Annotated in this window: 49 protein-coding genes, 3 pseudogenes and 1 riboswitch (1 of these 53 running past the window's edge); of the genes and pseudogenes, 39 read left to right on the top strand and 13 right to left on the bottom strand. The window is 71.4% G+C overall.

Annotation, left to right across the window (positions count from 1 at the left end; translation table 11 throughout):
* A protein-coding gene (locus ABZ801_RS30555) for a tyrosine-type recombinase/integrase (RefSeq protein ID WP_360704306.1) crosses the window boundary here: on the bottom strand, positions 1-122 show its 5' end (the start). Its footprint begins 376 nt before the window's first position; the window shows 122 of its 498 coding nt (coding positions 1-122); the start codon lies at positions 120-122; its stop codon lies beyond the left edge, outside the window.
* A gap of 149 nt (positions 123-271) precedes the next feature.
* On the bottom strand, positions 272-715 hold the full coding sequence (locus tag ABZ801_RS30550) for a hypothetical protein (protein WP_360704303.1): 444 nt from the start codon (positions 713-715) through the stop codon (positions 272-274).
* A gap of 497 nt (positions 716-1,212) precedes the next feature.
* On the opposite strand from ABZ801_RS30550, the gene ABZ801_RS30545 reads away from it, so the two are divergent.
* The 4 genes and pseudogenes from ABZ801_RS30545 (at position 1,213) to ABZ801_RS30530 (ending at position 4,301) form a co-directional block, all read left to right on the top strand.
* Positions 1,213-1,632, top strand: coding sequence for a hypothetical protein (locus tag ABZ801_RS30545; protein WP_360704300.1), 420 nt, complete (start codon positions 1,213-1,215; stop codon positions 1,630-1,632).
* A 6-nt stretch (positions 1,633-1,638) separates the two neighbouring features.
* On the top strand, positions 1,639-1,989 hold the full coding sequence (locus ABZ801_RS30540) for a hypothetical protein (protein ID WP_360704297.1): 351 nt from the start codon (positions 1,639-1,641) through the stop codon (positions 1,987-1,989).
* Positions 1,990-2,673: 684 nt separating this feature from the next.
* Positions 2,674-3,825 (top strand): annotated as a pseudogene (locus ABZ801_RS30535) (tetratricopeptide repeat protein); the annotation flags it as partial.
* Positions 3,826-3,842: 17 nt separating this feature from the next.
* Entirely contained in the window at positions 3,843-4,301 is a 459-nt protein-coding gene (locus ABZ801_RS30530) for a tetratricopeptide repeat protein (RefSeq protein WP_360704294.1), read from the top strand.
* On the opposite strand, the gene ABZ801_RS30525 is transcribed toward ABZ801_RS30530, so the two are convergent.
* From ABZ801_RS30525 to ABZ801_RS30510, 4 genes and pseudogenes are all read right to left on the bottom strand, one after another.
* Positions 4,248-4,640: a hypothetical protein gene (locus ABZ801_RS30525; RefSeq protein ID WP_360704292.1), complete on the bottom strand. Its 393-nt coding sequence runs from the start codon at positions 4,638-4,640 to the stop codon at positions 4,248-4,250. The two genes, ABZ801_RS30530 and ABZ801_RS30525, sit on opposite strands and share 54 nt — an antisense overlap.
* A 784-nt stretch (positions 4,641-5,424) precedes the next feature.
* Positions 5,425-5,814 carry a hypothetical protein gene (locus ABZ801_RS30520; protein WP_360704290.1) on the bottom strand — a complete coding sequence of 130 codons (390 nt, stop codon included), beginning with the start codon at positions 5,812-5,814 and terminating at the stop codon, positions 5,425-5,427.
* Positions 5,815-7,849: 2,035 nt separating this feature from the next.
* Positions 7,850-8,477 (bottom strand): annotated as a pseudogene (locus ABZ801_RS30515) (integrase core domain-containing protein); the annotation flags it as partial.
* 181 nt (positions 8,478-8,658) lie between these two features.
* The gene (locus tag ABZ801_RS30510; RefSeq protein ID WP_360704287.1) at positions 8,659-9,033 is read right to left on the bottom strand and encodes a MarR family transcriptional regulator; all 375 of its coding nucleotides are present in this window, start codon (positions 9,031-9,033) and stop codon (positions 8,659-8,661) included.
* Positions 9,034-9,108: 75 nt separating this feature from the next.
* Between ABZ801_RS30510 and ABZ801_RS30505 the strand changes: the two genes are divergently transcribed.
* Entirely contained in the window at positions 9,109-10,590 is a 1,482-nt protein-coding gene (locus ABZ801_RS30505; protein WP_344949251.1) for an MFS transporter, read from the top strand.
* A 468-nt stretch (positions 10,591-11,058) separates the two neighbouring features.
* Here the strand turns inward: ABZ801_RS30505 and ABZ801_RS30500 are convergent, their stop codons facing one another.
* Complete coding sequence (locus ABZ801_RS30500; protein WP_360704284.1) at positions 11,059-13,434, bottom strand: VIT domain-containing protein; 2,376 nt, start codon at positions 13,432-13,434, stop codon at positions 11,059-11,061.
* Entirely contained in the window at positions 13,431-14,432 is a 1,002-nt protein-coding gene (locus tag ABZ801_RS30495) for a MerR family transcriptional regulator (RefSeq protein ID WP_360704281.1), read from the bottom strand. The genes ABZ801_RS30500 and ABZ801_RS30495 overlap by 4 nt, the downstream gene beginning before the upstream one ends.
* Positions 14,433-15,055: 623 nt before the next feature.
* Between ABZ801_RS30495 and ABZ801_RS30490 the strand changes: the two genes are divergently transcribed.
* Together ABZ801_RS30490 and ABZ801_RS30485 are read left to right on the top strand one after the other, a co-directional pair.
* On the top strand, positions 15,056-16,732 hold the full coding sequence (locus tag ABZ801_RS30490) for a sigma-70 family RNA polymerase sigma factor (protein WP_360704279.1): 1,677 nt from the start codon (positions 15,056-15,058) through the stop codon (positions 16,730-16,732).
* A gap of 188 nt (positions 16,733-16,920) precedes the next feature.
* Positions 16,921-18,189, top strand: coding sequence for an NlpC/P60 family protein (locus ABZ801_RS30485; protein WP_360704276.1), 1,269 nt, complete (start codon positions 16,921-16,923; stop codon positions 18,187-18,189).
* Between the two features lie 155 nt (positions 18,190-18,344).
* Here the strand turns inward: ABZ801_RS30485 and ABZ801_RS30480 are convergent, their stop codons facing one another.
* Positions 18,345-18,848, bottom strand: coding sequence for an inorganic diphosphatase (locus tag ABZ801_RS30480; RefSeq protein WP_344949238.1), 504 nt, complete (start codon positions 18,846-18,848; stop codon positions 18,345-18,347).
* Between the two features lie 245 nt (positions 18,849-19,093).
* Between ABZ801_RS30480 and dacB the strand changes: the two genes are divergently transcribed.
* The 11 genes and pseudogenes from dacB to ABZ801_RS30425 all read left to right on the top strand — a co-directional run bounded on the left by dacB (position 19,094) and on the right by ABZ801_RS30425 (position 29,598).
* Positions 19,094-20,371 carry a D-alanyl-D-alanine carboxypeptidase/D-alanyl-D-alanine-endopeptidase gene (gene dacB / locus ABZ801_RS30475; protein ID WP_360704273.1) on the top strand — a complete coding sequence of 426 codons (1,278 nt, stop codon included), beginning with the start codon at positions 19,094-19,096 and terminating at the stop codon, positions 20,369-20,371.
* 219 nt (positions 20,372-20,590) lie between these two features.
* Positions 20,591-21,733 carry a zinc-dependent metalloprotease gene (locus tag ABZ801_RS30470; protein WP_344949232.1) on the top strand — a complete coding sequence of 381 codons (1,143 nt, stop codon included), beginning with the start codon at positions 20,591-20,593 and terminating at the stop codon, positions 21,731-21,733.
* A gap of 52 nt (positions 21,734-21,785) precedes the next feature.
* Positions 21,786-22,805, top strand: coding sequence for a tRNA lysidine(34) synthetase TilS (gene tilS, locus ABZ801_RS30465; protein WP_360704269.1), 1,020 nt, complete (start codon positions 21,786-21,788; stop codon positions 22,803-22,805).
* 26 nt (positions 22,806-22,831) lie between these two features.
* Positions 22,832-23,395 carry a hypoxanthine phosphoribosyltransferase gene (gene hpt / locus ABZ801_RS30460; RefSeq protein ID WP_344949226.1) on the top strand — a complete coding sequence of 188 codons (564 nt, stop codon included), beginning with the start codon at positions 22,832-22,834 and terminating at the stop codon, positions 23,393-23,395.
* A gap of 347 nt (positions 23,396-23,742) precedes the next feature.
* On the top strand, positions 23,743-25,752 hold the full coding sequence (ftsH, locus tag ABZ801_RS30455) for an ATP-dependent zinc metalloprotease FtsH (protein WP_344949223.1): 2,010 nt from the start codon (positions 23,743-23,745) through the stop codon (positions 25,750-25,752).
* Between the two features lie 140 nt (positions 25,753-25,892).
* Complete coding sequence (gene folE, locus ABZ801_RS30450; protein WP_344949863.1) at positions 25,893-26,486, top strand: GTP cyclohydrolase I FolE; 594 nt, start codon at positions 25,893-25,895, stop codon at positions 26,484-26,486.
* Between the two features lie 174 nt (positions 26,487-26,660).
* Positions 26,661-27,446 (top strand): annotated as a pseudogene (folP, locus tag ABZ801_RS30445) (dihydropteroate synthase); the annotation flags it as partial.
* Between the two features lie 308 nt (positions 27,447-27,754).
* Complete coding sequence (locus ABZ801_RS30440; protein WP_344949220.1) at positions 27,755-28,186, top strand: nuclear transport factor 2 family protein; 432 nt, start codon at positions 27,755-27,757, stop codon at positions 28,184-28,186.
* 1 nt (position 28,187) lies between these two features.
* Positions 28,188-28,547, top strand: a complete 360-nt coding sequence (gene folB, locus ABZ801_RS30435) for a dihydroneopterin aldolase (RefSeq protein WP_360704720.1) — start codon at positions 28,188-28,190, stop codon at positions 28,545-28,547.
* The gene (gene folK / locus ABZ801_RS30430) at positions 28,544-29,128 is read left to right on the top strand and encodes a 2-amino-4-hydroxy-6-hydroxymethyldihydropteridine diphosphokinase (RefSeq protein ID WP_344949217.1); all 585 of its coding nucleotides are present in this window, start codon (positions 28,544-28,546) and stop codon (positions 29,126-29,128) included. The genes folB and folK overlap by 4 nt, the downstream gene beginning before the upstream one ends.
* Positions 29,125-29,598, top strand: coding sequence for a DUF3180 domain-containing protein (locus ABZ801_RS30425; RefSeq protein WP_360704264.1), 474 nt, complete (start codon positions 29,125-29,127; stop codon positions 29,596-29,598). The genes folK and ABZ801_RS30425 overlap by 4 nt, the downstream gene beginning before the upstream one ends.
* Positions 29,599-29,671: 73 nt before the next feature.
* Here ABZ801_RS30425 and ABZ801_RS30420 read toward each other — a convergent pair whose 3' ends face one another.
* The gene (locus ABZ801_RS30420; RefSeq protein WP_344949212.1) at positions 29,672-30,820 is read right to left on the bottom strand and encodes an NADH-quinone oxidoreductase subunit D; all 1,149 of its coding nucleotides are present in this window, start codon (positions 30,818-30,820) and stop codon (positions 29,672-29,674) included.
* A 338-nt stretch (positions 30,821-31,158) separates the two neighbouring features.
* Here ABZ801_RS30420 and ABZ801_RS30415 point away from each other — a divergent pair, with 338 nt between their 5' ends.
* The 3 genes from ABZ801_RS30415 to ABZ801_RS30405 all read left to right on the top strand — a co-directional run bounded on the left by ABZ801_RS30415 (position 31,159) and on the right by ABZ801_RS30405 (position 34,437).
* Positions 31,159-31,671 carry a PH domain-containing protein gene (locus ABZ801_RS30415; protein ID WP_344949210.1) on the top strand — a complete coding sequence of 171 codons (513 nt, stop codon included), beginning with the start codon at positions 31,159-31,161 and terminating at the stop codon, positions 31,669-31,671.
* An 80-nt stretch (positions 31,672-31,751) separates the two neighbouring features.
* The gene (locus tag ABZ801_RS30410) at positions 31,752-33,143 is read left to right on the top strand and encodes a PH domain-containing protein (RefSeq protein ID WP_360704261.1); all 1,392 of its coding nucleotides are present in this window, start codon (positions 31,752-31,754) and stop codon (positions 33,141-33,143) included.
* Positions 33,144-33,213: 70 nt separating this feature from the next.
* The gene (locus ABZ801_RS30405) at positions 33,214-34,437 is read left to right on the top strand and encodes a cytochrome P450 (RefSeq protein ID WP_360704258.1); all 1,224 of its coding nucleotides are present in this window, start codon (positions 33,214-33,216) and stop codon (positions 34,435-34,437) included.
* Here ABZ801_RS30405 and ABZ801_RS30400 read toward each other — a convergent pair.
* Positions 34,434-35,435, bottom strand: a complete 1,002-nt coding sequence (locus ABZ801_RS30400; RefSeq protein ID WP_360704256.1) for an SAM-dependent methyltransferase — start codon at positions 35,433-35,435, stop codon at positions 34,434-34,436. The two genes, ABZ801_RS30405 and ABZ801_RS30400, sit on opposite strands and share 4 nt — an antisense overlap.
* Positions 35,436-35,594: 159 nt before the next feature.
* Here ABZ801_RS30400 and ABZ801_RS30395 point away from each other — a divergent pair, with 159 nt between their 5' ends.
* The 12 genes from ABZ801_RS30395 to lysX all read left to right on the top strand — a co-directional run bounded on the left by ABZ801_RS30395 (position 35,595) and on the right by lysX (position 49,168).
* Positions 35,595-36,800: a sensor histidine kinase gene (locus ABZ801_RS30395; protein WP_360704253.1), complete on the top strand. Its 1,206-nt coding sequence runs from the start codon at positions 35,595-35,597 to the stop codon at positions 36,798-36,800.
* 68 nt (positions 36,801-36,868) lie between these two features.
* Positions 36,869-37,546 (top strand): response regulator transcription factor, encoded by a 678-nt coding sequence (locus ABZ801_RS30390; RefSeq protein ID WP_344949857.1) that lies wholly within the window; start codon positions 36,869-36,871, stop codon positions 37,544-37,546.
* A gap of 159 nt (positions 37,547-37,705) precedes the next feature.
* Positions 37,706-37,966, top strand: a complete 261-nt coding sequence (locus ABZ801_RS30385; protein ID WP_344949195.1) for a chaplin family protein — start codon at positions 37,706-37,708, stop codon at positions 37,964-37,966.
* A 372-nt stretch (positions 37,967-38,338) separates the two neighbouring features.
* Positions 38,339-39,088 (top strand): ABC transporter ATP-binding protein, encoded by a 750-nt coding sequence (locus ABZ801_RS30380; protein ID WP_360704716.1) that lies wholly within the window; start codon positions 38,339-38,341, stop codon positions 39,086-39,088.
* A gap of 3 nt (positions 39,089-39,091) precedes the next feature.
* On the top strand, positions 39,092-41,605 hold the full coding sequence (locus ABZ801_RS30375; protein ID WP_360704250.1) for an FtsX-like permease family protein: 2,514 nt from the start codon (positions 39,092-39,094) through the stop codon (positions 41,603-41,605).
* Between the two features lie 248 nt (positions 41,606-41,853).
* The gene (locus ABZ801_RS30370; protein WP_344949189.1) at positions 41,854-42,795 is read left to right on the top strand and encodes a DUF2520 domain-containing protein; all 942 of its coding nucleotides are present in this window, start codon (positions 41,854-41,856) and stop codon (positions 42,793-42,795) included.
* Between the two features lie 109 nt (positions 42,796-42,904).
* Entirely contained in the window at positions 42,905-43,765 is an 861-nt protein-coding gene (gene panC / locus ABZ801_RS30365) for a pantoate--beta-alanine ligase (protein ID WP_360704247.1), read from the top strand.
* Entirely contained in the window at positions 43,765-44,181 is a 417-nt protein-coding gene (panD, locus tag ABZ801_RS30360; RefSeq protein ID WP_344949183.1) for an aspartate 1-decarboxylase, read from the top strand. Before panC ends, panD begins: the two co-directional genes overlap by 1 nt.
* An 86-nt stretch (positions 44,182-44,267) precedes the next feature.
* Positions 44,268-45,902, top strand: coding sequence for an L-aspartate oxidase (locus ABZ801_RS30355; protein WP_360704244.1), 1,635 nt, complete (start codon positions 44,268-44,270; stop codon positions 45,900-45,902).
* Positions 45,899-46,756, top strand: coding sequence for a carboxylating nicotinate-nucleotide diphosphorylase (nadC, locus tag ABZ801_RS30350; RefSeq protein ID WP_360704241.1), 858 nt, complete (start codon positions 45,899-45,901; stop codon positions 46,754-46,756). The genes ABZ801_RS30355 and nadC overlap by 4 nt, the downstream gene beginning before the upstream one ends.
* A gap of 14 nt (positions 46,757-46,770) precedes the next feature.
* The gene (locus ABZ801_RS30345) at positions 46,771-47,553 is read left to right on the top strand and encodes a type III pantothenate kinase (protein WP_344949180.1); all 783 of its coding nucleotides are present in this window, start codon (positions 46,771-46,773) and stop codon (positions 47,551-47,553) included.
* 124 nt (positions 47,554-47,677) lie between these two features.
* Complete coding sequence (gene lysX / locus ABZ801_RS30340; protein ID WP_360704238.1) at positions 47,678-49,168, top strand: bifunctional lysylphosphatidylglycerol synthetase/lysine--tRNA ligase LysX; 1,491 nt, start codon at positions 47,678-47,680, stop codon at positions 49,166-49,168.
* A 45-nt stretch (positions 49,169-49,213) separates the two neighbouring features.
* Here the strand turns inward: lysX and ABZ801_RS30335 are convergent, their stop codons facing one another.
* Positions 49,214-50,245, bottom strand: a complete 1,032-nt coding sequence (locus tag ABZ801_RS30335) for a LacI family DNA-binding transcriptional regulator (protein ID WP_360704235.1) — start codon at positions 50,243-50,245, stop codon at positions 49,214-49,216.
* A gap of 561 nt (positions 50,246-50,806) precedes the next feature.
* Between ABZ801_RS30335 and ABZ801_RS30330 the strand changes: the two genes are divergently transcribed.
* Positions 50,807-51,037, top strand: a complete 231-nt coding sequence (locus ABZ801_RS30330; protein WP_344949171.1) for a LuxR C-terminal-related transcriptional regulator — start codon at positions 50,807-50,809, stop codon at positions 51,035-51,037.
* A 196-nt stretch (positions 51,038-51,233) separates the two neighbouring features.
* On the opposite strand, the gene ABZ801_RS30325 is transcribed toward ABZ801_RS30330, so the two are convergent.
* Entirely contained in the window at positions 51,234-52,277 is a 1,044-nt protein-coding gene (locus ABZ801_RS30325) for an NlpC/P60 family protein (RefSeq protein ID WP_360704232.1), read from the bottom strand.
* Positions 52,278-52,280: 3 nt separating this feature from the next.
* Positions 52,281-52,482, bottom strand: a riboswitch (cyclic di-AMP (ydaO/yuaA leader).
* 302 nt (positions 52,483-52,784) lie between these two features.
* Here ABZ801_RS30325 and ABZ801_RS30320 point away from each other — a divergent pair.
* From ABZ801_RS30320 to ABZ801_RS30300, 5 genes are all read left to right on the top strand, one after another.
* A complete protein-coding gene (locus ABZ801_RS30320; RefSeq protein ID WP_360704229.1) occupies positions 52,785-53,336 on the top strand; it encodes an amino-acid N-acetyltransferase in 552 nt (183 codons plus the stop codon).
* 3 nt (positions 53,337-53,339) lie between these two features.
* Positions 53,340-54,197: an RDD family protein gene (locus tag ABZ801_RS30315; protein WP_360704227.1), complete on the top strand. Its 858-nt coding sequence runs from the start codon at positions 53,340-53,342 to the stop codon at positions 54,195-54,197.
* A 6-nt stretch (positions 54,198-54,203) separates the two neighbouring features.
* The gene (locus ABZ801_RS30310; RefSeq protein ID WP_360704224.1) at positions 54,204-54,767 is read left to right on the top strand and encodes an RDD family protein; all 564 of its coding nucleotides are present in this window, start codon (positions 54,204-54,206) and stop codon (positions 54,765-54,767) included.
* Positions 54,768-56,210: 1,443 nt separating this feature from the next.
* Complete coding sequence (locus ABZ801_RS30305; RefSeq protein ID WP_285497337.1) at positions 56,211-56,537, top strand: Lsr2 family protein; 327 nt, start codon at positions 56,211-56,213, stop codon at positions 56,535-56,537.
* 664 nt (positions 56,538-57,201) lie between these two features.
* On the top strand, positions 57,202-57,428 hold a 227-nt coding region (locus tag ABZ801_RS30300; RefSeq protein ID WP_360704221.1), incomplete at its 3' end, for a Clp protease N-terminal domain-containing protein.

Raw genomic sequence — 57,428 nt, 5'->3', positions numbered from 1 at the left:
TCGTGCAGGCGAGCGAGCGGAAGCGGGTCTGTGCGTGGCTTGCCGTCCTGCGGCCTGTTGCAGGCGTTGATGAGCTTGCGCATCAGCGCCGTCACCGTGTCCGGGAAGAGCGGATCACCCATCCGGTCGTGAAGACGAATGACGCCGCGTCAACTCAAGGGCGCCGCTCCGCGCCGCCAGGCGGCCGTGCCCCCGGCGCGCCGGGCGTGCGGCTTGTCCTGCCTGGTCCCGCCACGCCGCGTCGCCCGTCCGCCCAGGTTGAACGAGCGGCTCAGGGCAGGTCTTGCCAGTGTTTTCCGGCGACGGTCTCTGCGTCCCTTTCCTGGGCGGCCCTCTTGCGCCGGGTAAGCGGAGTGAAGGCGGCCACCACCGCCGTGGCGATGCCGAGGTGGAGTGCTGCTATCCCCAGGTCCGAGTCGAACCCGTCGCCGGACGCGGCGAAGAACGCCCAGCCCAGTGAACCCAGGGCCAGAACGCCGAACATGTAGATGTAGACCATGCGGGTTTTGGCGTCGTGAACCAGAAGCTGCCAACCGCCGAGAATGAGACCCCAAAGGATCGCGCTACCAATGGTCATCTGCTCAAGTTTGTCATGGATCACGCTGCCTCGTACCCGAGAACGATCACGCTGATTCAGACGTTCGATCAGGTCCGCGAGGCCATGGCGCGGCGTCGGCGACGTTGATGATCCGCGGTCGGCCATGATGGTGCCCACGTCCTTTCCGACGTGCTCACCGGTGGTGAGCGTGATCGCCCATGCGATGTGAGGGCGGTGACCCACCAGGCAGGCGACCGCTCCGGCGGGCCGTTGTCGGCACAGCTCCAGTCCACTGGCCTGTCGGCTGGTCAGGCTCGAACCAAGGGGCTTCGCCGCTCCCTGGACCCCGCGAGCCAGGGCACTCGTATCGCGCGAAACGGCCCTTCTCGGCGGCTCCCACGATGTGCAGGTCGGCGCTGATCGTCGGGTCAGCGTGGCCGAGCGGTGTTCCGTCCGGTCCCGCCTCATTGCGCCGGCCACGGCCGTCTCAGCCCAGACGGGGACGCCCACGAGAAGGCCCCTGTCCCTGCACGCTCAGACAGAGCGCCACGGCGGCCACTGTGGTCGGTGCAGGCGATTGATCCCCCGAGGGGCGCAGGATGCGTCTACCCTCCTCCCAGGTGACCGTCAGTGGCGGCGCGGTCACTGTGAACGCTCACGGGGGGGGGACGCGGATGTCCGGGGATCTGGCGCAGTTGGCGGGTGAGGTCACGCTGTATGTGACGGCGGCGGCCACCGCCTACGGGGGCGCGGTGCTGGCCCAGGTGCAGGACGAGACCGCCACCGCCGTGGTCGGGTTCGGGCGGCGCATGGCGCAGCGGATCTTCGGGGGCCGTGCCGACGGTGAGGAGCCGCCCGAGGAGCTGGCCGACGTGATCGACGATCCCGAGGACGCCGACAACGTGGCCGCGTTGCGCAAGGCGATCCGCAAGGCGCTGGCCGCCGATGCGGAGCTGGCCGCGCGGGTGGCGCGGCTGGCGGAGGAGGCACGTGATGCGGGGGCGCAGGTGATGACGCTTGGGGACCGGTCGCCGGCCGTGCACACCAACCACGGCGTCATCGCGACCGGCGACCACAACGGCTTCACCCGGTGACCGGCGATGGCCGACCGCACCAACCCTGCTGAGGATCGGGTCAGTCCGTCGCCTGCGGCCGGGACGCGAACCCTTGGGGCCCGAGCGCCGGCGGTCGGCGGTGACAACCTCGGGGTCATCGCCACAGGCGACCATGTGCGGATCAACCAAGTGCAGGCGGTGCCGTTCCCGCCGCCGGATCGGGTGCGGCCCGCGGCGCGTGTGGTGGGGTTGCCCCGTCCCGCCACCGCGGTGTTCGTAGGACGGGATGACGCCTACCGGGGGTTGGAACAGGCGTTGGCGGCCAGTGTCGAGGTCGTGGTGTCACAGGCGGTCTACGGGATGGGCGGGGTCGGCAAGTCGGAGTTGGCGTTGTAGTACGCCCACCATGCCCGCGACCGCTACAGCCTGGTGTGGTGGATCACCGCCGACGACCCGGGGCAGACCGACGCGGGGCTGGCCGAGCTCGCCCGGCACCTGGTCCCCGACGCGGCGCGCACCGCCACCACCGAGGACGCCGCCGCGTGGGCACTGGGGTGGTTGCGGGCGCATCCGGGCTGGTTGCTGGTGCTGGACAACGTCACCGACCCCGCCCATATCGGCGGCCTGCTCGGCAGCGTGGAGGGCGGCCACGTGGTGATCACCAGCCGCCGGGATGTGCGCTGGCCCGGTGCAACCGCCACGCTGCCGCTGGACCTGCTGGCACCGGAGGCGGCCGCCGAGTTGATCACAACCGTCACCGGGCACGACACCTCCGCCGACCGGCAGACCGCCTTGGCCATCGCCGAGGAACTGGGGTTCTTGCCGCTGGCTCTGGACCAGGCCGCCGCCTACATCCGCCAGACCCGCATCGGTCTGGGGACGTATCTGGAACGGTTGCGGTGGCACCCGGCCCGCTACTACGACAAGGCCGCCGACGGCGACAAGGCCCAGGCGACCATCGCCCGCCTGTGGGACATCACCCTGGACACCCTCAGCGACCAGGCGGCCGAAGCGGTGGCGCTCGCCGTGATCCTGGCGCACTACGCCCCCGACGACATCCCCCGCGTCCTGCTCGGCGGCATGGATGACGAGATCGAGGAGTCGGTGGACGAGGCGCTGGGAACCCTGGCCTCCCACAGCATGGTCACCTTGACCCATCAGAGCGTGGCGATGCACCGCCTCACCCAGGCGACCGTCCTGGCCCACACACCCGCCTTCGCCGAGGACCAGGACCACAGTGTGAGCCGCGCGGTCGCGCTCGACTGGCTTGTCCACGCCATGCCCGACGACCCGGCTTCCAACGTCGGTGGCTGGCCGCTGTGGCGGTCGCTGGTTCCACATGTCGAGGCCCTCGCCGGCCGCTACCGGGCTGAGCGCCTACCCGAGAAACTCGGCCGGGTCCTTAACCAGACGGCGCTGTTCCTGCATTCCCAGGGCGAACACCAGCGAGCCCAGGCCATGCTCACCACCGCGACCACCATCACCGAGACAGCCTTGGGCCCCGACCATCCCGAAGTCGCCATCCGGTTGGGGAACCTGGCCGTCACCTACTGCGCTTTGGGGCGTGCCGCCGAGGCGCTGCCGCTGGAGGAGCGCGCCTTGGCCATCGCCGAGGCGGCCTTGGGCCCGGACCATCCTCGTGTGGCGATCAGTCTGGGAAACCTGGCCTCGACGTACAACGGCCTGGGGCGCGCCACCGAGGCGTTGCCGTTGGAGGAGCGCGCGCTGGCCATCACGGAGACGGCCCTGGGGCCCGACCATCCTGATATGGCCGTCCGGTTGGGCAACCTGGCCGTCACCTACTGCGCTTTGGGGCGTGCCGCCGAGGCGTTGGCGCTGGGAAAGCGTGCGTTGGCCATCACCGAGGCGGCCCTGGGACCTGACCATCCCGATGTGGCCGTCCGGTTGGGAAATTTGGCCTCCACCTACAGCGATCTGGGGCGTGCCGCCGACGCGCTGCCGCTGGAGGAACGTGCGCTGGCCATCACCGAGGCGGCCTTCGGCCCGGACAACCCTCGTGTGGCCATGAGCCTGGGAAGCCTGGCCTCGACGTACAGCGCCTTGGGACGTGCGACCGAGGCACTGGCGCTGGGGGAGCGTGCGCTGGCCATCACCGAAAGCACACTGGGCCCTGACCACCTTCGTGTGGCCATCTTCCTGGGGAACCTGGCCTCCACCTTCCGTGGTCTCGGACGTGCCGCTGACGCGCTGCCGTTGGAGAAGCGCGCGCTCGCCATCAGCGAGGGCGCGTGGGCCCGGAGCACCTTGACGTCGCCAATCGGTTGGGGAACCTGGCGATCACCTACTGCGCTTTGGGGCGTGCCGCCGAGGCGTTGCCGTTGGAGGAGCGCGCCTTGGCCATCGCGGAGGCGGCCTTGGGCCCAGACCATCCTCGCGTGGCCATCAGCCTCGGGAATCTGGCCTTGACGTACAACGCTCTGGGGCGTGCCGCCGAGGCACTGGCGGTGGGGAAGCGTGCGCTGGCCATCACCGAAACCGCGCTGGGGCCCGAGCACCCTGATGTCCCCATCCGGCTGGGGAACGTGGCCTCCAGTTACAGCGATCTGGGACGCGCATCTGAGGCAATCGCAGCAGTTTCACGGGCGGAGCGATGTGCTGCAGACGCCCTCGGCGAACACCACCCCATAACACGCTCATTGCAGCACTACGCCGACCATCTCAAAGATCGGTACGGCGCTCCCAACTGAACACAGCCGTACAGGACGGCCCACCTGGCTCACTCGACCTGAACAGGGCCACTGACGAAACTCCCTGACCAGCGGCGACAGTGCGAGCCCAGACCAGCCGATGCCACGTCGAGGAAGATCGTTTTCCAGCGGTGCGAGGGGCCGGTCGACGCAGTGGCAGGGGCGCACTCGCTCCACCAGAAGCCGGATCCGGTCGCGGGAGTGGTCCCAGAACGTCACCGAGGCGCTGGTCAACGTTTTCGCAACGAGCTCGCCGATGCCATGTTTGAATATCTGAACGACTGAGGTGAATTGTCCAAAAAGCCGCCGGATAATGAGGATCTGAAGAAGGTCGATCATGGAGCCGTCGCCTTCGTATCTGGAAAGATCAATCGGGACTGGCTGTCAGCGCTCGGCCGAGGGGCCAGGCAGTGAGCAACCCACTCTCGATTCTTGATCTACTGCCCCTCGCTTCAGCTCACGGTGTCTTCGACGCGCCCGTTCGATATGCGCCGAATGCTGCGGCCTCGTAGTCGGCCTGTCACGGACTGCTCTCAAAGGATCACCAGCTCGGTGATGCGCGCGACGACACGCAGCTGCCCGCGGTATGCCTGGTGATGACATCGACCACCATCTGTGGGTGTGGCGTGTGCTGTTCTGCATCACGGCGGCCGCCGCCACCGTTCTCCTCGTGTGATCGCTGTCGTCCTCCACAGCGCGTCGCTCCGCAGCCGCTGGCCAGGGCGGACTCGATGACGTCGGGCCGCCTTCCACGCGGCCCGACGCTCGGCCTCGCGGTTGGCCAGGCAAGCGCTGTACGGCCGCGCCTTGAACGCCCCGCCCCATCGACGATGTTGAGCCACCCACCTCCAGTGAACGGCCAAGCCGGGCTCGAAAAGCGTTCGATCCTTGTGGCTGACGAGCCGCTGCTATCGCCGGTAGTTCGGATGCCTGTGAGTCACGCGTACTCCTTCATCGCCGGCGCCGGGAAATCGCAGATCGGGTGCACTTCTGATCCCTTGAAGACGCGTCAGTTAGTCCAACTGGCCGGTGAATCCGAAATCCGTGAGCCAGACCGGCAAATCAACTAAAGGTCGCCCGGTTCGTGGCCGTTGCGTTCAGCTGACAGGACGCCCCGACGTTTTCAGGGCAGGGCGAACGGGTCTTCGGGAAGGAAACACCCGTGGTCCTGGAGGGGACGGTCGTCGTTGAGGACGATCCGTTGGATGCTCCCTGCGGGGGAGAGGCCGTCGGGGCGGTCAAGGGTGCGGACGCCGGGAAGCGGGGCGCCGCGGCCGACGGTGGGGAAGGGCTGCGATTCCACCAGGCGACCGTGGCGTTCGAACAAGGCCCAGACCGCGTCGTGGACGTCGGCGACGGCCTCGGCAGCGGTGGCCTCGGTGGCTTCCGGGTGAAGTTCGAGGTAGGCGCGGCGGGCGGTGGCGAGAAAACGTTCCGGATCGACGATGACCACGTCCTCGCGGGAGCGGATGCTGATGACCATGCCGGGCACCGGCGGCGCGGAGTCCTCCATGCGTCGAGGGTAGGCCGTGCCGGATTCCGGGTGGGGCGCTATCGACGGCAGGCCAAGCCAGAGCGGTCCTGCAGATGACGGCGCATCTGTCACCAGCCGCACTCGCGGTGAAACAGATGCCGTCGCCGCAGACACCGCCGGTAGGACGACGTCCGGGTCAGCGACACTGCACACGACCGCAAGGACGGCACGCCACCCCTGCACGACTCGTGCAGGGCTCGAACCTGCCAGGTCTTTCACCTCGGCTTGAGCACCTGGATGCGCTGGCGGGTGGAGCCCAACGCCCGGACAGTCATCCGATCCTCTAGTGGCCGGAGAGGACGGTCACCCAGCGGGGCGCAGTAGGAGCCGGACCTCCCTGCCTGTGCCCAGCGCACCCGTCCGCGTCCGGCCAGCAGGACGCTTCGGCCCGGCGAGGGCAACGCCGCAGCCCGTCCATCTCAGACCACGGCAGCGCACCCGCCCGGCCTTGGCGGTGCGGCGTACCACCCACGCGGGGCGTGTGGCGCACCCGTCCGCCTCCAGCCAGTACGGCACACTCGCCCGGCCTGGGTGGTGTGGCGTGTCTGTCCGTCCCCATGCATGGGGCAGTGCAGCGCATCCGTCTGCCTTCGGCGAGCGGGATGCGTTCGGCCCGGCGGGGGCAATGTCGCGGCCCGTCCGTCTCCAGTTAGTACAGCGCATGCGTCGCGATCTGGGGCGGTGTGCCGTACCCCCGGTGTGGGGCCTGTGGCGCGCCCGGCCGTCCCCAGTCAGTGGGCAGTTCGCAGCAGCCTTCTGCCTCCGGCCAGCGGGAGGCGTCCGGCCTGGCGAGGGTATTGTGGCGGCCTGTTCGTCTCCAGTCATCGCAGCGCACTCGTCGCGATCCGGGCGGGCGGCGTGCCTCCCCGGTGCGAGTCGTGTGGCGCACCTACCCGTCCCAGTCAGTGGGCGAACCCCCTTGGGCAGTGCAGCGCACCCGTCGGTCTCCGGCTCACGGGACGCATCGGCTGGGGCGAGGACAGTGCCACAGTTTGTCCGTCGTCAATCAGGGCGGCGCAGCGCTGGCCTTGGGCGGCGCGGCGTGCCACTCTCGTGTGGGAAGTGCGGCGGGCGCCCCGTCCGCTTCCAGTCAGTGCGGTGTATGCCTCGCGTGGACAGTGCGCGACCTCTAAGGATGGGCAGCGGACCGGCTCGCGCTGCCAAGGACCTACGACCTCGGACGGGCGGCGCTCCGCATGCCGCCGTGCCTTCGTGAATGAACCTTGCTCGGGCGCATCTCAATGCGCCGGAGGGGCGCTCAAGGCATTGTGCTCCTTGCCGGTGTTGCCGCACATGCGGCAAGGCTCGTCCACGCGCGCCCACGACAGCTCACCGGCGGCCGTCTGATGCGGACGCTCCGGACGCCACCATCCCGACCCGCGACAGAACCGGCATGCCCGGTCGTCGCGGTCGCACCACTCGCATGGCACGTTCCCACAACGCGCGCGCTTAGTGTTCATCGGCACCTTCCGGTGCCCCGGCAGACGTGGCAGTTCTCCACGCTCGTGCGCCATGTGATCGAACCGTCGTTCTCCTTCTGCGGTCGCTCGTAGGTGACTTCACCCGACCCGGCACAGTGGCCGCACTTCGGGAGGTCGTCCTTGTTTTCCACTGAGCCCGCCCCTGGAAGACCGACCGCGACACTGCCGCGCCCAGCATTCCGTACGGACGGAGTCGCAGTCCATGATCCTCGTTGAGGTGCCGCGCCCTCGCGAAGTGACACGCCGTCGACTGGTACACCAGCCGTCTCTCACACGGCCCCGTCGCACACCTCGGCCATAGGCGGCTGTCGTCCCTCACCAGATGCACGCGGCATCGCGCAGTGGCATCACCGCAACGTAGCCTCGGCACCTACTCAGTGATGTCGTCGGGACGTGGGTGGGCTGGCAACGCTTCCTGTCCGCCGACTCCGGCTGTAGCTGATGCTCCGTCCATGATGAATGGCGTACCTCCCGAACCCGCCGATCGCTCTCTGAGCACATACGGCTCACTCCGCAGCGCTAGCTGTGCTTGGTCATGGTCTTGGTGTCAGTCGGGTGATGGGTGGTCGGCAGCCCAGGGCCGAGTGGGGGCGTTGGGTGTTGTAGTGGTCGAGCCAGGGGTCGAGGGCTTGGGTGCGCTGGGGTTGCTGTTGTGAGGCTGCCGGTAGGCCCATTCGGTGGCCAGGGTGCGGTTGAGGCGTTCGGCCTTACCGTTGGTCCACGGGTGGCGGGGCCGGGTGAACTTCTGCCGGGCTCCTAGGTCGGCGCGCCTGGGCGAAGGCGCGATTGGTCCGGTAGTTCTTGGCGTTGTCGGTCCTCACCCGCTGGATGCGGGTGAGGACCGACGGCGGCGAAGAAACGCGCCGCCCATGACAGGAAGCCGGCGCAGGTGACGCCTTTCTCGTCGGGCAGGATCTCGGCGTAGGCCAGCCGTGAGTGGTCGTCGATGGCGGTGTGGACGTGGCCGTAGCCGATGCCACGGCCGCGCACGGCCTCGCTGTGGCCGTGGACGCGCCGGCCGCCGCCGTTGGGGATCCGGCCGAGTTTCTTGACGTCCAGGTGGACCATCGCGCCCGGGGCCGGATCCTCGTAGCGGCGCGTGCTCGCCCGGGACGCCCGGATCTGCTGCCCGGTCAGCGGGTCGCAGGCCGCCAGGACGGGAAGGTTTGCGGGGGCGGTGTTGCTGGCGTACGGGGCACGTAGCGTTCGCGGCTAGGCGTGGGTGCCGTGGTGCTCGGGGAGGGCGTGCTGGTCTGGCATGGGCGGGGGCCGGTGTGGTGAACGCCTGCAGGGTTGGCGGTGTGCGGTGATGGGCAGGCTCGTGGCGGGGCGTACGCAGGGGTCAGGGGTCGAGGTGCTCGCCCAGGACTTCTAGGTGGGTCTTGCGGGCCTCGGCGTGGCGCTGGCGGCCCTCTTCGGTGGCCTTGACGAACACTCCGCGGCGGTCCGAGTCGCACATGGCGCGTTCCACGAGGCCGTGTTTCTCCAGCCGGGCGACGGTGCGGGACAGGGCGCTCTGGCTGAGATACATGTCGCCGGCCAGTTCCTGCATGCGGCACTTGTCACAGCCGGTGTCGATGAGTCGGTCGAGCGTCTCGAACTCGCTCATGCTCAGGCCGTGCCGTTCCTGGAGGCGGCGGTCCAGCTCGCAGGCGATGGTGTTGTAGCAGGTCAGCAGCGACCGCCACCGCGCGACCAGGCCAGCCTCGGTGTCCATGACGCGCATCTTATCATGCGTGCGCATCAGATGCATTCGCATTAAATGCGGGTGGAACTTGTGCGTCGACATTGGATGCACGTGCATGTATTGTCCTCCCTCGTGACTATCACCGAAACCTCACGAGTGTCGGTTGCCGCGCCACCGGCGACCGTGCCCGAGCAGCAGAGTTGGACGCCCCGGCTGTGGGGAGTGCTCGCGGTGCTGTGCGCTGTCTTGTTCCTTGACGGGCTGGATGTCTCGATGGTCGGCGTGGCACTGCCGTCCATCGGCGCCGAACTCGGCCTGTCGACCACCGCGCTGCAGTGGATCGTCAACGGCTACGTGCTGGGATACGGCGGGCTGCTGCTTCTCGGCGGTCGCATGGCGGACCTGCTCGGCCGCCGCCGGATCTTCCTGGCAGCGCTCGCGGTCTTCGCCGTCGCGTCGCTGGTGGGTGGGCTGGTGGACGACGGTGTTCTGTTGATCGCCACCCGCTTCATCAAGGGCTTGGCCGCCGCCTTCACCGCGCCGACCGCGTTGTCGATCCTGACCACCACCTTCCACGAGGGACCCGCGCGCAACCGTGCGCTGTCGGTGTTCACCGTGTTCGGAGCCAGCGGCTACTCATCGGGGCTGATCCTGGGCGGGCTGCTCACCGGCCTCGGCTGGCGCTGGACGTTCCTGACCCCGGTGCCGCTGGCGCTGCTCGCCCTTGTCGCCGGTCTCGCGTTGATCCCCCGCGACAAGCCGGCCGCCGAGGGCGGCCACGATCTGATCGGCGCTGTCACGCTGACCGCGGGAATGTTGCTGGCCGTCTACACGGTGGTGTCCGCCCCGGACCGCGGCTGGCTCGACCCGGTGACGGTCGGCGCGGTGGTGCTCGCCGCGGCCCTGCTCGTCGGATTCGTCGTCACCGAGACACGCGTCCGGCATCCGCTGATCCGGCTGGGCATCCTGCGGATCGGCACGATCGTCCGCGCGAATCTCAGCATCGTGGCGCTGTTCGGCTCCTACCTCAGCTTCCAGTTCATGATGACCCTGTACCTCCAGGATGTTCTGCGCTGGTCGCCGCTGCGGATGGCGCTGGCACTGCTGCCCGCCGGACTGATCGTGGCCGTCGGCTCGCCGTTCGTCGGACGTCTCATCGACCGGTACGGCACGCCCCGGCTGATCCTGGCCTCGATGACCTCGCTGAGCCTCGGGTACGTGTGGTTTCTGGCCACCGCGGGCAGCACGCCGAACTACGTGGTGACGATCCTGCCGACCATGCTGCTGCTCGGCGGCGGCTTCGCGTTCGGCTTCAGCTCCATCATGGCCCAGGCGACCGACGGCATCGACGACTCCGAGCAGGGGCTGGCCTCCGGACTGGTGCAGACCTCCGGCCAGGTCGGCGCCGCGCTGGTGTTGGCCGTCGTCACCGCCCTGGTCGCGGGCGGCTCGCACACCGGCACGGCAGGCGCCGCCGACTTCGGTCAGTACCACCCGGGCGTCAACCTCGTGACGGCGGTCGCAGTGGTCGGCCTAGCCCTCAACCTCCTTCCACTTTTCCGCCGCTACCGGGCCAAGCACGCCTGACCTGGAGAGGTTGGGGGATGGTCAATGACTGGGCGCCCGACCCTCGTGCACCCGTACTGGCCCCGACGTGGTCGCTGCCGCACATGCCGAGCCAGTCCCCAGAGCGGGTGTGGCCATTGATCCGTGAGGGCATCGGCTGTTGGGGTCTGTGCCGCTGTGTCGTCGTGGGGGATGGCTCGGTGGCGCAGGGCGGCTACCCGCAGGCGACTTTGACCACCCGGTGTGCCGCCACGGCTGCCGCTGGAGGTGGCGCAGGGGCCCCAGCCGGTGCTGATCCGGCTGGGGCATGGCGGCGTCCGTTGCGCAGTCGTGGGCGGCTGCGTTGTTAGCGACAGGTGGTGCAGCCGCACCGACGGCACCCGCGGTGCGCACACGGCGGCGCCCACGTGGGGGTTCCTGTGGGCCCGCCGTAGCCGGTGGTGAAGTGCGGGTCGTCCCAGCGGGTGGTGGCTCGTCCGGCGGTTCTGGCTAGGGGGTGCGTTTCCAGAAGGGGCGTTTCGGGCGGGGTTTTGGGGTGGTGAAGTCGGTCAGCGTTGTGATGGTTCGGTTCCAGAGTTGCTCGAGACTGGGGGCGTCGAGCGGGGTGCGGACGGCTTGCAGGTCGGTGATCAGTGCCGACAGGGGGCTGACGTCGGTGCCGACGGATTCGAGGCGTTGAACGTTTGCTTCCAGGAAGGCCAGCAGTTCGGCCAGTAGGGCCTGGTCGGCGATGGGGGTCGAGGTCAGCCGCCGGAGGTAGTCGGCGAGCCGTTCCCGGGTCTCGTTGAGTTCGGACGTGTTGGTGCGGGCGGTGTCGCGTCGGCGTGGGGCAGGGATGGGAGCAGACCCGGGGCGCCTTGCTCGTGCCCGGGCCGGCACGTGGGCGCTGCCTGGCGCGGCGGGAGGGGGGCCCGCGTATGCGGGTGGGGCGCCGGTGCCGGCGGGTGGGAGCGGGCCTGCGGGGGCCGGCATCGCAGCGCCGTACGCCGCCATCGGGGTGGCGGGGGCGGACCAGCCTGCCGGGAGTTCGACCGGCTGCACCACGTGGTGCGGGGTTTCTCCCTCGGCCACGACTCGGCTGTCCACCGCGACGAACGCGGTGAAACGGCACAGCACGCCGAAGCGGAGGGAGGTGTCCACGATCTGGCGCTCGGAGTCGGCGGAGCCGGAGGTGAGGTAGCGGTCTTCCAGGTCTCGCAGGTGAGCGCGGGCCCAGAGGGAGACCACGGTGCCGTCCGATGAGACGACGCCGGTGGAACGCTGCTGCCAAGCCGTCCCCTCGGGCGTCACGCCGTGCACGGTCAGGCTTCCTTGGGGCGGGCCTTGGAACCGGCCCGAGATCACCAGCGGTACGCCCGGGTACAGGGCGCCGAGGCGGCTGGGGGTCACCGTGTCGGGGACGAGACGCAGGCCGTCGGGGACGAGACGCAGATCTGTCACCAGCGGGGCGCCGACGCGGTGATGGATGTGCTCCATCGCCTCGTCCAGCCGGTTCTCCGACTCGACCAGCTCGCAACGCCCCTGGCCGGTCTGCGCGAGCCGTTGCAGGAATCCCGCGTTCACGGCCCGGTCGATGCCGACGGTGTGCACCCGGATGCCGTGCAGCCGGGGCCCCAGGTGGGCGAGGATCTGGTCCTCGTTGCCGACCTGGCCGTCGGTGATCAGAATCAGCACCCGGTCGGATCCGGAGTCACGCAGGAGGTCGCACGCGTTGGTGAGCGGGCCGATCATCTCGGTGCCGCCGCGTGCCTCGAGTTTCGCGAGGAACTCGACCGCGCGGAACCGGTTGCGGTCGCTGCCCGGCAGCAGTCCCGGGCCCAGGTTCGGGGGCCGTTCCACCACGTTGTCGAACGCCAGCACGGCGAAGTTGTCGGTGCTGCGGAGGGTGTCGACGATCCTGGCGGCCGCGCGCCTGGCCGCGATCATCTTCCAGCCGTGCATGCTGCCGGAGCGGTCCAGAACGAGCACGACATCGCGCGGCCGGGGACGGTGCCGTCCGGTCGGCAGGACGGTCAGCGTGAACGTTCCCTCTTCGGAATCGTCGTCCGGGACCAACGTCAGCGAGGCGGTCTCCTGCGGCGTGTAGGTGAGGCGCAGGAGGAAGTCGCGGTCGAGCCGTTCACCGGGACGTAGCCGGATGGTGGTGCGCTCGCCCTCGCTCTCCTCGGCGACCACGTGCAGGGCGGAGTGGATCTCGGTGAGCGGCAGGCCGGCCGGATCCACGTCCACGCTGATCGACAGGCGTACCGGGTTGGGGAAGCCGGGCAGCAGCACCGGGGGGCTGATCCGGGACGCGTCGGGCACCGCGTCGGTGTCGGACGCCACGCCGTCCCCCGCCGGAGAGTCGTCCAGTGGCGTGCCGGGGATGTAGCGGGGCGCGACGACGAGGGGGAACCGGAAGGTCGCCTGGTCGTCCTCATAGGGGAGCGGCTGGTTCAACGTCAGCCGGATGGTGACGCGCTCGCCGGGCAGGATGTTGCCCACCCGCATGGTGAAGACGTCGGGGCGGTCCTCCTCGGCGATGGCGGCCCGCCGGCCCGCGGCGATGGCGGCGTCGTAGTCGTGGCGCGCCTGCTCCCGTTCCTTGAGCACCCCTTCGATGACCCGGTCGGCGGCCTCCATGCGCAGCGCGGTGACCGCGGCGCGGTCCGGCAGCGGGAAGACATAGGTGGCCTCCAGCGGCACGTCGAACGGGTTGCGGAAGCCCTGCGTCAGCTCGATTCCCGCGGCGAGCCCGGTGATCGAGGCCTTGATGTCGACGGAGTCGAGAGGCAGGTTCCCCCGGTCGGTGGACAGGGCGCCGAGCCCGCCCTCGGGATCCGGTGGCGCCTCGGAGTCGGGCAGGGGACTGATGTGGACGGTCACTGAGGCCTCCCGGAGGGGTCGATGTGCGTGTCCAAGGGGGCGAGCAGCCCGCGGCGCCGTAGCTCGTCGAGCAGTGGACGGGCGGCGTTCGCGATCGCGGCGAGATCGTCCTGGCTGAGCGTCGGAGCGTCGAGCATCACGGTGAGGCCGGGCGCCAGGCGCACGCCTTGGACGAGGGAAGCGTGTTCACGTCCGGCTGGGCCTGGGGACGTGTCGCCCAGGGGCGATGCGTTTGTGCTCAGGTCTGATGCGGTCGCGGTGGGGCGGCTTTCGCGTGAGGCGTTTCCGCTCGGGGTTGGAGCGGGGGCGTCCAGGGATGAGGCTGCGACCTGTGGTGCCTCTGGAAGGGCGGCGCCCCTCTTTGGTTGGGAGACGTTGTGCTGGGGCGGCGCTTCCGTCTCTGGGAATGGGGCGGCCTCGGGGGGTGGCGAAGCCTTCCGCTGAGGGGGCGCGTCGTTGCGGTCGCCGCCGCTTGCTCTGGATGCGGCGACGTGGGCACGGCGGGGGCTGGTGGTGGCCGCAGGAGGTGGGCTCGGTGACGAGGCTGGGCTGTTCGCATCCGAGGTGTGGCGGATGTCGGCTTTCCAGGTCACGTCCGAGGGAGTGTCGGGGGTGGTCGGGCGGGTGGCCCAGAAGCGGCTTCGTGGCTGAGCGGCCTCTGCCGTCTCGGTGCCGGCCGGCGCGCCGGGGAGTTGGGCGATCTCGCGCAGGGTCTCGTCGGTGGCGCCCGCCAGTTCGAGCTGGATCTCGGCGATCGTGCGGCCGGCGGCCTGGCGCCGCTTGACGGCCACGATCTGCAGCAGGTGTCGCGGGCCGTACACGGCGGTGCGGCCGCGGCGCCCGAGCGGCGGGTCGACCAGCCCGATCGTGGTGTACCAGCGGATCAGCCGTTCGTTGGGCAGGTCCCGCACCCGGCCGTTGACGTGCAGCGGATCGCCCGCCGACAGGGCGGCGACGGCCCGCTCGGCCAGTTCGCTGATCGTCCAGGTGCCTGCCATGCCGCCAATGATGACACTGTCATTGTGACACTGTCAATCTCGTACTTGATCTTGACCGGTCGGCGGCCGGCGGATGTCGGCGCGCCGGAAGTGGCGGGCGGCGTGGTCGGCGGGGCGAGCAGTGGGCGGCTGTGCTGGAGGACGGATCTGTGGCGGTGTCCCCTTGGGGCCTGTGGGAGAGGAGTGCTGCGCCGGTGGTCCTGCTGCGGTGCTGGCAGGGCGTGCGGAGTCTGATGTGGAGGTGGTTTTGCCGGGGTGAGAGTTGGTTTCGGTGGCGATGTGCGCTGACGTGAAGGACTGCCACCGTGTGGCGGTATTCCGCTGGCGATTCTGATTGAGGGGCGGCTGTTTCGGTCGAGGGCGGCTGTAGGGCGGTTGGTTTTGTTCGCGAGTGATGGGGTGTGTCGGAAGGCGGCCCGCTTTGCCGCTATTACGTGAGGTGATCTTGCTGTCGCGCTGAGCTACTCGCGGCAGGTGGTGAGGTTCGGGCATGAGGCGGTCAATGCAGGCATCGCACGCTAGTAATGGCGATCTGGTGGAAATTGGCTATGCATCGAGGTCCGAGCATTCCGATCTTGTGGAATTGGCGGTAGAGGGGTCGTGGAACACTTACCTTGCAGGGCATGGACGACCGTCTATTGGTCGAGGCCCTGCGTGAACGGGACCCGGCCGCACCGGCGGCGGTGTACGACGCCTATGCCGGACGCCTTTACGGGTACTGCTGGTTCCACCTGCGCGACCGGGACGCCGCGCAGGCGGCGTTGCGGGACTCGTTCATCGTGGCCGAGGCGCACATCGGGCGGCTGCGCGACGCCGATCGGTTCTGTGCCTGGCTCTACGCCATCGCCCGTTTGGAGTGCGCGCGCCGTCTGCCCGGGCACGACCAGCCTCCCGACCTGCCCGTCGCCAGCCATGACCAGGACGACGTCGACCAGCGTGTGATGGCGTGGCAGGCCGTCCAGGCCCTGGAACCGCTCGGCCGGGAGATGCTCGAACTGCGGGTGCGGCACCGATTGCCGGTGTCCGACCTGGCGGCGGTGGTCGGCCTGCCCGTCAAGGATGTGGAGAGCCACCTCCGGCGTGCTCACTCCGCCCTTGAGGCGGCTCTGACCGCCGAGATCCTCGCCCACAAGGGCCCGTATGGCTGTGCCGGACGCGGGGCATTGCTGCGGCAGCGACGTGGCCCCTTCACGGGGGATCTCAACGAGCGGCTCTTGCGGCACGCCCGTGAGTGCGATGTGTGCCGGGTCCTGCGTCCCCGGACGGTGTCGGCGGTCAAGGTGTACGGGCTGCTGCCATGGGCCCGCCCGCCTGCGTCCCTACGGGCACGGGTGATGGCCTGCTTCTACGACCCCGAGTTGGTGGGCTACCGGTTGTTCGTCGCAACGCGCGTCGGCGCGTTCGGTCCGGCAGGCTTTCCCAAGCAATCGCGCCATTCCGCCTCTTCTCGCTGGATGACACGGTCGGGGCGCCGTCTTCCGTACGTGGGGCGGCGTCCCGCGGCGGGGCGTGCGGTGGCGGCCGTGGCGGTGGTCGTGTTGCTGCTGGGAGGCGGTGGGGTGGCTTTCCGCTGGCTGATCGCGGCAGAGGGCGGCACGGGTACGGCGGCGGCCGGGGCCGGGGGCTTCCCGCGTCCGTCGGTGCCGTCCGCGTTGCCGTTGCCTACGGGCGGCGAGCCGTCGCCGGGGGCGGACGTCGGAAGCGCCCCCGTGGCGGCGACCTATCCGCTTGGCGCGCGCGTCTCGTCCGCCCCGCCTACGGCACTGGTGAATCTTCCGGGGGTTCGCCTCGTGGACCACGGGGACGCCCGCAGCCAACCCGCCGGCCTGGCAGTGGCGCCTCTCTACCTGGACCTGGCAGGGGGCGCTCACGGCACACTCCAACTGACCGCCGAGGGCGGTCCGGTGAACTGGCGTGCGAAGCCATGGGGACCCATACGGCTCGGCCGGACCTCCGGACGCATCGGGGCAGGGAAGACCGTCACGCTCGACGTGGACGTCACCAGGCGTGGCGGCTCGACGGGGGAAGGCGGCGTCGTCTTCCAACCCGGCGGTGTGGGAGTGCGCGTCATGTGGCGTCCGCCCACCCAGCCCGACCCGACGACACGTCCGAGGCCCAGCGACTCCCATCCCACGGTGTCGTCGTCGCAGCCGTCCCCTTCCGACCCGCCCCCTTCGGATCCAACTCCGTCGGACTCGCCGCCGTCAGAGACGAGCACGCCGCCGCCCCCCTCGTCCCGTGAGCCCGACACGCCGTCGCCCTCCGAAGGAACACCGCAACCACAGGGCTCCGGCGCCTGAACAGGTCGGCCAGTGCTGCGCTGCGTCCGGTCGGGTGTCCGCGTCCGTTGGAACGACCCGGGGTGGAAGGTTGCAGCGTGTGCGTCCTGATCGCTTAGGGTAGTGATCTCTGTGGCCTGAGTGACTGACTCGCACCCGTGGGGCTGTGCGAGAAGTCCTCGCGTCAGGTGATCACGGTGGGGGGGACCGTGTTTCTGGGAACGCGCACGGGGCAGCGGCCGTCAGCGCGCCGGTGGAGTGCGGCCAAGCGCCTGGTGTCCCTGGGCGGCATCGCCGTCTTCACGGTGACGGGCGTACCGCCCGTTCCTGGGTTCGAGGCTTCTCCGGGGGCGGCCGCGACCACGCCCGGCTCGGCGATGGCCGATCCGGTGCCGGACGCACGCGACGTGGACCAGGCCAGGCGTCGTGCGGAAGAACGCGCCGACGAGGTGGCCCGGACCAAAGTGCGGTTCGCGCAGGCCACGGGCGAACTCGACCGGCTCGCGGCCGCAGCCGCGCTCGCCGTGGAGCGCTACAACGGCGAGCAGGTCAAACTCGCCAGGGCGGCCGCGGCCTACCGGGACGCCCTGACGCGCTTGGCCGAGGCCGAACGCAGGCACTCACAGGTCCGTGCGAACCTGGCCGCGTTCGCCGCCGAGGCGTACCAGGCCAACACCGGCTACAACGCCTGGCCGTCGGTCGTCGCCGGGGGCGACGGGCCGCAGGGCTTCATGGACCGCGCCGGCCTCCTGGAAGTGCTCGCGCGCCGCCGTACAGGGCTCCTTCAAGCGTTGGAGGCCGCCCGCAACGTCGCCGGCGTGTTCCGCGCACAAGCCCAGTCGGCAATGGCCGAGCAGAACGCGGCGACCCGGCGGGCGATGCGGGCCCGCCAGACGGCCGAACAGGCCGTGCAGCGGCAGCAGGAGGCCGTCCGGGAGATCGGTGCGGAGAAACGGCGTTTGGAACGCGAACTCGGCATCGCCCGGGAACGCGCCGACGATCTGGCTCGCCAGCGTCGTCAGGCGCTGGCGAGCGTCAACGCCACGAGGGGCGGCCTGGAGGGGAGCCACGCCCAGGGGTCGGCCGTGGTCCGGGCAGCGCTTCGGTGGCTCGGCACGCCGTACTCGTGGGGCGGGGGCACCGTCCACGGGCCCAGCTACGGCATCGCGCACGGCTCCCGTATTCACGGATTCGACTGCTCGGGGCTGGTGATGTACGCGTGGGCCAAGGCGGGCGTGCAGCTCGACCACTGGACCGGTACGCAGTGGACGTCGGGGCCGCACATCCCCCTGAACCGCATCCGCCCGGGCGACCTGGTGTTCTACGCGTACAACACCGCCGACCCAGACACCATCCACCACGTCGGATTGTTCATCGGCAAGGGACGCATGGTGGAAGCCCCCTACACGGGGGGCAGGGTGCGCATCTCCAGCATCTGGCGCCCGGGGCTCATCGGCGCCACCCGTCCAGACAGGTGAGCCGTGGCGTCCGGCGGGGCGCCCGACAGCGGCGGCAGGGGCGGGGCGATGGCGGTGGCGCGGTCACGGCCGGAGGACGGCGGGAGCGGATCGGCGCCGTCCGGCCTGCCCCGCCCAGCCGACGACGACTCGGGTCAACGACCGGGCACGGGCGGTCAGTGGCCGCCCTTGTGGTCGCCCAGGTCGGCGGCGCGCTTGAGGGAGCGCTCGATCTCGGCCTCGGCCTCGACGCGGCCCACCCAGCTGGCGCCCTCGACGGACTTGCCGGGCTCCAGGTCCTTGTAGACCTCGAAGAAGTGCTGGATCTCCAGGCGGTCGAACTCCGGCACGTGGTGGATGTCGCGCAGGTGCTCCATACGCGGGTCGGTGGCCGGGACGCACAGGACCTTGTCGTCGCCCCCGGCCTCGTCCGTCATGCGGAACATTCCGACCGCGCGGCAGCGGATCAGGCAGCCGGGAAACGTCGGCTCCTGCAGCAGCACCAGGGCGTCCAGCGGGTCGCCGTCCTCGCCCAGGGTGTCCTCGATGAACCCGTAGTCGGCCGGATACTGCGTCGAGGTGAACAACATCCGGTCCAGGCGGATGCGACCGGTCTCGTGGTCCACCTCGTACTTGTTCCGCTGACCCTTCGGGATCTCAATGGTGACGTCGAAATCCACGATGTCCTCCGCTCCCTGCGCCGTCGCAGTGAATAGTCTTTCGGGAGCCCGCGCGGGCGAGGGCGGCCCGCACAGGATGGTGTTCCCTTATACAAGGATGTCGCACGTTGGTGGGTGCTGAGGGGGAGAGGGGCGGTCACGTGCCGAAACGCACGCGCGCCCTCGTCATGGTCACACTTTCCCTCCTTCACGTCTCGACGGCAGGCGCGGGCATGGCAGTGGCCAAACTCACACCCGACCGACGCTTGTCCCCACAGCCACCTGGCGTTGCCGAACGCGAGCCGGTACGCACGTTCGCCACCGCCGTACCGGCCGGTGCCGCCGACGGCGTGGCGGACGCCTCCGTTCTGGGACGACGGCTCGCCGGGCTGCTCGGCGGCTCGCAGACCCCAACCAACGCGGTCGTGATCGACGCCCGTACCGGCCGGCAGCTGTTCGCCCAGAACGGTGACCGACCCGCCACGCCCGCGTCCACCACCAAGCTGGTCACGTCCGTGGCGGCGCTGGCCGCGCTCGGACCCGAGCACCGGATCGCCACCAAGGTCGTCCGAGGCGGCGGCGGGGTCGTGCTGGTCGGCGGCGGGGATCCTACATTGACCGCGCTCCCCGCGTCCGCAGGGCAGGGGCGTCCGGCGTTCGCGTCGCTGGCCGATCTCGCGCGGCAGACGGCCGCGGCCCTCAAGGCGTCCGGCACGCGTCGCGTGCGCGTGGACTACGACGCGACCGCCTACCAGGGCCCGCGCACCGCCGCGGGCTGGAAACCCAACTACCTGCCGGACGGCGAGGTCGCCCCCGTGAGCGCGCTCACTGTGGACGAGGGCAGGGTCGCCCCTGGCACGCTCACCAAGACCCGTGTGGGCGACCCACCCGCCGCAGCGGCCGCTGCGTTCGCACGCATGCTCACCCGTAACGGCGTCGCCGCCACCCGGGGCCGCCCGACCAGGGCGCCCGAGGACGCTGCCCGGCTCGGCGCCGTGCAGTCACCGCCGTTGTCGGTGCTGGTGGAGCATCTGATGACCGAGAGCGACAACGACGTCGCCGAAGCGGTCGCCCGTCAGGTGGCGATGAACAGGGGGTATCCGCCCTCCTTCGCCGGGGGTGCCCAGGCCGTCATGGAGGTTCTCGGCGAACTCGGCGTCTCCGCCGGGGTGATGGTCAACGACGGTAGCGGGCTGTCGACGGGCAACCGGATCACGCCGATCGCGCTGGCGCGGCTGGTCGCCCTCGCCGCATCGGACGACCGTCCCCAACTGCGTGCGGCGATAACCGGCATGCCGGTGGCGGGGTTCTCCGGCACCCTGTCCCCGCCCCGCTACATGACCCCCTCCAGTGCGGCGGGCGCCGGCCTCGTCCGGGCCAAGACGGGGACGCTCGCGGGAGTCAGCACGCTGGCCGGATACGCCTACGACGCCGACGGGCGCCTGCTGGCGTTCGCGTTCATGACGGGGGACGGGACGGGCACGGTGGACCCCTCCCGTCTCGACGCCCTCGCCGCCATCGTCGCCTCCTGTGCCTGCACCTGAGCCCGCCCCGGCCGTTTCTGAGGCCGCGCCCGCGCGCGCTTGGGGCCGCCGCCGCACGCGCTTGGCCGCATCGGCCAGCATCTGTGGGCGAACTGAGGGTGGAGTACGCGGTTCTCCGAGGGTATGGATGTGGTCGTACGGGAGATAACGGAATCGGTTGTTCGTTGAACGATCTGCAGGGGCGCTCAGGCGCCGGGGTCGAAACGTACGGTGGAGTACATGAGCGCCTCAATGATCGATTGGAACGTCGCGGTGCAGACCGGCACCCGGCTCGTCCGGCCGGGGCCGCAGGTCGGGCAGGCCGAGGCGCGCGAGGTGGTGGCGCAGCTGCGCGAGCTGTCCCGCGTCGCACACGGGCATGTCGGCGACTTCACCGGCATGCGGGCGGAGGCCGCCCCCGCCCCGGCGACGATCGTGGACAGGCCCGGCTGGATCCGTGCGAACGTGGACGGCTTCCGGGTGGTGCTCGAACCCCTCATGGAGCAGATGGCCGAGCGCCGTGGGACGGGGTTGCTCGGCAGTGGGGGCGCGGGCGTCGTCGTGCAGGCCGTGGGCTCCCGCGTGACCGGCATGCAGGTGGGCGCGATCCTCGCGTACATGGCGAGCCGGGTGCTGGGCCAGTACGAGCTGTTCCTGCCTCCGGACCCGTCCGGCCGTGCTCCCACCGGAAGACTCACCCTGGTCGCCCCCAACATCGTCCAGGTGGAGCAGGAGCTCGGCGTGGACGCGCGGGACTTCCGCCTCTGGGTGTGCCTGCACGAGGAGACGCACCGCGCCCAGTTCACCGGGGTTTCGTGGCTGCGCGAGTACGTCCAGGACCAGATGACCAAGTTCCTGCTCGCCTCCGACCTCGACCCCGGGGCGCTGCTGGACCGCCTGAGGGACGCGGCCGACGCGATCGCCGACGCCGTGCGCGGCGGTGAGTCCAGCCTGATCGACGCGATCCAGACCCCCGAGCAGCGCGAGATCCTGGACCGGCTCACCGCTGTGATGACGCTGGTCGAGGGGCACGGCGACTACGTCATGGACGCGGTCGGCCCCGAGGTGGTGCCGTCCGTCCAGCAGATCCGCGCCAAGTTCCAGCGGCGCCGTGAGGGCGGCACCCGCATGGACAAGACCATCCGGCGGCTGCTCGGCATCGACCTGAAGATGCGGCAGTACGCCGAAGGGTCGCGGTTCGTCCACCGGGTGGTGGCCGAGGTCGGCATGGACGGCTTCAACCGGGTGTGGGATTCGGCCGAGACGCTGCCCACCCACGACGAGATCAAGGAGCCGGCACTGTGGATGGACCGGGTGCTCGGCCCCCGAGCCATCGAGGCGACGACTCCCGATGCGCAGACCCCCGAGGCCAACGGGGCGTGAACGCCGCCATCTCGTCCAGCCCCGGGCGCGTCACCGGCGGGCGGTAGGGGCAATGGGGCCTGACCCGGCCGTGGCGACGGTTCGTGTGGCGGTACGGCGCGTCCTCGACATGCTGCCGCCCGAACGCATGGTGCTCGTCGCGTGCAGCGGCGGCGCCGACTCGCTCGCGCTGGCGGGGGCGCTGGCGTTCGAGGCCCCCCGGGCGGGGCGTCCGGCGGGGGGCGTCACGATCGACCACGGCCTGCAGGAGGGCTCGGCCACGCGCGCGGAGAAGGTCGTCAGGGCGATGGCAGACCTCGGGCTCGACCCGGCGGGGGCGGTCACCGTCACGGTGGGGGACCATGGCGGGCCGGAGAACGCGGCCCGGGACGCCCGTTACGCCGCCCTCGACGAGACCGCCGCCAATCTGGGGGCGGCCGCCGTGCTGTTGGGGCACACCAGGGACGACCAGGCCGAGACCGTCCTGATGGGGCTCGCCCGAGGCTCGGGAGCCCGTTCGCTCGCGGGCATGCCTCCCTCGTTCGTCCGCACCCTTGAGGCGCGGGAGATCCGTTACGTGCGGCCGCTTCTGGACATCGACAGGGCCACCACGCGACGGGCGTGCCTGGCCATGGGACTGGAACCCTGGGACGACCCCCACAACGACGATCCCGCCTACACGCGCGTTCGCGTACGCCACGAAGCGTTGCCCGTCCTGGAGAAGGCGCTTGGCCCCGGAATCACCGAGGCGCTTGCCCGTACCGCACGTATGCTGCGCGACGACGCCGACGCCCTGGACGGCATCGCCGACCGCTCCTACGCCGATTGCGAAATCACCGCGCCAGAACCGTTCTCCGTGGCGCTCACCCTGGACGGCCTGGCAGGGCTTCCCAAGGCCGTACGCACACGGGTGCTGAGGAAGGCGGCGATAGCCGCGGGCAGCCCACCCGGTACGCTCGCGGCCGTTCACGTGGAACACGTGGATCGGCTGGTCACCGCCTGGCGCGGACAGCGGCACGTCGACCTGACCGGGGGCGTGCGCGCGTACCGGCGAGAGGGAAGGCTGCTGTTCGGCCCGGGCCGGCCCGAGTGACTATGCGTTTCCCGGAGGGTGGGGTAGTGGACGAGAAGGACCTGGGCGCCGACCTGGCGAAGGTGCTCATTCCGGAGGATCAGCTCCAGGCCAAGGTGCGCGAGCTGGCGGCGCAGGTGGACGCCGACTACGCCGGCAAGGACCTGCTGCTGGTCGGTGTGCTCAAGGGCGCCGTGATGATCATGGCGGACCTTGCCCGGACGCTGCACACACCTGTCTCCATGGACTGGATGGCGGTGTCCTCGTACGGCTCGGGCACCAAGTCGTCGGGGGTCGTGCGTATCCTGAAGGACCTGGACGCAGACATCATGAACCGGCACGTTCTGATCGTCGAGGACATCATCGACTCGGGCCTGACGCTGTCGTGGCTGGTCAGCAATCTGCGCTCACGCGGCCCGGCCTCGCTGGAGATCTGCGCGCTGCTGCGCAAGCCGGAAGCGGTCAGGACCGAGGTGGACGTCCGCTACATCGGGTTCGACATTCCGAACGAGTTCGTCGTCGGGTATGGCCTGGACTATGCCGAGAAGTATCGGAATCTGCCCTTTGTGGGGACGCTGGCGCCCCACGTTTACGGAGGTGAGAGCGTCTGAGGGAGCCCGGCACCGGCGTCGGTGAAGCGCCCGCGCGGCGCCGCGGAGACCCCGCGGACGGCCGTCAGGGAACATCAGACCGGCGTGGATCGTTGCATTGGAGGCTGACGGGTATACCGGAAGGATCAGGGATCCGCGCTGGCTGCGCCCCCCGCTCCGCCCGGTGTACCGTCGGTGTCCCGGACCAGCGCCGGGGAAACCGCCCGGTGGGGCCGGTCGCCTCGGCGGGCCGGGGGCTCCGGCGAGGGTCCGCCGCACGCATGGAGCCGGATCACAGTGGCGTCCGTCCTGCGGGACGGGCGAGGATCGCAATAGGAGGGACGGGCCCCGGAGGGGTTACCGGATAAATGGACGTGAAACGCTACTTTCGCGGGCCGCTGCTGTGGATCCTGCTGTTGGGCCTCTTGGTCGCCATGGTCATGTGGGGGATGAACCCCGGCCGCTCGTACGAGAAGACCGACACCTCCAAGGTGGTCCAGGAGATCGCCGCCGGCCAGGTCCGCTCCGCCAAGATCATTGACAAGGACCAGCGGATCGAGGTCACCCTCACCAACGGCAAGCACCAGCAGGCCAGCTGGGTCGACGGCCAGGGACTGCGGCTGCAGGAGCAGCTCCAGCAGCAGGCCCAGGCCGGCAAGCTGCCCGGGGGTTACAACGTCGAGGTCCCCAAGCAGAGCTTCTTCCTCAACCTGCTGTTCAGCCTGCTGCCCATCGTGGTCATCGTGTTGATCTTCCTGTTCATCATGAACCAGATGCAGGGCGGCGGCTCGCGGGTGATGAACTTCGGCAAGTCCAAGGCCAAGCTGATCACCAAGGACACGCCGAAGACCACGTTCGCGGACGTGGCCGGGGCCGACGAGGCCCTGGAGGAGCTTGAGGAGATCAAGGACTTCCTGCAGAACCCGGCCAAGTTCCAGTCGATCGGCGCCAAGATCCCCAAGGGCGTGCTGCTGTACGGCCCGCCCGGCACCGGCAAGACCCTGCTGGCGCGCGCCGTGGCCGGCGAGGCCGGTGTGCCCTTCTACTCGATCTCCGGTTCCGACTTCGTCGAGATGTTCGTCGGCGTCGGCGCCTCCCGGGTGCGCGACCTGTTCGAGCAGGCCAAGGCCAACGCCCCGTCGATCATCTTCATCGACGAGATCGACGCCGTCGGCCGGCACCGCGGCGCGGGCCTGGGCGGCGGCCACGACGAGCGTGAGCAGACCCTCAACCAGCTGCTGGTCGAGATGGACGGCTTCGACGTCAAGGGCGGCGTCATCCTGATCGCCGCCACGAACCGGCCCGACATCCTCGACCCGGCGCTGCTGCGTCCCGGCCGCTTCGACCGCCAGGTCACCGTTGACCGTCCCGACCTGGAGGGCCGCAAGGGCATCCTGCGGGTGCACGGCCGCGGCAAGCCGTTCGCGCCCGACGTCGACCTGGACGTCATCGCCCGGCGCACCCCCGGCTTCACCGGCGCCGACCTGGCCAACGTGATCAACGAGGCGGCGCTGCTGACCGCGCGGTTCGACCGCAAGCTGATCGACATGGACACCCTGGAGGAGTCCATCGACCGGGTCATGGCCGGCCCGGAGCGCAAGACCAGGGTCATGTCCGAGAAGGAAAAGAAGATCATCGCCTACCACGAGGGCGGGCACGCGCTGGTGGCGCACGCGCTGCCGAACGCCGACCCCGTGCACAAGGTGACGATCCTGCCGCGCGGCCGCGCCCTCGGCTACACCATGACCCTGCCGATGGAGGACAAGTTCCTCACCACCCGGTCGGAGATGACCGACCAGCTGGCCATGCTGCTGGGCGGCCGCACCGCCGAGGAGCTGGTGTTCCACGAGCCGACCACCGGCGCGGCCAACGACATCGAGAAGGCCACCTCGATCGCCCGCAACATGGTGACCGAGTACGGCATGAGCGAGCGCCTCGGCGCCCGCAAGTTCGGCACCGGCGCGGGCGAGGTGTTCCTCGGCCGTGACGTCGGCCACGAGCGCGACTACTCCGAGGACATCGCCTCGGCGATCGACGACGAGGTCCGCCGCTACATCGAGGCCGCGCACGACACCGCCTGGGAGATCCTCGTCGAGTACCGCGACGTCCTCGACGACCTGGTACTGCAGCTCATGGAGAAGGAGACCCTCTCCAAGGAGCAGGTGCTGGAGATCTTCGCGCCGATCCGCAAGCGGCCGCACCAGAACTCCTACACCGGCTACGGCAAGCGGCTGCCGTCCGACCGGCCACCGGTCCTGACGCCCAAGGAGCTGGCCCTGCTCGGCCCGCAGGACGTCGCGGACCTGACCAAGAACAACGGCCAGGGATCGGGCCAGGCAGAGCCCGCCCCCGACCACCCGTCCTCGGGCGAGAGCTGATCGTCTTGACCGAACGGTACGACGACGACGCGTTCCGGGACCCGGCGGCCGACCTGGCCGCCGGGTCCACCGGCGTCTCCGGTGACCCCGCCGCCAACGGCGGCGAGCCCGCCACCCCCGGCGAGCCCGCCGGCTCCGGCCTGGTGGTGCCGGGTCGCGGCGAACGCGTCTTCGACCACGCGCGCATCGAACGCGCCGTCCGCGAGATCCTCATCGCCATCGGCGAGGACCCCGACCGCGACGGCCTGCGCGAGACCCCGGCCCGGGTCGCCCGCGCCTACGCGGAGCAGTTCGCCGGCCTCCGCCAGGACCCCGAGGACGCCCTGAACAAGGTCTTCGAGGCCGACCACGACGAGATGGTCCTGGTCAAGGACATCGAGGTCTACTCGATGTGCGAACACCACCTCACGCCGTTCCACGGGCTGGCGCACGTCGGGTACACGCCGAACGAGAAGGGCCACATCACCGGCCTGTCGAAGCTCGCGCGGCTGGTGGACGTGTACGCCCGGCGGCCGCAGGTGCAGGAACGGCTGACCAGCCAGGTCGCCGACGCGCTCATGCGGATCCTGGAGCCGCGCGGGGTGATCGTGGTGATCGAGGCCGAGCACCTGTGCATGACCATGCGCGGCGTGCGCAAGCCGGGCGCCAAGACGGTGACCTCGGCCGTGCGCGGCGCGTTCCGCGACCGTCCCGAGACACGCGCCGAGGCCATGGGGCTGATCCTCGGAAGCTGACCCGACGCCAACGACGGGCCCTCGCCGCGACGGCGGGGGCCCTGTTCGTCGGTGGGCGTCCCGGGTCACCGTTGGTAAGGGGCCGTGGACCGGGGCAACGCGATCAAGGCATAGGGTTGGAACATGACCGACGTCGCCGTCCCAGGGCTGCCCACGCCAGGGCGCTGCCTCGTCATGGGCGTGGTCAACGTGACGCCGGACTCCTTCTCCGACGGCGGCGCCTGGTTCGACGTCGACAAGGCGATCCGGCACGGGCTGGACCTCGTGGCCGAGGGCGCCGACCTGATCGACGTGGGCGGCGAGTCGACCCGTCCCGGAGCGCAGCGGGTGTCGCGCGAGGAGGAGCTGCGCCGGGTCGTCCCCGTGATCGAGGCGCTGTCGGCCGAGGGGATCCCGGTCAGCATCGACACCATGCGCGCCGAGGTGGCCGAGGCCGCGGTGGCGGCCGGTGCCCGGCTGGTCAACGACGTCAGCGGCGGCCTCGCCGACCCGGACATGCCGCGCGCGGTGGCGGCTGCGGGCGTGCCGTACGTGGTGATGCACTGGCGCGGGCACAGCCACGACATGCAGACGCGGGCCGTGTACGACGACGTCGTCCGGGAGGTCCGCGACGAGCTGCTGAGCCGGGTGGACGCGGTGCTGGACGAGGGCGTCGACCCGTCCATGATCGTGCTGGACCCGGGGCTGGGGTTCGCCAAGCACGCCGAGCACAACTGGATGTTGCTGGCCCACCTGGACGTCCTGCACGACACCGGCTACCCGGTGCTGGTGGGCGCCTCCCGCAAACGCTTCCTGGGGCGGCTCCTGGCGGGCCCGGACGGAACGCCGCGTCCGTTCGCCGACTGCGACGACGCCACCGTGGCGGTGTCCTCCCTGGTCGCGGCGGCGGGCGCCTGGTGCGTACGCGTCCACCACGTGCGCCCCAACGCCGACGCCGTCCGGGTGGCGGCCGCAGTACGCATCGCCGCGGCCAAGACCGCACCCCTCCCCTCGTCCTCGACAAGTCCCCAGGCCAACCCCTCGCCGCACGGGAACCCGCAGCCCGACCATGCCGCGCAGGCGGGTGGCGGCGCGTCTGCGGGTGGTGGCGCGCGGGCCGAAGGTCGCATGCAAGCCGGTGGTACGCAGGCTGGTGGTGCCGTGCAGGCCGGTGGTGCCGCGCAGGCCGGTGGTGCCGGGCAGGCGGGTGGTGTGGGGCGGCGTTTGGGAGAGTTGCGTGGCGACGGGGGGTTGTGGGGTGGCGGTGGTGGTGTGCAGGGTGGCAGGCGATGAGTCGTGCGGTGGAGCGTGACGAGCTGGTCGAGGCCAACGCCGAGTTCTACGCGGCGTTCGAGGCGGGCGACCTGGACCGTATGTCGGCGGTGTGGGCGGACGGGCCGTACGCGTCCGGTGTGACCTGCGTGCACCCGGGGTGGACCCGGTTGCGCGGGCGGGACGAGGTGCTGCGGTCATGGGCGCTGATCATGGCGAACACCGAGTACATCCAGTTCGTGCTGACCGATGTCGAGGCCGACGTTTACGGCGAGCAGGCCGTGGTGACGTGCAAGGAGAACATCCTGACCGCCGAGGAGGGCGCCGAGAACGGATTCCTGGCCGCGGGAAGCATGATCGCGACGAACGTGTTCGTCCGCGTCGGCGGAGGCTGGCGGCTGCTGGTCCATCACGGGTCCCCGATTCTGAACGACACAGAGGAGCAATGAGCTGGACCGGATAGAACTGCGCGGGCTCCGCGCCCGGGGGCGGCACGGCGCGCTGCCCGCCGAGCGGGAGCTGGGCCAGGAGTTCGTGGTGGACGTCACGCTGGGTCTGGACACCCGCCCGGCGGCGGCCGAGGACGACCTGTCCCGTACCGTCGACTACGGATCTCTCGCCGACCGGCTGGTCGCCGTCGTGGAGGGCGAACCCGTCGCCCTCATCGAGACGCTGGCCGACCGGCTGGCGGGAGTCTGCCTGCAGGACCGGGCGGTGGCCGAGGTGGAGGTCACCGTCCACAAGCCGCACGCCCCGGTGCCGCACCCCTTCACGGACGTGGCCGTGAGGATCAGGAGGAGTCGTCCATGACAGCGTCCGAGCGTATGCCCGACCGCACCGCGACCGGTGGCCACATGCTGGTCGCCCATCGCGTCGTGTTCTCCCTGGGCAGCAATCTCGGCGACCGGCTGGACAACATTCAGGAGGCCGTCGACGCGCTGTTCGACGCGCCCGGCCTGGACTTCGTGGCGCTCTCCCCGGTTTACGAGACCGCCCCGTACGCCCCGCCCGGCGAGACCCTTCCCGAGCAGGGCGACTACCTGAACGTCGTGCTGGTGGCCGACACCCGGCTGCCACCCGAGAACCTGCTGGAGCGGGTCCTCAACATCGAGAACTCGATGCGGCGCACGCGCGAGGTCCGCTGGGGCCCGCGCACGCTGGACATCGACATCGTGATGTTCGGCAACATCACCTCCGACGACCCCGACCTGACGCTGCCGCACCCGCGCGCGCACGAGCGGGCGTTCGTGCTGGTGCCGTGGGCCGACATCGAACCGGACGTGCTGCTGCCCGGGCACGGACGCGTCGGTGACCTGGCCGCGGCCAAGCAGGCCGAGGCCGCGACCGCGGTGCGCCGCCGCGACGACCTGAGCCTCCAGCCTCCTGCATGAGACCGTCCCGCCCGACGTTCCTGCTCGCCCTGGTGATCGTCATCGGACTGATCACCTGGGCGGTGCTGGACACCGCGTACGTGTCGCTGCCGCCGCTGCCGTGGACGGCGGTGCCGACCCTGCTGCTGCTTGCGCTGGGCGAGGCGTTCACGGGCGTGAACATCCTGCGCCGCATCCGGCGACGGCCGGGGACCAAGCCGGTGGAGCCGCTGGTCGTCGCCCGGATGGCGGCCCTGGGCAAGGCCAGCGCGCACGCCGCGGCCGTCCTGGCGGGCGTGTTCGCCGGGTTCGCGGCCGCGCTGTCGGGGTCGCTGGACAAGCCGACTCCGCGCGACGACTTCTTCGTCAGCACCGCCACCTTCGTGGCCGCCGTGGTCCTGGTGGGCGCGGCGTACTTCCTGGAGTACGCCTGCCGCGTCCCCAAGGGCCCGGACGAGGAGCACCACGACCGGGGCGCCTCCCGAGCCTGAGACGGCCGAGGCTCGGCGGCCCCCGGCCGCGGCGGGCGCCGCGGCGGGCGCCGGGGCGGGTGTCCCGCGCCGCCTACTTGTCGACGTCGCCGACGACGAAGAACATCGACCCCAGGATGGCGATCATGTCGGCGACCAGGTTGCCGGGCAGCAGTTCCGACAGCACCTGGATGTTGTTGTACGAGGCGGACCGCAGTTTCAGCCGCCACGGGGTCTTCTCGCCGCGTGAGACGAGGTAGTAGCCGTTGATGCCGAGGGGGTTCTCCGTCCAGGCGTAGGTGTGGCCCTCGGGGACCTTCAGCACCTTCGGCAGGCGCTGGTTGATCGGGCCGGGCGGCAGGTCGGCCAGGCGGTCCAGGCAGGCGTCGGCCAGGTCCAGCGAGGCGTACACCTGGTCGAGCAGGCACTCGAACCGGGCCAGGCAGTCGCCCTCGGTGCGGGTGACGACGCGCACGTCCAGGTCGCCGTAGGCCAGGTACGGCTCGTCGCGGCGCAGGTCGAAGTCGACGCCGCTGGCACGGGCGATGGGGCCGGACACCCCGTACTGCAGGATCTGCTCGCGGGTCAGGACGCCGACGCCGCGGGTGCGGGCCCGGAAGATCTCGTTCCCCAGGATCAGGTCGGCGATGTCGGACATGCCCGCCCGCACGTCGGCGATCGCGTGCCGGGTGCGGGCCGTCCAGCCGGCGGGCAGTTCCTCCTTCAGGCCGCCCACCCGGTTGAACATGTAGTGCATGCGGCCGCCGGAGACCTCCTCCATGACCCGCTGGAGCTGCTCGCGCTCGCGGAAGGCGTAGAAGATCGGCGTCATCGCGCCGACCTCCAGCGGATAGGAGCCGAGGAACATCAGGTGGTTGAGCACCCGGTTCAGCTCGGCCAGCAGGGTGCGCGCCCACACCGCGCGCGGCGGCGCCTCCATGCCGAGCATGCGTTCGGCGGCCAGCACCACGCCCAGTTCGTTGGCGAACGCCGACAGCCAGTCGTGCCGGTTGGCGAGCACGATGATCTGCCGGAAGTCGCGGACCTCGAACAGCTTCTCCGCGCCCCGGTGCATGTAGCCGATGATCGGCTCGGCGGTGGCGATGCGCTCGCCGTCCAGCGTGAGCCGCAGCCGCAGCACGCCGTGCGTGGACGGGTGCTGCGGGCCGATGTTGAGGATCATGTCCTCGGTGGCCAGTTCCTTGGCCCCCGCGCCGATCCCGACGATGCGTTCCGTGGTCATCCGCTTCGCCACCGTTCACCTGCGGGTGCGATGCTCATCTGCACATCGTCCCACGCTTCGGGCTCGCGGTATTCCGGCGGTTTCCGGTTGACTAGGACGCAATGAACCCCAGCCATGAGCGATACCCGCCCCCGCAGGCCCCCTCGACGGCGCCAAGGCAGCCTCCGGGCTCCCCTCAGCCGGGCGTCCCGCCTGCCGCGAACCCGCCCCAGAACGCGGCCCCGTCGCAGGGCGCGGTCCCGTCGCAGGGCGCGGGCACGGCGTACGGCGTGACTCCGAATGCGGGCGCACCGAATGCGGGCACACCGAACCCGGGGGCGCCGAATCCGGGTGTGCCTATGGGGGTGCCGCAGTATCCGGCGGGACAGGCGTTTCAGCCCGGCGGCGGGCTCGCGTGGGCGGGGATCTCGAAGCGGTACACCTGGCATCGGCGGATCGCGGCGACGCTGTGGGCGGTGCCGATCGCGGCGCTCGGGGCGTTCCTGGTGTCACGCGGCGGCGGGGCGCTGGGGGCGGCCCTGTGGGGGGCTGCGGCGCTGATCTCGCTCGTGCTGGCGTGGGTCGTGGCCGAGCTGGCGTACCGGTCGTGGGGGTACGCCGAACGCGGTGACGACCTGCTCGTCATGCACGGCGTGTTCGTCAAGCGCCTGGTGGTGGTGCCGTACGGGCGGATGCAGTTCGTGGACGTCACGGCCGGCCTGCTGGAGCAGTGGATGGGCATCGCCACCGTGCGCATGCATACCGCCGCCGCCGCGACCGACGCGGTGATCCCCGGCCTGCCGGCCGCCGAGGCGGCCTCGCTGCGCGACCGTCTGGCGCAGAAGGGCGAGGAACGGAGCATGGGCTTGTGAGCGGCCCTCCCCAACCTCCAGCACCGTACGGAGGGCCGTATCGCGCCCCGGGCGGTTACGGGCCTCCAGGGTTGCACGGGATGCCGCAGAGGCACCCGGCCGGATATCCGTATCCACCGGGCCCGCACGGGCCGTACTACGGGCAGGCCCCGCCGCCGGTACGGTTCTCGGAGGGTGTGCATCGGCTGCACTGGGCGACCGGGCCGTTGCGGACGTTCGTCATTCTCAGCATCTACTTCGTGCTGCTGGGCCTGCCGTTGCTGCTGACCCAGACCGACGACGGCGTCGTCCTCGAAATCACCCCCGAGGTGGCGACGCGATTCCTCGTCGTCACCGTTCCCATGACGGTCGTCGCCGTGGGAGTGGGGCTGTGGACGTGGCTGGCCCTGCGGTTCCGCGTGGACGGCGACGACCTGGTGGTGGAGACGGGGCTGCTGCGCAAGCGCAAGCGGCGGATTCCGCTGTCGCGTGTCCAGGCCATCGACGTGGTGCGTCCCCTGGTGACGCGGCTGTTCGCCTTGGCCGAGGTACGGGTGGAGTTGGCCGGGGGCGAGCAGAGCGAGATCGCACTGCGTTACCTGGGGCGCAACACCGCGCAGCAGTTGCGCGCGGAGTTGCTGGCGCGCGCGGCGGGTCTTCCCGGCCACACCCCGGAGGCCCCGGAACGACCGTTGTGGCGGGTCTCCGGCGGGGCGCTGTTCGGTTCGCTCGTGTTGCGGCTGCCGGTCCTCGGCACGGCTCTGCTGCTCTTCGTGTCGCTGGTGCTGCTCCTGCTGTACGCGGAGCTGGGCATGCTGGCCGTGGCCATTCCCGCGTTGCTGGGCCTGGTGCGTGCCGTGGTCGCGCCCATGGTGATGTACGGCGCCTTCACCGTGGCGACGTCCCCCGACGGGATACGGCTGCGGTACGGGGTCCTGGAGACCCGCATGCAGACCGTCCCCCCGGGACGGGTGCAGGCCATCAGCATCGTGGAGCCGTCCCTGTGGCGGCCCTTCGGGTGGGCGCGGCTCGACGTGACCGTGGCCGGGTACGCGGGGGAGCGCCAAGCGTTGTCGTCCGTGCTGCTGCCCGTGGCGCCCCGGCAGGTGGCGCTGCACCTGGTGGCGCAGGTGTTCCCAGGGGCGAACGTGGACGCCGTCCAGCTGTTGCCCGCCTCGTCCAAGGGCCTCGCGGGCGGGGCGGCCAGCGCCGGCACCGACGACCGCGTGTTCGTGACCCGGCACGGCCACCTCTGCCGCCGCACGGACGTGATCGCGCACGCGCGAGCGCAGAGCGTGCGGCTGACGGTGAATCCGCTGCAGCGCCTGCTGGGGCTCGCCACCGTCCACATCGACGCGCCGCCGGGCCCGGTGCGGGTCGCGGCGGCCGACCGCGACCTCGGTGAGGCCCGCGCGATCGTCGAGTCGACGGCCCGGCGCGCCCAGGCCGCGCGAGCCGCCGGTGGCGACCCCGGCCGCTGGGCCGCCCGCTGACCCCGGCGCCAGGACCGGCGCCCCCGCGGCGGTGGGGTTTGTGCAGCTTGGGGGGCATAGGGTCCGGGGTATGAGCGAAGTTCCTCCGGCGGAGCGGGAGTACGATCCGTGGTCGCCCGAGTTCGTGGCGGATCCGTATCCGGTGTTCGCGCGGCTGCGCGCCGAGCGGCCCGTCTTCTATCACGAGCCCACGGAGCAGTGGGTGGTCACGCGGCACGCGGACGTGGACGCGTTGCTGCGCGACCGGCGGCTGGGGCGGTCCTACCTGCACGTCGCCACGCACGAGGAGTTCGGCCGCGAGCCCGAGCCGGAGTTCCTCAAGCCGTTCTGGGACCTGATCCGCGCCGGGATGCTGGACGTGGAGCCGCCCGTGCACACCAGGCTGCGGCGGCTGGTGTCCAAGGCGTTCACCGCGCGGATGGTGGAGGGGCTGCGGCCCATGATCCGCGGGCTGGCCGAGGAGCTGGCCGGGGCGCTGGTCGCCGAGGGCGGTGGCGACCTGCTGGCCGAGGTCGCCGAGCCGCTGCCGGTCACCGTGATCGCCGAGATGCTGGGCGTGCCCGCCTCCGACCGCGGCCTGCTGCGGCCCTGGTCGGCCGACATCTGCGGGATGTACGAGCTGAACCCGTCGCCGGAGGCGCAGCGCACGGCGGTGCGCGCGGCCGTGGAGTTCTCCGACTACCTGCGCGGCCTGGCCCGCGAGCGGCGGGCCGCGCCCCGCGACGACCTGATCAGCGCGCTGGCCCAGGTGGTGGACGAGGGCGACCGGCTCACCGAGGACGAGCTGGTCGGCACCTGCGTGCTGCTGCTCAACGCCGGGCACGAGGCGACGGTCAACGCCACCGGCAACGCCTGGTGGGCGCTGTTCCGCAACCCGGGTGAGCTGGAGCGGCTGCGCGCCGACCACTCGCTCGTGCCGTCGGCCGTCGAGGAGCTGCTGCGCTACGACACCCCGGCGCCGATGTTCGAACGGTGGGTGCTGGAGGACGTCCGGGTCGCGGGGGTCGACATTCCGCGCGGTGCCGAGGTGGCGCTGCAGTTCGCCTCCGCCAACCGGGACGAGGACGTGTTCCCTGAGCCCGACCGTCTCGACCTGGGGCGCGACCCCAATCCGCACATCACGTTCGGGCTGGGCATTCACTACTGCCTGGGCGCTCCGCTGGGCCGCATCGAGATGGCCGAGTCGTTCGGCGCGCTCCTGCGGCTCGCCCCGCGCATGCGTCTGGTGGACGAGCCCAAGTGGAAGCCCGGGTTCGTTCTACGGGGCCTGCAGGCGCTGAACGTCGAGGTCTAGACGGACGCCCGTACGGCCAGGGACGCGGGCATGTCGATGCCCACCGTCTGGGCGAGCCAGCCGAAGCCGCCCAGCCCGTCCGGATCGATGAGCTCGGCGTCCTCGCCGGCCGCGCACAGGGCCGCGACATACGCCCGAGGGTCGCTGTGCGCCATCTCCACGGGGGGACGCGTGCCGGTCAGGCCGAGGGCGCGCAGGGCTTCCCGCTGGGTGGTCAGCAGCGAGGCGGTCGCTCCGGCCTCCTCGCCCGCCGTCGTGCAGGCGTCCAGCGCCACGTGGGCCGTGACGTCGCACGAACCGTCGGGCACGGCGGGGACGGCGGCGCCGTCGCGGTAGCCGGTCAGCGTCCCGTAGACGGGACGGGACGCCAGGGTGTGGGAGTAGTCCACGGCCACGGCCAGGCCCCGGCGCAGCCGTCCGATGACCGAGGCCCACGCGGCGCAGCGCGGATGGCCCACCTCCGCGCGGTCGCCGGGTTCGCGCAGCGGCCACCAGCGCTCCAGCCAGCGGCGGTCCTCGTCGGACGGCTCCGGGCCGGGACGTTCGTCGCCCGTGAAAGGGTCCACGAGCACAGTGCGCGGCCCGGCGGAGGTCTGCTCGACGACGTCGAGCGGCACGTTGTCCAGCCACTCGTTGGCGATGACCATCCCGGTGACGGCGTCCGGCAGGTCGGCGCGCCAGGCGATCCGGCCGGGCAGGCCGGGCGGGCGCGGCGCGATCTCCACCGCGGTGGGCGACAGCCGCGCGCCGAGGCCGGGGTCGACGGCGTCGAGGATGCCCGCCAGCAGCCGTCCGGATCCGGCGCCCACGTCGACCAGGTCGACGCGGGGCGGATGGCCCAGCGCGGCGTCCACCTCGCCCAGCAGCCGGGCCAGGGCCTCGGCGAACCGGGGTGAGGCGTGCACGGAGGTGCGGAAGTGGTCGCCGGGGTTCTCGCCGCGCCGATAGAAACCGTCCCGCCCGTACAGCGCCCGCTCCATCGCCGTGCGCCACGTCAACCACGCCGCCGCCACACCTTGACGTTACCGGTTGACGCCGCGCCGCGAGCGGAGGACGACGATCACCGGACGTGGCCGCGGGGCGGTCCTTCCCCGGGGGTAGGCGCGTCCGACCTCAGGCTGATCCCGCTTGACGTGCGTGAACCTAGGGTGGACGGCATGGTCGGCAGAGCCTGGGACTGGGTGCGGCGCAAACGCCCGCTCGTGGACTGCTTCTTCGCCTCGCCGTGGCTGCTGATGACGATCCCCGGGGTCTACGGCGGAATCCACGGCATCGGCCCCTGGCAGGCCGTGGCGTTGATGGCCGGGCTGCTGGGGCCGATGGCGCTGCGCCGCACGCTGCCGCGCACGACGTTCGCCGTGGTGGCGCTGGTGTCGTTCGTCCAGTGGACGGCGGACCTGGAGATCGTCCCGGCCAACGCCGCGGTGCTGATGGGGCTCTACACCATCGCGGCGGGACCGTCGTTCCGCTGGGGGCTGGCCGCGCTGGCCGTGACGGTGGCGGGCGCGGCGATGGCGGCGGTGCGGTACGCCACCGAGGCCTCCGATCCCAGGTACGCCTTCCTGATGATGACGGCGATGGCGCTGGGGGTGTGGCTGCTGGGGCTGCACATGCGCACGCGCCGCGAGTACCTGCGGTCCCTGGAGGAGCGCGCCGAACGGCTGGAACGCGAGCGCGAGACCGAGGTGCAGATCGCCATGGCCGCCGAGCGGACCCGCATCGCGCGCGAGCTGCACGACGTGGTGGCGCACAACGTCAGCGTGATCGTCGTGCAGGCGGACGGCGCCTGGTACGCCATGGACGGCGACCCGGCGCGGGCGCGGCGCGCGCTGGAGGCGATCTCGGCGACGGGGCGGCAGGCGCTGGCCGAGATGCGGCGGCTGCTGGGCGTGCTGCGCGAGGGCGGCGAGGCGGTGCCGTCCCAGGCGTCCGTGCCGGAACCGTCCGAGGGCGCGTACGCGCCGCAGCCCGGAGTGGACCAGCTCGCCGACCTGGTGGAGAAGGTGCGCGAGGCCGGGCTGCCGGTGGAGTTCGACAGCGAGGGCACGCCGCCGGAGATGTCGCAGGGCCGGGAGCTGACCGTCTTCCGGATCGTCCAGGAGGCGCTGACCAATACCCTCAAGCACGGCGGCCCGCACGCCACCGCCCGGGTCCGGCTCCGCTACGGCGCCGACGCGCTGGAGATCGAGGTGACCGACGACGGGCGCGGCGCCGCGGCGGCCGACGACGGCCGCGGGCACGGCCTGGCCGGGATGCGCGAGCGCGTCGCGGTGTACGGGGGGCACGTGCGCGCCGGGCCGCGGCCGGGCGGTGGTTTCGAGGTGGTCGCCAGGATCCCGTTGCGCGAGGAGGTCAGGACGTGAGCGAGCCGCAGTGGCCCGGGAACGCGGCTGGAGGCGGCCCCGGCGTCGGGCCCGACGGCGAGCGGCCGGTGCGGGTGCTGCTGGTGGACGACCAGGAGCTGGTGCGGGCGGGCTTCACGATGGTGCTGGACGCCCAGCCGGACATCGAGGTCGTCGGGGAGGCCGGGGACGGCGCGCAGGCCCTGGAGCGGCTGCGGGCCACGCGCGCCGACGTGGTGCTCATGGACGTGCGGATGCCGCGCATGGACGGCATCGAGGCGACCCGGCGGATCGTGTCCGGCGCGTATCCGGGCCCGCCCAAGGTGATCATCCTGACCACGTTCGACCTCGACGAGTACGCGTTCGCCGCGATCAAGGCGGGGGCCGGGGGATTCCTGCTCAAGGACGCCGGGCCGGCGCAGCTGATCGAGGCGATCCGGGCGGTGCACTCGGGCGACGCGGTGGTGGCGCCCAGCACGACCCGGCGGCTGCTGGACCGGTTCGCCATGCACCTGCCGGACGCCGAGCGCAAGGCGGTCGGGGCGCTGGACGCGCTGACCGAGCGCGAACGCGAGGTGCTGCTGCTGGTGGCGCGCGGCCTGTCCAACGCCGAGATCGCCGGGCGGCTGTTCGTGTCGGAGGCCACCGTCAAGACGCACATGGGGCGGATCCTGACCAAGCTGGGGCTGCGGGACCGGGTCCAGGCGGTGGTGTTCGCGTACGAGACGGGGCTGGTCAAAAGCGGGCAGAATGGTCACATAGAGTAACGATAACATTGCGCTGAGGTGACTTTTTGCGGCCGGAGTTGCCGATCGCTTTTCATTACCAGTGAGTAGCTGAATAACTACCGATGGTTACCTCACCGAGGTGACGCGCCCATGCGAGTGGCGGGGCCCGTCCGGGCCCCATCTATCGGGAGGATTCACGTGCTCAAGAAGCTCGCCGCCACCGGCGTCCTCGGCTTCGCCGTCACCGGTGCCGCCCTGATCGCCGCGGCGCCCGCCAACGCCGACATCGTCACCAGCGGCGCCGGCGGGGTGCTCTCCGGCAACCAGATCCCCGTCACGGCCAACGTGCCGGTCAACGTCTGCGGCAACTCCACGCAGGTGCTGACCGCCGTCGGCCTCGCCGGCGCCGGGTGCAAGGGCGGCGCCGCGGTGGTCTACCCCAGGCCGTACGGCTACTGATCCGCCGCCGCTGATCGGCGCGGCGCGGTCCCGGGGACGCCGCCCCTGATCGGCACACGGCGAACGACGAGAGCGCCGGAGACCACGAGCTGGTCTCCGGCGCTCTGTCGTGTGCGCGCGGCGGCGGGCACCCGGTCGCCTCGCGGGGGGACGGGGCCGTACGACTCAGGTCGTACGCGGCACCGCGCGGTAGCCCCGACGCCGACACCGATCATGGACGCGCGGTCGATGGCGGGACGGCGCCGGATTCCTAGCGTGGAACACGTTGTCCACGTCCCCGAAGGAGCCAGCGTGACCAGCACGTTCACCAACACCCCCGGCGAAGGGGCGGCCGCGTCCGCCGGGGCCGCCGCACCGCCCGCCGTCACCGCCGTGGAGGTGTCCAAGGTGTACGGCAGCGGTGACGCCGCGGTGCACGCGCTGCGCGGGGTCAGCGTCGCGTTCGCCCGCGGCGCGTTCACCGCGATCATGGGCCCGTCCGGGTCCGGAAAGTCCACCCTCATGCACTGCCTGGCCGGGCTCGACACCGTCAGCGGCGGCCGGGTCATGCTCGGCGACGCCGAGCTCACCGGCCTGAAGGACCGGCAGCTCACGCTGCTGCGCCGCGACCGCATCGGGTTCATCTTCCAGGCGTTCAACCTGCTGCCGACCCTCACCGCCGAGCAGAACATCCGGCTGCCCCTGGAGCTGGCCGGACGCAGGGCCGACCAGGCGTGGTTCGACCGCGTCGTCGACGTGGTGGGCCTGCGCGACCGGCTCGGCCACCGGCCCAACCAGCTGTCGGGCGGCCAGCAGCAGCGGGTGGCGTGCGCCCGCGCCCTCGTCGCACGGCCCGAGGTCATCTTCGCGGACGAGCCCACCGGCAACCTGGACTCGCGCGCGGGCGCCGAGGTGCTCGGCTTCCTGCGGGCGTCGGTCCGGGAGATGGGGCAGACGATCGTGATGGTCACCCACGACCCGGTGGCCGCCTCGTACGCCGACCGGGTCGTGTTCCTGCGCGACGGCGAGATCGTCTCGGAGATCTTCCAGCCGACCCCCGACGCCGTGCTCGACCGGCTCTCCCGCATCACCGGTGGCTCCGTCGGGTCGTCGCCCCAGAGCGAGCAGGGCCTGGGGGGCTGAGCGGTGCTGAAGACCACACTGGCGGGCCTGCGCGCCCACAAGCTGCGGCTGCTGCTCACCGGCCTGGCCATCACCCTCGGCGTCGGCTTCATCGCCGGGACGTTCGTCCTGACCGACACCATGCAGACGGGCGTGAACGAGAAGTTCGCCCGTTCCGCCGACAAGGTCGACGTGGCGGTGCTGCCCAAGGACGCCGAGAAGCAACTGCCCGCCGCGCTGCTGGACCGCGTCCGCGCCGTGCCGGGCGTGACCGACGCGCAGGGCACCGTACGCGGGGACGCCGTGCTCATCGGCCGCGACGGCAAGGCCGTCGGCAACATGCCCACCGCCGGCATCTCGGTGCCGTCCGGACGGCTGCTGCGCTACGGGATCGAGCGCGGCAGGCCGCCCGCGGGCCCCGCCGAGGCCGTACTGGACACCGAGACCGCCGAGCGCGAGAAGTTCACCGTCGGCCAGACGATCACCGTGCTGGACCACCGGCAGCGCCCGCACCGCTTCACCCTCGTCGGGCTGGCGGACTTCGGCGTCGACACCCAGGCGAGCATGCGCGGCGCGGTCGGCTTCGACGCCGCCACCACCATGCGCGTCACCGGCAAGCGGACCTACCGGGAGATCGACATCGCGGGCCCGGCCGACCGCGCCGCGGTCGCCGCCGCCGCCGGACCCGGCGCCGAGGTGCTGACCGGCGAACAGCTGGGCGAGCGGCTCGCCGCGGCCGCCGGCGCCGACACCAAGCTCATCAGGGCCGGACTGCTGATCTTCGGGCTGGTGTCGATGCTGGTGTCGGCGCTGGTCATCTACAACACCTTCGCCATCCTCATCGCCCAGCGGATGCGCGAGATGGCGCTGCTGCGCTGCGTCGGCGCCACCCGGCGGCAGCTGTTCGGCGGCGTGCTCATCGAGTCGGCGGTCGTCGGGCTGGTCGGTTCGCTGCTCGGCCTGGCCGTGGGACTCGGCCTCGGCGCGGGCACGGTGGCGCTGCTGGGCGGCCCCGACGCGCAGATCCCCACCTACGGCCTGACGCTGGCGCCCCGGACGGTCGTCCTGGGCCTGCTGATCGGCGTGCTCGTCACCATGGTGTCGGCGGTGCTGCCCGCCCGCGCCGCCACCCGCGTCGCCCCCGTCGCCGCGCTGCGCACCGATCTCGAACCGGGCACGGACCGGTTCCGGCTCGGCTGGGCGCGCCTGGCCGTCGCGGTGCTGTGCGGGCTGCCCGGCCTGGCCGTCCTCGGGTACGGCGGGACGGTCATGGAGAAGGGCCAGAGCGCGATGTTCGTCGTGGCGGCCGGCAGCGGCCTGGCGTTCCTCGCGGTGACCGCGCTGATGCCCGCCTTGGTGCGGCCGCTGGGACGGGTCGCGGGCGCGCTGCCCGCCCGCCTGGCCGGGGTGCCGGGACGGCTCGCCGTGGAGAACGCGCGGCGCTCCCCGCGGCGCACCGCCACCACGACGATCGCGCTGACCATCGGCGTCGGCCTGATGACGATGTTCGCGGTGCTCGGCGCCAGCGTCACCGCCACCGCCGACAAGAAGCTGGCCGAGGAGTTCCCCGTGGACTTCCAGCTCGAGACCCAGTGGGGTGGCGCCGACGAGCAGCGCATCCCGCACGCGCTGGCCACCCGCCTGCGCGCGCTGCCGCAGGTCGCCGCCGTCACCGAGCAGCGCGAGCAGGAGGTGCGCGTCGGCGGCGCCACGGGCCGCGCCGAGGACGGGATCGTCGGCACGCTCACCGCGTCCTCGCTCGGCACCGTCCTCAAGCCGGAGTTCACCAGCGGCGCGCTGGCGGACCTGCGGCCGGGCACGGTGGCGGTCACGGACATGACCGCGCGGTCCCAGGGGCTGCGGATCGGCTCGGCCGTCCGGATGCAGACCCGGCAGGGCCCGCTGACGCTGAAGGTCGTCGGCACCACCGGCATGGACGGCCCCGTCCCGCCGTACCTGGTCACCGAGGCCGACTTCGACCGGTACTTCGGGGTCCGGGACGCGTCGGTGCTCTACGTCAACGCGCGTGACGGCGCCGCCGGGGAGGGCGCGCGGGCCGCCGTGGAGGCCGCCGCCAAGCCGTACCCGACGGTCCGGGTGACCTCCGCCGCGGAGATCAAGAAGCAGTTCACCGAGGCCATCGACATGATGCTGGTGATCTTCGCGGCGCTGCTGGGGCTGGCGATCCTCATCGCGCTGTTCGGCATCGCCAACACGCTGACGCTGTCGGTGGTCGAGCGCACCCGCGAGTCGGCGCTGCTGCGCGCGCTCGGCGTCACCCGGCGCCAGCTGCGCCGGATGCTGTCGGTGGAGGCCCTGGTCATGGCGCTGATCGGCGCGGTCACCGGGGTGGCGCTCGGGGTCGCGTTCGGCTGGGCGTCGGTCACCGCGATGACCGACGAGATCGTCTTCTCGCTGCCCTACCCGCGGATCGCGGCGTTCGTGGCGCTGGCGGCGGTCGCCGGCACGCTGGCGGCCGTCCTGCCCGCCCGCCGCGCCGCCAGGACATCCGTCGTCGAGGCCCTCTCCCACGACTGACGCCCGGACGAAACGGCCCGCCCCGCCATCCGTCTTCCGACGGGCGGCGGGGCGGAGCCATGCCGCCCGTCGTCTCGTTCGCGGACCTGGTGCGCGGACGACCGTGTGACTCTGGGTGGGCATATCGTCACCGGTATGTAACGTCGATCCGGTACGGCGCGCACTTGGCCCGGCGGGGAAACGCGCTTGCCGCGCGGGTACTCTGGTTCGCGCACGTCCGGTACCTAGCCGAGGACTGGAACGAACCCATGGACTCACACGTCACGCCGTCTTCCGCCGCGCCCGGGAACGGGCCGGGAGGGTCCGGCGGGCGGCCCGAGGACCGTCCCGCCCGCCTGGCGGTCGGCGTTCTCGGTGCCGGCCGGGTCGGCAGCGCCCTGGGCGCCGCCCTCGCCCGCGCCGGGCACCGCGTCGTCGCCGCGGCGGCCGTGTCGGAGGCGTCCCGGCGGCGGGCCGAGGAACGCCTGCCCGGAGCCGCCGTCACCACCCCGCAGGAGACCGTGGCCGCCGCCGACCTGGTGCTGCTGACCGTCCCGGACGACGCGCTGCCGGAGCTGGCCGAGGGCCTGGCCGCCACGGACGTCCCGATCCAGGGCAAGCTCTTGGCGCACACCAGCGGACGGTACGGCGCCGACGTCCTGGCGCCCCTCACCCGCGCCGGAGGCCTGCCGCTGGCGCTGCACCCGGTGATGACGTTCACCGGACGGCCCGACGACCTCAACCGGCTGACCGGCATCTCCTTCGGGGTCACCGCGCCCGAGCCGCTGCGTCCCGTCGCCGAGGCGCTGGTGGTGGAGATGGGCGGCGAGCCGGTGTGGATCCCCGAGGAGCGCCGCCCGCTCTACCACGCCGCCCTCGCCGGCGGCGCCAACCACCTGGTCACGCTCGTGGTCGAGGCCATGGACCTGCTGCGCGCGGCGGGCGCGCCGGAGCCGGGTCGCATGCTCGGCCCGCTGCTCGGCGCCGCCCTGGACAACGCGCTGCGCCTGGGCATCGACGGTCTCACCGGCCCGGTCGCCCGCGGCGACGCGGGCACGGTCGAGGCGCACGTCGCCGAGCTGGGCCGCGTGTCGCCGGAGAGCCGCCGCGCCTACGTGGCGCTGGCCCGGCTCACCGCCGACCGCGCCCTGGCCGCCGGGCTGCTCAAGGCCGAGGACGCCGAACGGCTGCTCGGCGTCCTGGCCGACTGACCCGTCCCGGCCGGCCGGATCGTCCCGGCGGCCGGACCGTCCTGGCGGACCGAAGGAGGAGGGACCACATGACCGGGGCTACCGGTGTCGAACGGGTGAAGGAGAGGGCGTGACCCCCGTCATCGCCAAGACGCGCGAGGAACTGGCCGCCGTGCGCAGCGGCGTGTCCGGGCGGCTCGCGCTCGTCCCCACCATGGGGGCGCTGCACGAGGGGCACCGGTCGCTGATCCGCCGGGCCCGCGAGCTGGCCGACACGGTCGCGGTGAGCATCTTCGTCAACCCGCTGCAGTTCGGCCCGAACGAGGACTTCGACCGCTACCCGCGCACGTTCGCGGCCGACGTCGAGGCGTGCGCCGCCGAGGGCGTCGACATCGTCTTCGCGCCGACCCGCGAGGTCATGTACCCGTCCGAGCCGCTGGTGCGGCTCGACTCCGGGCCGATGGGAGGCGTCGTGGAGGGCGTCACCCGTCCCGGCCACTTCGACGGGGTCCTGACGGTCGTGCTGAAGCTGTTCAACCTGGTGCGTCCCGACCTGGCGGTGTTCGGCGAGAAGGACGCCCAGCAACTGGCGCTCATCCGCCGGATGGTGGCCGACCTGGACGTGCCGGTCGAGATCGTGGGCGGCCCGACCGTCCGGGAGATCGACGGGCTGGCGCTGTCCAGCCGCAACCGTTACCTGTCCGGTGACGAGCGGCGCACGGCGGTGTCGCTGTCGCAGGCGCTGCAGGCGGGTGCGGACGCCGTCACGGACGGGCCGTCCGCGGTGCTGTGCGCCGCCCGTGCCGTGCTCGACAAGGCCGCCGCGGCCGATCCCCCGCTCGCGCTCGACTACCTGGTCCTGGTCGACCCGGCCACGTTCACCGAGGTCGACGACGCCCACACCGGCCCGGCCGTGCTCGCCGTGGCGGGCCGGGTCGGCGCCACCCATCTGATCGACAACGTCCCCCTGCGGTTCGGCAAGGAGTCCTGATGTTCCGGACGATGTTCAAGTCGAAGATCCACCGTGCCACCGTGACCCAGGCCGACCTGCACTACGTCGGCTCGCTCACCGTCGACCAGGACCTGATGGACGCCGCCGACCTGCTGCCGGGCGAGCAGGTGCAGATCGTCGACATCGACAACGGCGCCCGCCTGGAGACGTACCTGATCGCCGGGGAGCGCGGCTCGGGCGTGATCGGGATCAACGGCGCGGCGGCCCGGCTCGTCCAGCCCGGCGACCTGGTCATCATCATCAGCTACGCGGCCATGACCGACGAGGAGGCCCGGTCGTTCCGGCCCTCGGTCGTCCACGTCGACCGCGACAACAAGATCATCTCGTTGGGGGACGACCCGGCCGAGCCCGTCCCCGGCAGCGCGCAGACCCGCGGCGACCTCGTCCACGGCTGATCTCCGGCGGCCAACCTCATACCCGGGCGTTCGGGGCGGATCGGATTAATGTCACAATGACGAGAACCGATCCCTGAGGAGGGGGCATGATCCCTCGGCTGCTCGCCGCCCCGGCGCCCGGATGGACGGTCGACACGGACGTGGTGGTGATCGGGTCCGGCATCGCCGGGCTGGTCACCGCGCTGCGCTGCCGCCCGCACGGGCGGGTGCTGCTGGTCACGAAGGCGCTGCTGGACGCGGGCTCGACGCGGTGGGCGCAGGGCGGCATCGCCGCCGCGCTGGCGGCCGACGACGAACCCGGCGAGCACCTGGCCGACACCCTCACCGCGGGCGTCGGGCTGTGCGACGAGGCGGCGGTGCGGGTCCTGGTCACCGAGGGGCCGGAGGCGGTCCGGCGGCTGATCGACCTCGGCGCCGAGTTCGACCGCGCCGCCGACGGGAGCATCGCGCTGACCCGGGAGGGCGGCCACCGCAGGCGCCGCATCGCGCACGCCGGCGGCGACGCCACCGGCGCGGAGATCAGCCGGGCGCTGCGGGCCGCGCTCAAGGACGCCGACATCGAGGTGGTCGAGCACGCCCTCGTCCTCGACCTGCTCAAGGACGCGGCCGGCCGCGCCGCCGGCGTCACCCTGCACGTCATGGGGGAGGGGCAGCCGGGCGGGGTCGGCGCGGTGCGGGCACGGGCCGTGGTGCTCGCCACCGGAGGGCTCGGCCAGGTCTTTTCGGCCACCACCAATCCCGACGTGTCCACAGGCGACGGCGTGGCGCTGGCACTGCGCGCCGGAGCCGAGGTCACCGACCTGGAGTTCGTCCAGTTCCACCCGACCGTGCTGTGGCTGGGCGACGACGCGCGCGGGCAGCAGCCGCTGGTCTCCGAGGCCGTCCGCGGGGAGGGCGCCCACCTCGTCGACGCGTCCGGCACCCGCTTCATGCTCGGACGGCACGAGCTGGCCGAACTCGCGCCCCGTGACGTCGTCGCGAAGGGCATCATGATCCGGATGAGGGAGACCGGGGCGTCGCACATGCTGCTGGACGGCCGGCATCTGGGCGCGCGCACGTGGGAGCGGCGCTTCCCCACGATCCTGGCCGCGTGCCGGGACCACGGGATCGACCCGGTGACCGAGCCGATTCCGGTGGTTCCGGCCGCCCATTACGCGAGCGGAGGCGTGCGCACGGACCTTTTCGGCCGGACCTCCGTCCCCGGCCTGTACGCGTGCGGCGAGGTCGCCTGCACCGGCGTGCACGGCGCCAACCGGCTGGCCTCCAACTCGCTGCTGGAGGGCCTGGTGTTCGCCGAGCGCATCGCCGCCGCGCTGCCCGCCGACCTCGGCGAGGCGGCCGGGGAGCCCGAGCCGCCACAGGGCGCGCAGGGCCTCGTCCACCCGGACGCGCGCGGCGAGATCCAGCGGATCATGACCGCGTACGCCGGGGTGCTCCGCGACGCGGACGGTCTCGCCACGGCGGCCCGCGAACTCGACCGCCTCGCCGCCACGGCGTCGACCGGCGCCGCGGAACCGGGCGTGGCGGCGTGGGAGGCGACGAACCTGCTGACCGTGGCGTCCGCGATCGTCGCCGCGGCCGGGCTGCGCGACGAGACGCGCGGCAGCCACTGGCGCGAGGACCGCCCCGACCGCGACGACGACGCCTGGCGCGGTCACCTCGTCACCCGCCTCGCCGGCGGCGGTCTCACCACCACCTACGAAGGGAAGGCGATCCGATGACGCCGGAGCTGGAGACTCGGCTGCGTGACGCCGGGCTCGATCCACAGGCTGTGGAAAACCTCGTGCGGACGGCGCTGGCCGAGGACGGGGACACCGACGTCACCACCGAGCCCGTCTTCGCCCCGCACGACACCGCCTCCGGCGACTTCACCGCCCGCGAGGACGGCGTGGTCGCCGGGATCCCCGTGGCCGAGGTCGTCCTCGAACTGCTCGACGTGACCTACCGGGCCAGGGCCGCCGACGGCGACCGGGTGACCGCCGGGCAGGTGCTGCTGTCGGCGCACGGCCCCACCAGGGCGCTGCTGCGCGCCGAACGGACCGCCCTCAACCTGCTGTGCCACCTGTCCGGCATCGCCACCGCGACGCGCGCCTGGACGGACGCGATGGCCGGCACCAAGGCCAGGGTCCGCGACACCCGCAAGACCCTGCCCGGCCTGCGCGCCCTGCAGAAGTACGCGGTGCGCTGCGGCGGCGGCGTCAACCACCGGATGGGCCTGCACGACTCCGCGCTGATCAAGGACAACCACGTCGCCGCCGCGGGCTCGATCACCAAGGCGTACGCGGCGATCCGCGACGTCTACCCGTCCCTGCACGTCCAGGTGGAGTGCGACACCCTCGCCCAGGTGCGCGAGGCGCTCGCGGCGGGCGCCACCTCGATCCTGCTCGACAACATGAGCACCGCCGACATGGCCGAGGCGGTCCGCCTGGTGGACGGCCGCGCCGAACTGGAGGCCAGCGGCGGGCTCACTCTGGACAGGGCCCGAGACGTCGCCGTGACCGGTGTGGACTACCTTTCCGTTGGTGCGCTGACCCACTCGGCGCGCGTGTTCGACATCGGCCTTGACTTCACCTGACCAGCGGGGACCTGATGCTGCTCACCATCGACGTCGGTAACACCCACACCGTCCTCGGCCTGTTCGAGGGCACGGAGGTGATCGAGCACTGGAGGATCAACACCGATCCGCGGCGCACCGCCGACGAGATCGCCGTGGTCCTGCAGGGCCTGGTCCAGCAGAGCCCGCTGCTGGCCGAGACCGACATCAGCGGCATCGCGCTGTGCTCGACGGTTCCGTCCGTCCTGCACGAGATGCGGGAGATGTGCCGCCGCTACTACGGCGACGTGCCCGCCGTGATCGTGGAGCCGGGGGTGAAGACCGGGGTGCCGGTCCGCATGGACAACCCCAAGGAGGTCGGCGCCGACCGGATCGTCAACGCGCTGGCCGCCGTGCACACCCACGGCGGCCCGGCGATCGTGGTCGACTTCGGCACCGCCACCACGTTCGACGCGGTGTCGGCCAAGGGCGAGTACGTGGGCGGCGCCATCGCCCCCGGCATCGAGATCTCCATCGACGCGCTGTCGGTGCGCGGCGCCCAGCTGCACAAGATCGAGCTGGTCCGGCCGCGCAACGTGATCGCCAAGAACACCGTGGAGGCGCTGCAGTCGGGCATCATCTTCGGCTTCGCCGGGCAGGTCGACGGGATCGTGGAGCGCATGGCCGAGGAACTGGCCGCCGACCCGGCCGAGGTCACGGTCATCGCGACGGGCGGCCTGGCGCCGCTGGTGCTGGAGGAGGCCCGCTGCATCGACGTCTTCGAGCCGTGGCTCACCCTCATCGGCCTGCGTCTGATCTACGAACGCAACACCGCCTGACGCCGCCCCGCACGCTTCTGGACGTCGGCCCGGGACGTGCTCGGGGCGAGGGACCTTCGCAAGGCGACTTGCGAAGGTCCGCCTTGAGCGCAAGTCACTTACGTGGGTCGATAGCCTTGAGCCCGTGAGTGACGCGACCTACGACGAGCTTCCGGAGCAGATGCGGGTGCGCCGGGAGAAGCTGGACCGGCTCCGCGAGAACGGCATCGACCCGTACCCGGTCGGCTTCCCGCGCACCGCGACCATCGACGAGATCCGGGAGAAATATCCCGACCTGGAGCCGGGCACCGAGACCGGTGAGAAGGTCGGCGTCGCCGGGCGCGTCATGCTCATCCGCAACACCGGCAAGCTGTGCTTCGCCACCATCCGCGACGGCTCCGGCGACCTGCAGATCATGCTGTCGCTGGCCAACGTCGGGCAGGAGCAGCTCGACTTCTGGAAGCGCGAGGTCGACCTCGGCGACCACATCGGTGTGGAGGGCGAGGTCATCACCTCCCGCCGCGGCGAGCTGTCGATCATGGCCGACCGGTTCCAGATCACCGCCAAGTGCCTGCGGCCGCTGCCGGAGAAGCACGTCGGCCTCACCGACCCCGAGGCCCGGGTGCGGCTGCGCTACGTCGACCTGATCGTCAACGACGAGGCGCGCCGGATGGCCCGGCTGCGCAGCGACACCGTGCGGGCGGCGCGCGACTTCTGGCACGAGGAGGGGTACCTCGAGGTCGAGACCCCGATGCTGCAGCCGATCCACGGCGGGGCGGCGGCACGGCCGTTCGTGACGCACATCAACGCCTACGGCATGGACCTCTACCTGCGGATCGCGATCGAGCTGTACCTCAAGCGGCTCGTCGTCGGCGGCATCGAGAAGGTCTTCGAGATCAACCGCAACTTCCGCAACGAGGGCGCGGACTCCACGCACAACCCCGAGTTCACGATGCTGGAGGCGTACGGCACCTACCTCGACTACAACGACATGGCCGACCTCACCCAGCGCCTGTACCAGCGGTGCGTCGTGGCCGCGCTGGGCACGTCGGTGGTGGTGCGCGACGGCCGGGAGATCGACCTCGGTCTCGCCGAGTGGCCGCGCATCACGTTGTACGGGGCGGTGTCGCAGGCGCTCGGCGAGGAGATCACCCCGCACACGCCGCTGGAGCAGGTGCGCAAGTACGCCGACGCGCGCGGCGTCACCTGGGACCCCAAGTGGGGGCAGGGCAAGCTCGTCCAGGAGATCTTCGAGGAGCTGGTCGAGCACACGCTGGTCCAGCCGACGTTCGTCATGGACTACCCGCTGGAGACCTCGCCGCTGACCCGGCAGCACCGCGAGGAGCCGCTGCTGACCGAGAAGTGGGACCTCATCGGGTTCGGCACCGAGCTGGGCACCGCCTACTCGGAGCTGATCGACCCGGTCGAGCAGCGGCGCCGGCTCACCGAGCAGTCGCTGCTGGCGGCCGGCGGCGACCCGGAGGCCATGCAGCTGGACGAGGACTTCCTGCGCGCCCTGGAGTACGCGATGCCGCCCACCGGCGGCGTCGGCGTCGGCATCGACCGGATGATCATGGCTTTCACCGGCAAGAACATCCGCGAGACGATCCTGTTCCCGCTGGTCAAGCCCGAGTGACGCGACCGGCGGCGGCTCGCGGCACGGCGAGCCGCCGCCGACCGGCTACGCGGACTCGCGCACGACCAGCTCGGGCGTCAGGACGATCTGGCGGTGCTGGTGCCCGGGGCCCTCGGCCGCCTCGGCGGCCTCGGTGAGGGCCAGCTCGGCGGCCGCCCGGCCCAGCTCGTGCCGGGGCTGGCGGATCGTGGTCAGCGGGACGGCCGCGGTGGCCGCCAGCTCGATGTCGTCGTAGCCGATCACCGCCACGTCCTCGGGCACCCGCACGCCCTGCCGCACCAGCTCGTTCACCAGCCCCACGGCCAGCAGGTCGTTGGCGCAGAACACGCCGGTCGGCACCGGGTCCAGCGCCAGCAGGCGGCGCGCCGCGGCCCCGCCCTCCTTCGGCGACAGCGACGCCTGCGTCAGCGTGACCGCGGGCTCGTGCCCCGCCCGGGCGAGGGCGCGGGCGGCGCCGTCCAGCCGCTCCTGGCAGGGCTGCGGGTGCGGGTCGCCGGTCACGAACGCCAGCCGCTCGCGGCCCAGGCCGAGCAGGTGCGCGGCGGCGACGGCCCCGCCCGCGACGTGGTCGACCCGCACCGAGCACACGCCCGGACCTGCGTGGTCGAGCAGCACCACCGTCATGCCCGCCGCCCGCAGCCGCACGATGCCGGCCGGGCCGAGCCCCACCGGCGTGATCAGCACCCCCGCGGCGCGCTGCTGCTCCAGCAGTTCCAGGCAGCGGCGCTCCTTGTCGGCGGAGTGGTCGTTGGTCAGCCACAGCGCGTCGTGGCCCGCCGCGTTGAGGGCCTGCTCGGCGCCGCGGGCCACGTCGGTGGCGTACGGGTTGGTCAGGTCCTCCACGACCACGCCGAACGGCCGGGGACGCGGGCCGGGCGGACCGCCGTCCGCGCGGCGCCCGCCCTGGCGCAGCCGCCGGGCGGACTCGTTGCGCACGAAGCCGAGCTCCTCGATGGCCGCGCGGACGCGGTCACGGGTGGCTTCGGCCACGAGGTCTGGCCGGTTTAGGACATTCGAAACGGTCCCAACTGAGACTCCGGCGCGCCTCGCGACTTCCCGAATACTGCTCTGAGGCAAGTCTCTCCTCGTCGACCCCGGACTGGTTTTCGCAGGTTATCGAGTTGTCCGCACCGAACCCCCGCGAAGCCGGTCGCGGACCGTAGTCATAAGAGCACACAACGTGCTTAATCCGCGCTTGACGGGCCGGATCCGGCCGCCTAGCGTTCCGAGCCGAAGCGTGCCTTGAAACGATTCACGATCATCGCCCCCGATGGTATGGGCGAATCGGACGAGGAGGGATGGGTTGACGTGACTGGCGATCATGACCCGTCCCGGACACGACGCGCTCCGCCACGAGCCCGCCACATCATCGTGCGCGCGCCCGAGGCGACGAGGAGCATCCGCGTCCGGTCGGCCTAACGACTGAATCGTTACCCGGGGTTCCCGTTCGGCGCCGAGCAATCGGCCCATCGGCCACCTCCGGCCAAAGCACGCCAGACGGCAAGGCACACCGATGATCTCGGTCCGGCCCCCCGCCCCGGACCCGGCAACCCGACGCGTACAGATCAAGGCCCGCCCGTGCCTGTGCAGCGGACGGCTGCATCCCCGCGGTCATCACCACGGACGAGGGAGGACGGAGTGGAACAGGCCACCATCGCACGTCGTGGCACCGACGACCTGCGCCTCAGCGAAGAGGAGATCAAGCTCCTCGCGCAGATCGCCAGCGGTGTCACCGCGGACGTGGCGGCACGAAAGCTGGAACTGAGCGCCCGGACCCTGCGCCGCCGGCTGCGGACCATCTGCGACCGGCTGGAGGTCAACACGCCCATCGAGGCCGTGGTCTGGGCGGCCCGGCGACAGCTCATCTAGGGGCGCGCCCCCGCACCCGCCCCCCGGCGGGCGGCGGCGCGAAAGCATTCGACCGAGCATCGGCGACCACCGTCCGACCCCGCGCGGCGACGTCGGCGGCCCCTCGGGTAGGTCCCCGTGGGAGACGTCGCCGCGGACGTGGTCCGACGCGGCGGTCGCAGCACGCCCGCACGCGGACCCGTGTGCGCCGGTGACCTCAGGCGACCCGGACCCCGCCCGCGAACGGGCGGCCCGCCATCGGCGCGATCTTCACCACGTCGCCGGTCTGCGGCGCGTGCAGCATCTTGCCGTTGCCGACGTACAGGCCCACGTGGTGCAGGTCGGAGTAGAAGAACACCAGGTCTCCGGGCTGCAGCTGGTCGCGGGAGATGTGCGTGCCGGCGTTCCACTGGCTGCCGGTGTAGTGCGGCAGGCTGACGCCCACCTGCCGGTAGGCCCACATCACCAGGCCGGAGCAGTCGAAGGTGTTGGGCCCCTCCGCGCCCCACACGTACGGCCTGCCGATCTTGGTCATCGCGTACCGCAGCGCCTGGGCGGCCTTGCCGGTGCCGGCCACGGGCAGCTTGGTCAGCTGGGTGGGGTCGCGCTTGACCAGCCTGCCGCGGACCTTCTCGTAGGCCGTGGTGACCTTCTTGCGCTGGCCCTCCAGCTGCGTGCGCAGCTGCTCGACCTGCTCGGCGCGCGCCTCGGCGGACTTGCGCGCCCGCTCGGCCGCCTGCATGGCCTGCATCAGGCCCTGCACCTTGGTGCCGTCCTGGGTGGCGAAGTAGTGCAGCGTGGCGGCCTGGTCGAGCATCGCCTGCGGGTTCTGCGCGGCCAGGAACGAGACCGTGGGGTCGGCGCCGCCCTGCATGTAGCTGGTGGCCGCCAGGCTGCCGACCTTGGCGCGCTCCTCCTCCAGCGCCTTCTGCTGGCGCTTGGCGTTGTCGCCCGCCACCTTGGCGGCGCGCTGCGACTGCTTCAGCTTGACGCGCAGGCCGTTGTACTGCTCGGTGAGCTGCTCCAGCTGGTCGGCGAGCTTGGTCGCCTGCTCGCGCAGCTCCTTGGTGGAGGGCTCGGGGTCGGCCTGCGCGGCGGGGGCGGGCGCGGCCACGACGAGGGAGACGGCGGCGAGCGCGCCGGTCGCCGCGGCGGCCCGGCGGCCGGGGCGGGCGGCGGCGCACGCGGTGACGCGCGCAATGACTACGGCCTGCGCGGCGCGCAGCGGGCGCGAAAGGAACGCGGGGCGCGAGGGCTCCAAGAACTCTCCTCTCCTCGTCCGCCTACCGGGTGAGCTGACGGGTTCGGGCCGGAGCTGCACCTTCCGCGGACGTGCGGAGCGTCCGCACCGTGCGGATTCACCCCAGTCGGCATGGCTCTGGAGTGGTCCCGGAACCGTCCGATCGCGGGTCCCCGGTTCCTGCGGGGCGCCGGCTGCGGCCCGCGGGACTCGGCGGTTCGGCCTCCCGATCACGGGGGTCCGATGTCAGCGCAGGAGACTAACGGAGCGCTCGTCGCCTGCCAACCAGAACATGCGAAATCGCAGGTGACCCGAGGACGCTCGGATGTAACACGGGTGCTCGCGGGCTTGTGCGATCACTTCGCTGTGCGCTATTTCACTTTCTGTCCGCTTGAGGGGACGGTCGGTATCGGACGATGCCGTTCGTGTCTTTCGGTACATCTGCGTCGTCTGTGGCGCCGTGCCGGCGGCCGTGCGTGACGGACCGGCCACGGGAGGCCGCCCGCGGTCCGATAATGTCGCCTGTTTGTGGAAGTCGTGATCAGGCGTGCCCGTACCGCCGACGTGCCGCACATCCGGCGGCTCATCGACGCGTACGCCGGTCCGGGGCGGCGGATGCTCGCCAGGTCCACGGTGACGCTCTATGAGGACGTCCAGGAGTTCTGGGTGGCCGAGGACGTCCGGGCCGCCGCGCCGGGGGACGAGCGACGCCCAGGGGGGCGCGGGGGGCGCGTCGTGGGCTGCGGCGCCCTCCATGTGATGTGGGAGGACCTGGCCGAGGTGCGCTCGGTGGCCGTGGACAAGGAGTACGGGGGCCACGGCATAGGGCACCGGATTGTCGAGCGGCTTCTGGAAACCGCGCGGGAACTGGGAGTGGGAAGGGTGTTCTGCCTTACCTTCGAGGTGGACTTCTTCGCCCGGCACGGCTTCGAGCCGATCCTCGGAACCCCCGTGTCGCGCGAGGTGTACGACGAGCTTCTCCGTTCCTACGACGAAGGCGTGGCAGAGTTCCTGGACCTCGACCGGGTCAAGCCGAATACGTTGGGCAATACCCGGATGTTGCTTCGCCTGGAGGACTGATCGATGAGCGACTCCCCCCACCGCGGACAGCCCTATCCGCGGCAGCCCCCGGGCCCGCCCTACCAAGGCGGACCGTCCTACGGTGCCCCACCCTCCCAGCAGGGCTCACAGTGGCAGCAGCCCCAGCAGCACGGTTCTCCGTGGCAGGGCGGGGGGGCCCCACAGCAGCAATGGCAACAGCAATGGCAGCAGCCGCCCGCCCAGGGATATGACGGCGGCGGCTACGACGCCGCCGCCGCGGACCTTCCCCTGGCGCCGATCCTCCGCAGGGCCGGGGCGCGCCTCATCGACAACGTCCTGGTGGCCGTTTTCGGATTCGCGCTCATCGTTCCCATCAGCGTCGGCATCATCGGCCTGGACACCTCCGGGAGCAAGGCCAGCAGCGAGGGCGGCATCTGGAACTGGCCCATCATCTTCACCCTTTTCGCGGTACTGGCGGTGCTGCCGTTCCTCTATGAGGCGGTCCAGCTCGCCATGTGGGGGCGGACCCTGGGCAAGCGCGTCCTGCACCTGGGGGTGGTACAGGCGCGGCCCGCGGGAGAGCCGCTGACGACGACGCAGGCCGTGTGGCGCGCGGGTGTCATGCACATCGGCTACCAGCTCGGCCTCTTCTTCTTCCTCGCGCTCGCCGTGAAGGTGTGGGACTACTTCGCCTACGGCATGCTGCTGGTCTGTATCGGCACCGTGATGGCCTATCTGTGGGCCATCTGGGACCAGCCGCTGCGCCAGTCCCTGCACGACCGCTTCTCGGGGACGCTCGTCATCGACGAGCGTGGGGAGTACTCCGAGTACTCCGACCAGACGGGCGACTACGCCGACCGGACGGCCGAGTACCCCGGCCACACGGGCTACGAGGGATAGCCCGCAGTGGCGGCGTCCCCTCCCGCACCCGGCGCCGACCCCCTTCCCCCGGCAGAGGGGGAGAGCGCCCCGGAACTCGCCGAACCGGGGCAGCGGCTGGTCGCGCGCATCGTCGACACGCTCGTGGTGGGCCTTCCCGTGGTCATGGTGATCCGGGAAGGCTTCCCCGACCTCGGCATCGAGAAGGTCGCGCCACCGCTCGTGGCCGGGCTGCTGCTCGTGTACGAGTGGATCCAGCTCGCGCTGTGGGGGCGCACCGTGGGCAAGCGCGTCGCGGGCATCGAAGTCGTCCGTGAGGACCCGGGCTGCCCCGCCGTGGACAGGAGACGCCCGGACGTGCTCCGTTCGCTGCTGCGGGCCGCCACGTACTGCCTGCCCATCGCGGTCCGTCCCGTCCCGGTGTTCGGGGCGGTGGCGGGACTGTTCTGGGTGGCGAACGCCGGGGCGATTTACGAGTCGCGGCTGGAGCGGTCCGCACGCCGCAGGGCCCTGCACGACCGTTTCGCGGGGACGGTCGTGGTCAGGCGGCCCGCCGCCGTCGCGGCGGCGGCAGACGCCCAGGAGGCCTGAGCGCTTCGTACTTCGCGCCGTACTTCCGCCTCGTTCTCATACACCTCTCATATGCCCTCATAGAAGGTTGAGGCTCGATAGGAGGCCGGTACGGCTATAGAGGCCGCTTACAGCGGGCGCTTAGCGTCCTTGGTCCCATACGCCGGTCCAAGCGCTTACGCTTACCCGGACCCATACGAGCGGCCGGCCCCTAACGGCCGCGCTTCCCCGGCGCGGCCAAGCCCTACTCCACCCCTTACGCCGTCGGCCCTTCCGCGAGGCGTCTCTTCCCCTGGACGCCCCTTACAACGGCGGCCGTTCCGTGCTCGGAGCCTACGCCGATGGCCTTATGTCGACGGTCTAAGGGTGATGGGCGAGCCCATACGGCCGTGGGAGCTATGAGAACCGGACGGGATCGGCCATGGGGTGTCCATGAGGGCGTATTGTCGGCGGGGTCGCTCAGAGAGGTCAGAACGCGCCGCCCAGATCTCTGTGCGTCGTACACAAGACGGGAGCCCGGATCCGGCTGGGGCGCGCTCACCGGCCGCGCACATCGAGTGCGCCGGCTGTCGCCTTCCGAGCCGCCTGGGACGGCCGGCGTGCGTCAACGGCGAGACAAAGGGTAAAGACTTGCGCACGGCTCAACGCGGGATCGGACCGCGGACGCCCCGGTGATTACTGAGCGTGATCGATATGGCCGAGGCGGTGGTACCGGACATGCCTCCTGGGCTGCCGGTGCCGTATGCTCCGGTCGCGTGCCGAGGTGTAGGTGCACGGTGACGTGGCGCAGGCGGCGGCCCGTAACGATGTCCGTTCCCCGGGTGAAGCGCTCGACGGCGTGACGGGATTGCTTGCTTATCCGCTGTTATCGACGTGGTGTGGCGGCGGTCGACCGGCGGTCGAGCGCCGGAAGTCGGCCCTGCCGCCCGGCGATGGCAAAGGATTTCGCGACGGAGCTCCCGGCCGGAATCTATCGACACGACCGGCCTCCAGAGGCGTCAACGCCGACGTCACAGGGGGTGCGGCCGCCGCGGCATTCCCGCACCGGTGTGGTTAGTGCCGTTACGTCGGGGTTAATGGGGGTGGCGGGGGGCGGTGCCGCCCTCCCCGTTAAGGTGGGCCGGGCCCTCATTTCCGCAGGCGCGGCGGGCCGTCCCGAAAGCCGCCGGCCCGGAAACCCCGCCCAATGCAAGATCGTCCGGGCCGCCGGGCGACGTGATCTCGGTCACGCCGAAATCGTGATCCGGCTCCAGGGGTCGGACAATTCCGCCACCCCCGGCCCTCCCGCGTGCCCGGCCGGCGCGGCGGCTAAGGGCCCCTCGACCCGGTTTCGGTCCTCGTGATTACGAAGAGTTACCGTGGGGCAAGCAAACTTCATCGCGAGTGTTGAATTGTCATCGGCAAGCATCGCGGTATATGTTTGTCAACCGAATGCAGTTTGCTCCAGCTGAAAGGTCTGTCTCCATGGCACAGAAGGTTCAGGTGCTTCTCGTCGACGACCTCGACGGTGGCGAGGCGGACGAGACCGTGCAGTTCTCGATCGATGGCGCCTCGTACGAGATCGATCTCAGTAGCGCCAACGCTAAGAAGCTCCGGGATTCCCTGCAGCCGTTCGTCGAGAAGTCCCGCAAGGCGGGCGGTGTCCGCCGGGGCGGCCGCCGGCAGCGCGGCGCGTCGAGCCGCGAGCGCAGCGCCGAGATCCGCGCGTGGGCCAAGCGCAATGGCATCAAGGTCAATGAGCGCGGCCGCATCCCGCAGAATGTGATCGAGCAGTACGAGGCGGCCAACTGAGCCCGTTCGTCCGTCCGGGCGGGCCACCCTGCTCGGTGAGCTTCGCTCACCTTCGCCGGTGGCCCGTCCTTGGTTTCTCCGGGGGGCGACCCTCGGACCCCCGTTGCGGCTCGCGTAGAACGCTCGCCGCGGGAGGTGCGCGGGGGCACCTGCTCGGTGAGCGGGCGCTCGCCTTCGTGAAGTTCCGCGTGTGGTTTCTCCCGGGGGATGACCCCTGGGGCGCCCGGCTGCGGCACGCACAGAACGCTCAGTGCGAGGACATGCGGTCGCTTCTCCTACGGTGGACGCTCGCCGTCGCGGGGGCCTGACCGGCTCTTTCGGCGCGATCCGTAGAACCCGGGCATGGCTCGCGCGTGCGCTCCGGGTTTCTTCCCGAGGACGCCGGTGCTGTTCGTGTCGGAGGTGCGGAGGTGGCGCGACGGATTCGTGCATTCGGCGCGTCTCGAAGGCAGCCGCGGCGACCTGCGGAAAGGCCCCGTTCGCTTGAGGCGTAGCGGGAACATCGCGCACCGTCGCGGTAGTTGGATGAGGATGAACAGCGCTTAGCTGGGGAACGTCTCCTGGTGGGACTGCACCGGGCGGCCTCCTCGGGGCGGGCTAGCATGCGGAAGGACAGGTCCGGACGTTCTGGACGCTGCCCAACCGCTCTGTGAGGAGCGACGAGATGTTCGAGAGGTTCACCGACCGCGCGCGGCGGGTTGTCGTCCTGGCCCAGGAAGAGGCCAGGATGCTCAATCACAACTACATCGGCACCGAGCACATCCTTCTGGGTTTGATCCACGAGGGTGAGGGCGTTGCGGCCAAGGCGCTGGAGTCGTTGGGTATCAGCCTGGAGGCGGTGCGGCAGCAGGTCGAGGAGATCATCGGCCAGGGTCAGCAGGCGCCGTCGGG

The organism is Actinomadura sp. NPDC047616 (genome assembly GCF_040642915.1).
Classification (GTDB): Bacteria; Actinomycetota; Actinomycetes; order Streptosporangiales; family Streptosporangiaceae; genus Spirillospora; species Spirillospora miaoliensis.
Note: the sequence above shows the minus strand (reverse complement) of the source record. Positions and strands in the feature narration are given on the sequence as shown.

What these genes read in the sequence shown, in the direction of transcription:
- ABZ801_RS30545 (WP_360704300.1), top strand. Translation starts at nt 1,213, where the DNA reads ATGTCCGGGGATCTGGCGCAGTTGGCGGGTGAGGTCACGCTGTATGTG.
- ABZ801_RS30540 (WP_360704297.1), top strand. Translation starts at nt 1,639, where the DNA reads ATGGCCGACCGCACCAACCCTGCTGAGGATCGGGTCAGTCCGTCGCCT.
- ABZ801_RS30525 (WP_360704292.1), bottom strand. Translation starts at nt 4,640, where the DNA reads ATGATCGACCTTCTTCAGATCCTCATTATCCGGCGGCTTTTTGGACAA.
- ABZ801_RS30520 (WP_360704290.1), bottom strand. Translation starts at nt 5,814, where the DNA reads ATGGAGGACTCCGCGCCGCCGGTGCCCGGCATGGTCATCAGCATCCGC.
- ABZ801_RS30510 (WP_360704287.1), bottom strand. Translation starts at nt 9,033, where the DNA reads ATGGACACCGAGGCTGGCCTGGTCGCGCGGTGGCGGTCGCTGCTGACC.
- ABZ801_RS30505 (WP_344949251.1), top strand. Translation starts at nt 9,109, where the DNA reads ATGCACGTGCATGTATTGTCCTCCCTCGTGACTATCACCGAAACCTCA.
- ABZ801_RS30495 (WP_360704281.1), bottom strand. Translation starts at nt 14,432, where the DNA reads ATGGCAGGCACCTGGACGATCAGCGAACTGGCCGAGCGGGCCGTCGCC.
- ABZ801_RS30490 (WP_360704279.1), top strand. Translation starts at nt 15,056, where the DNA reads ATGGACGACCGTCTATTGGTCGAGGCCCTGCGTGAACGGGACCCGGCC.
- ABZ801_RS30470 (WP_344949232.1), top strand. Translation starts at nt 20,591, where the DNA reads ATGAGCGCCTCAATGATCGATTGGAACGTCGCGGTGCAGACCGGCACC.
- tilS (WP_360704269.1), top strand. Translation starts at nt 21,786, where the DNA reads ATGGGGCCTGACCCGGCCGTGGCGACGGTTCGTGTGGCGGTACGGCGC.
- ftsH (WP_344949223.1), top strand. Translation starts at nt 23,743, where the DNA reads ATGGACGTGAAACGCTACTTTCGCGGGCCGCTGCTGTGGATCCTGCTG.
- ABZ801_RS30440 (WP_344949220.1), top strand. Translation starts at nt 27,755, where the DNA reads ATGAGTCGTGCGGTGGAGCGTGACGAGCTGGTCGAGGCCAACGCCGAG.
- folK (WP_344949217.1), top strand. Translation starts at nt 28,544, where the DNA reads ATGACAGCGTCCGAGCGTATGCCCGACCGCACCGCGACCGGTGGCCAC.
- ABZ801_RS30425 (WP_360704264.1), top strand. Translation starts at nt 29,125, where the DNA reads ATGAGACCGTCCCGCCCGACGTTCCTGCTCGCCCTGGTGATCGTCATC.
- ABZ801_RS30420 (WP_344949212.1), bottom strand. Translation starts at nt 30,820, where the DNA reads ATGACCACGGAACGCATCGTCGGGATCGGCGCGGGGGCCAAGGAACTG.
- ABZ801_RS30415 (WP_344949210.1), top strand. Translation starts at nt 31,159, where the DNA reads ATGGGGGTGCCGCAGTATCCGGCGGGACAGGCGTTTCAGCCCGGCGGC.
- ABZ801_RS30410 (WP_360704261.1), top strand. Translation starts at nt 31,752, where the DNA reads ATGCCGCAGAGGCACCCGGCCGGATATCCGTATCCACCGGGCCCGCAC.
- ABZ801_RS30405 (WP_360704258.1), top strand. Translation starts at nt 33,214, where the DNA reads ATGAGCGAAGTTCCTCCGGCGGAGCGGGAGTACGATCCGTGGTCGCCC.
- ABZ801_RS30395 (WP_360704253.1), top strand. Translation starts at nt 35,595, where the DNA reads ATGGTCGGCAGAGCCTGGGACTGGGTGCGGCGCAAACGCCCGCTCGTG.
- ABZ801_RS30370 (WP_344949189.1), top strand. Translation starts at nt 41,854, where the DNA reads ATGGACTCACACGTCACGCCGTCTTCCGCCGCGCCCGGGAACGGGCCG.
- panD (WP_344949183.1), top strand. Translation starts at nt 43,765, where the DNA reads ATGTTCCGGACGATGTTCAAGTCGAAGATCCACCGTGCCACCGTGACC.
- ABZ801_RS30355 (WP_360704244.1), top strand. Translation starts at nt 44,268, where the DNA reads ATGATCCCTCGGCTGCTCGCCGCCCCGGCGCCCGGATGGACGGTCGAC.
- nadC (WP_360704241.1), top strand. Translation starts at nt 45,899, where the DNA reads ATGACGCCGGAGCTGGAGACTCGGCTGCGTGACGCCGGGCTCGATCCA.
- ABZ801_RS30345 (WP_344949180.1), top strand. Translation starts at nt 46,771, where the DNA reads ATGCTGCTCACCATCGACGTCGGTAACACCCACACCGTCCTCGGCCTG.
- ABZ801_RS30315 (WP_360704227.1), top strand. Translation starts at nt 53,340, where the DNA reads ATGAGCGACTCCCCCCACCGCGGACAGCCCTATCCGCGGCAGCCCCCG.
- ABZ801_RS30305 (WP_285497337.1), top strand. Translation starts at nt 56,211, where the DNA reads ATGGCACAGAAGGTTCAGGTGCTTCTCGTCGACGACCTCGACGGTGGC.